The sequence below is a fragment of the Nocardia sp. NPDC047648 genome, assembly GCF_040642815.1.
GTDB lineage: Bacteria > Actinomycetota > Actinomycetes > Mycobacteriales > Mycobacteriaceae > Nocardia > Nocardia gamkensis.
This window is the reverse complement of the sequence record NZ_JBEYSX010000028.1, coordinates 1-40,858: the sequence shown is the minus strand read 5'-3', so window position 1 is coordinate 40,858 and position 40,858 is coordinate 1. Positions and strand designations below refer to the sequence as shown.

Here is a 40,858-nt window from a genome sequence, read left to right as displayed (position 1 = left end):
GTTGAACGCCTTCGACATCACCTTCGAAGGCCGACTCAGCGCTGGACGGAAGTAACCCAATCAAACCGGGTTACACCGTTGGCTGGACAGACCCGTTGTTGACAGGAGCTTCGTGGTAGTCGCCGCGGGGTCTGTCCAGCCAACGGCTCTGTCTCACTTTCGGTGGTGACGAATAGCAGGCTATGCCAACAGGATTCGGTGGCGCAGCAGTGAGAAGCCGGCCCGGCCATACATTTGTCGCTTGATCAGCTTGGTCTTGGTGTTGACGCCCTCGATCGGGCCATTGCTGTAGGGAAGGGTCAGTCCAGCGACCGCGGCGTCGTGGTCTTGGTCGAGGCCGACCAGGAAAGGTTCGAGCTCGGGCAGCCGGGCCTCGCGGACCTGCTTGATCCAGCAGTCGAGATCGCTGCCGCGCCGGTTGCTCATCAGTTGTGCGAACTCGTGCACGAGCCGTGCCAGAGCGGTCATCTCGGGGCAGGTGGCCAGAAGTTCAGCCAGGTGGGTGCGACGCTCGTCGGGCAGCTCAGCCGGGCGAGTCATGATCCAGGTGGTGAGCCGCCGGGGCGAGGGCCCAATCCGGTCACTGACATGACGGCCCTGGTTGACGTATTTGTAGAGCAGGTAGAGGCTGCCGGTATAGCCGAGAGCTTTCAACTCCTCGAACAGCCGCAAGACCGGGATGCCGGGCTCGGCCGCGCGGCGGGCGCGCAGGTGATCACGGTAGGGATCGACCAGGCAGGCGCGATACTGCGGCGGGCGGCGCATCCGGTCCGGCTCGGGCACTCGGGCGTAACGCTTGACGGTGTTGAGCCCCAAACCGAGCCGGCGTGCGCAGTCGAGCAGCCCGACGCCGTGGTCGAGCAGGTCGTGAATGGCATGCCAGCGCTCGATTGTGGTTTGCTCACGGGTTAACTTTTGGCGCTTGGGTCCGTGTTTGGCCCAGCAAGCGCTGTGGGCCACGACCGCCTTCTCGACCACCCGCCCCAGCCCGTTCCACAGATGCCAGCGGTCCGAGGCCTGCACCGCGGCGGGTAGCGCCCGGCGGGCGCCCTCGGCATAGGCGGTGGAGCCGTCGCGCACGATGATCTCGACACCGGGATGTGCGCATAACCACGCCCGCAACGAATCGGATTTGCGATCGGGCAGCACGTCGATCCGTTCGTGGGTGGCGGCGTCGATCAACACGCTGGCATAGCGTTGCCCACGGCGCAGTGCGAAGTCGTCCACGCCCAGCACTTTCGGCACCGGCCGATTCGGCAGCGGAATACCCAGCAGCGCCCGGATCGCGGTCTGGCGCGAGAACCGCAACGCCATCGCTGACAGCAGCCGGACGCTGGCCCGTCCGGCCAGCTCGCGCACTACCGACTGCACCAGCTGGGTCATACGCGTGGTGCGCCGCTGATGGCGGTCCAGGACTCCGGGCACCTGCTCTCGAAACGTTTTGCAGCAGTCGGGTGTTGGGCACACGAGCCGCCGGACACGGACCCGTAGCCTGACCGACCGGCCGTCGATCGGAACGTCGACCACGCTCCGATGGTGATAGGCGTGCAACCGCGTCGATTCTGCTCCGCAGCCAGGGCAAGCGGCTGGACCATCCGGCGTCCGCGCCCGCACCAGGATCCGCTCACCCTCATCGACCACATCCTGGACCACCAAGGGACTCAACCCCGAAAAGACCACAGCAGCAGGCACATTCACCAAACACACCGGCACATCGTGCCGTCACCGGCACCTAATCACCACCGAAAGTGGGACAGAGCCGTTGTATTTACAGTCCCTCGCCGCGCTCTTGAGCGATGATGCCGAGCTGATGGGTGGTGGCCGCGACAGAATGAACATCGCCGATGCGTCCGAACGCCTCCAGGGCCTGGTGGTACAGCCTCTTGTCTCGATATCTATTTCTGACCCGTCGCGTCAGACAGCGAAGCCGTGTTCTTTGCGCTTCGTTGTAGAAGTGGCCCTTGCCGCGTGGCGCATCGTTGACTCATGACTGGATCTTCTGTACCCGAGGTTGGAATGCAGCAGCGAAGCTGGGAGGTAGATGCTGTTCGTGGGCCCGGGGCCAGGTGTGCGTGTGCGTCGGTCACGGCCGCGGTCTTCCGCGTGGAATTGGCAGATGTGCCAATTGCTTTCCTAGCCAGAAGGTTACATCGCTGATTTCCGTGGTGACCCACCGCCGGTAGCCGCTGTCCGGATCGACGATGATCTGTCCGGACTCGTCCACAACCAGATGCTCTTGGGTGAATTCGAACGGCATCAGCAATCCTGCGGCTGTCGTCGCGATGGGCAGCGCAGAGCACACCGGGTCGCCGGGCCAGCGGTCCAGAAGTGGCTTGAGCGCGGGGGCTGCCGGTACGCCGCATGCTGCCAACAGCCCGTTGTGCATGGTGATCTCCGCAACCGAGACCGTCTGCGATCGTACGAGCATCAGATCTTCCACGGACTGGACAACCGTCGCCGCGTCAGCAGGGGCGTGGAGAAATTCGGTGCCGGACAGGGTGACCGCGAGAAGCGTGCGCAGCTGCACCTCATGTCGAAGCGTGCTGGCGAGTGTGGTCGGGGAGCCGGTGGCGATCCAGCGCACAGCCGGAGTGGAGGTCGCGCATACTTTCCGGACCGCGGCGAGAACCTCCACGCTCGGATCCTCGACAGCGGCAGCAGGTGAGCCGTCGCTGTCGTGTCCACGGTGTTGTTGTGGCGGTTGCGCCTGGGCGACGACCGGGACGTCGTCGCGGCCGACCGAGTCCAGGACGAAACGGGCGTATCTCGGTGCGTGACTGTCGTCGTCACTGGTGACGACGAGCGCGAGATCGTCCGATGCTGCGGCGCTCAGTAGTGCCAGCAGGTTGCCGGGATCGCTGCTGATCGGCGCCTCGAAGATGACCGGGGTGCGCGCGAGTTCGCGTGCTGGTGGTCCAGCCTCACGAAGCTTCTTGGCGAGGCTGGACCAGCCGTATATCTCGGCGCGCCACAACTCGTGGTAGTACCACGCGGTGGGGTCGCAGCAATCGTCGTCGTCGATATCACCCACAGCGAGGATCCCTTCACAACCGGCGGGAGGTAGGGCGGCGTCGGTTCAGCGCCGGACCGCCGGTCAGCATCCCCGCGGTGTTCGGCACCGTGGTGAACGACCACAGCCCCGTCACCAAAGGCGGCGTCGCGGGGAATGTGACCGGCAGCGCAGACAGCGCCCGGTGGAAAGGCCCAGGCCGCCAGACCAGTTCGGTCGCGGGCACGGCCAGTTTCATCTCAGGCAGGGCATCGAGCAGTTGATCGACACAATGCTCCGCGACGAGATACGCAACCGACTTCGCTGGGCAGATGTGCGGTCCCGCGCCCCACGCCAGATGTGACCGATTGCCGGTGCGGTCTTGAGCGCTGATCGCGGGGTCGTGGTTGCACCCGGCGAGGCTGATGAGGACCGGCTGGTTCGGCGGCAACCACACTTCGTCGATCAGCGTCGGCTGGCGGGGGTATCTGATGCAGAAGTTGGTCATGGGCGGATCGGTGAACAGCACCTCGTCGAGCGCGTCACGCGTCGACAAGCTCCCCCCGTGGAGGTCGCCGTGGAATCGGGGGTCGTTGAGAGTAAGCAATACGGTGTTCGTCAGCAGGTTGCGCTGGGCTTCGAAGCCCGCGCCGTAGAGACTTGCCAGCTGGGCGAACATCTCCTCGTCATCGAGAGCGGCCGGGTGGCACACCAGTCGTGAGGTGATGTCGTCGCCCGGCTGGGCGCGTTTGAACTTGATCAGCGCGCTCAACGCATCACGCAGCATGGCTACGCCTTGGGCGGCGTCTCCGCCGGAGTCGAAACGCAACGCCATTCCGGTGGCGATGCGGTCACCGATTTCTGGTGAGCAGCCGATGATCTCGTTGAGGACTGCGAGCACCAGCTTGGAGGCGTATTGCTCGAGCAGGTCGGCGTGACCGGTCTGACAGAACTGGTTGATCAGTGCCACAGCTTTGCCCTCGACGAGAGCGGGGATATCGAACAGGTTCACCCCGTCGATAGCGTCGGCGCAGGCCTGGCGAAGGCGCTTATGGGTGTCCCCGTCGGTGAATCTGGCCGCCTCCAGATGTCCCATCATGCTTAGAACGGCCGAGCCCGGCGGCACGTGCTGTTGCCAGATGCGGGGGTCGGATCGAAAGTGGTCGGTGTCGTGAAGAATTTTCACAGCCGTCGCGTGCCGAACAACAAGCGTCGCGGGAACTCCTGGCTCCAGTTCGACCGGCGCCAGCGAACCATATTGCTCACGGAGGCGGCCGTAAAGGCCGTGCGGGTCGGCGGCGAAGTCCGAACCGTAGAGGGGAACGCGCGGATCGTTGGTGGGGAATGGAGACCCGTGCGAGACCGGGCAGATTCTAGTCGGCGTGGCCGTCGGGTCCGGGGGTGTCGGTGTTGGGGGTGTTGTCATTCGAGGTCGTACTCCACATGAGAATTCGAGGATGAGGGGAAGGGAACGAAACGGCGATGCGGGTCGCTCGGACAGGCGTCTCCCGCGGCTGGTTGCACTGACGCGGGTTCGAAAGATTCGGCGAGGGTGAGATGGTCGCGCGGTCGGCGCGGCGAGTGGGGCGCGCTACGGGCTGCCGCTGTCAGGTCAAGACAGCGCCGAGCTTGTTGAGAAGCGCGTCCTGCTCGTCTTGTAGGCAGCGCATGTCGACATAACGGTCCGACCGCAGCAGGCACAGCGCGTTTCGGCCGCGGGCACCGTAGACCGAATGGAACTGTCTGGTTTCGGCCATGATGGAGGGGACCGGTGCGTCGCTGCGAACTCCGGGCGGCGTGACGAGGGTGAATCGGACGCGTTCTCCGAAACGCTCGTGGACCTGGCGGGCCAGTTTCGTCCATGCCGCAGCCGAGTCGGGCTTGTCCTGGACACCCAGCAGCGTGTAGTAGTGACCGATCTGGTCATGGACGCGCTGCTCGCGGGTGATGGCGACGTTGGGGGCGCGGTCGCCGGCAGTCAACCCTTCCAGCACTGTGAGCCCCGCGCCGTGCTCGATAGCAGCTCGATAGTGGAGTCGGTGACCGGAGATCTTCCCGACGGCTTCGTCGTTCAACGCTGCCGCTGCCGCGGCGCGTTGTTCCAGGGGCGTGCGAGGGTCCATGATCACGCTGTGCACGCGGCCGGCGACCTCGCCCGCCTGGATCGCGGCCTGGCGCCGTTCGGTTTCGTACGAACGCAGCAGCGAGGGATCGGCCAGGCCCTTGACGACCAATGCCAGCTTCGGGGCGAGATTGATCGCGTCCTGCAGGGCCAGATTCAGGCCCATGCCCCCGGCGATGGTTTGGGTGTGAGCGGCGTCGCCGCACAGGATGATGTTGCCGCTGTCGTTGCTGTAATGGGTGGCGATGTGCTGCCCGAGCCGGAAATCGCTGATCGCCGACTTCGGCTCACCTACGATCACCGCACCGTTGAAATGCACGTCGAACGCTGCTTGGAACAGGGCGTGGGTGGTCTCGGCGCGGTGGCCATCGCTTCGGAGTTCGCCGATGATCACCCGGAACAGCGGCACCTGCGGATCACCGGGCAATGCGGCGAGGAATACCAGACGCTGATCGCAGATCAGATAGTGGAGGCGGTCGCGGGGAAGCGGCAGCCCCCACAGCACGGTGTCCACCATTCTCAGGTCGTTGTCGTATGCCGCGCCGACGAACTCGATGCCCAGCTGACGACGCACGGGGCTGTGCGCCCCATCGCAGCCCACCATGAACTCGGGGCGGATCACCTCCACAGCATCGCCGCGTTTGCCCAATGTTGCCGTGATCCGACCGCCGTCGTCACAGGTGAGGTGCCGCAGTTCGGTGCCCCACAGAATGTCGCACCCGAGCGACTCCAGACGCTGACGCAGAATCCGTTCGGTGACTTCCTGAGAGATGTCCAGGACCTCGCGGTATTTCGTATGCCTGAGCCGTGTGAAAACCAGTTGCGGAGATTCATTTCCGGGGTTGGCGCCCTTGAAGTGGTAGTCCATCGAGTAGCTCGGCAGACCTGCCGCACTGAGGCTGTCGGCAAGTCCGATCGCTTCGAGATCCTCGCGCGTGGACGAATGCAGCGTGATCGCACGGGTAGCAGACCACGGGCCGAGCCGTTTGTCGATCACCACACAAGGCTCGCCCCGCAACCACAACTGCAGAGCGATCGTCAACCCAGCAGCGCCGGCGCCCACAACGACAACCCGGGAGTCCGACACAGAAATGGCAGACATGCTAATACTCCTGAACAAGACCTCAATGATCGCCACAGAAATATTGAGAAGTTGGGCGTATTCGCCCGAATTCTCGTAACTCGAAAGCGGCGGAAAACCCGCCGGTCGACAATCGCTCTACGGTTTGCGTGCGACCGCGCCATAGGCCGAGATCGGCCGCAGTTCGCCCACTTCCGTCTCACCCGCGCGCCACTGCGTAATCGAGACGAAGCCCGGCTCCACCAAGTGCAGGCCGTCGAAAACACGACGCAGCTGAGCCTGCGGTCGGGGGATGTAGGGCACACCGCCGGTGCCGGTGTAGTTCTCGCACAGCGTGACATACGCCTTGCTGTCGTCGGTGCCGTCCCACATCACCAGGTAGCTGCCCGACGGAACGGAATCCAGCACGGTGTGCACGATGCGCAGCAGATCGTCGTAGGTCTTGGCATGGCCGAGCACGCCCATGAACATCACGGCGATGGGCTCGTTGAAGTTCAGGACGTGTTTGGCGTCGGTGATGATCCGCTCGGGATCGTGGTAGTCGGCGTCGATGTAGGTGGTGACGCCCTCCGGTGTGGTGGAGGTGAGCAGCGCTCGCGCGTGCGTGAGCACCAGCGGATCGTTGTCCACGTACACGATCCGGGACTCGGGCGCCACGCTCTGGGCTACCTCGTGGGTGTTCTGCATGGTGGGCAGGCCCGTCCCGATATCGAGGAACTGGCGGATGCCCTGCTCGCCGGCGAGGTAGCGGACGGCGCGGATGAGGAACTGGCGCGACTGCACCGCCATGGTGGTGATGTCCGGATCCACCTCGATCCCGGCGTCGCCTGCGATGCGGTCGATTTCGTAATAGTCCTTGCCGCCCATCCAGTAGTTCCAGATCCGCGCGGAGTGGGGGATGTCGGTTCGGATGAGGGGGCTGTGGTCTTCGGGCATGGAGTGTGCGCTCCTACACGGGGTGAGAGGTTCGAGTGACCGCTCGAGCGGCGGCCTCGCTGAAGCGGAGTCAGCGGCGCGGAAGATGTGTCACGTTGCCGCGTTCGTGGGGTTTGAAACCGAGGCCGCCGAGCAGCAGGTGTTCCTCGGTGAGCCGCGGCCGCAGCGCGGGACCCATCGGCCACCAGTCGTCGAGCTCGACCAGACCGGGCTCGATCAGGTCCAGATCGCCGAAGTAGGAGGCGATCTGCTCCCTGGTGCGGTACCAGCCGGAGCCGAGGCCCATCTCGGTGAAACGCCGTTGCAGCTCGATGGCCATCTCGTGCGCCTCGCCGCCGTCGGCGGGATCGTAGAAATGCGTGATCGCGACGTAGGAGCCCGCGGGCAGCGCATCGATGTACCGGCGCATGATCCCCGCGGGATCGAGATCGTCGTCGACGTGGTGCAGGATGCCGCACAGGATCAGCGCCAGCGGGCGGGTGAGGTCGAGGTGCTGGGTGATCTCGGAGTGCGCGAGCAAGGTTTCCGGCGCGGTCAGATCCGCGGGCACGAAATGCGTGAACTCGTTGCGCTCGAGCAGCACCCGGCCGTGGATGTTGCACACCGGATCGTTGTCGACGTACACCACGCGCGCCGTGGGATTCTGCTGCTGGGCGATCTCGTGTGTATTGCCGACGGTCGGCAGACCCGCGCCGATGTCGAGGAATTGCTCGATGCCCGCGGCGCCGGCCAGATAGCGCACCACGCGGTGCAGCCGGCGGCGATTCATCCGGGCCACATCGCTCTGCCGCGGCGCGACTTCGGCGACTTTGTCGCGCACGAACCGGTCGACTTCGTAGTTGTCCTTGCCACCGAGGGTGGCGTCGTAGACGCGGGCGATGCTCGCGAGCGTCGTGTCCACGCCCACGGGAGCGCGGACACCAGTTTGAGGAAGGAGCTTCAAGGGGGGACTCCAGCGAGAGTGTCGGTCTACGGAGTTTTCGGGGAGAAGGCGGATGCGCCAGCAGAAGCTGTGATGGATGCCGTGCTCGAGTCGTGAGGGACAGGCGAGAAGTTACGACCACTGCGTGGGCCAGATGCGGGCGTTGCCAGGTGAGCGAGGTGCGTTCGATCGTTGTGGCGGGTCAGTATCCATCGGCGCTGCAGTGCGCCGTCCTCGGAGTCTGCAGCGGGAGCTGAGATCCACTCGGTGATCGCGCTGTTGTCGGTGTGGACATTCTGGGATCTCGTGGGAGGAACGTCGAGGTAGAGCTGGAACGACGCTGCGATCGTGTCCTTGTCGCAAACGATGAGCAGGGTCTGACCGGGGTGCCGGTCCGAGAGCTGCTCGAGTTCGCGCCGCGTTCGATCAACCACCTCGGTCCAAGACTCCGCGCCCTCAGCCAGCGGCGTATCGGGGGACAGCTCGAGGGGCGGATCGAAGGTCGCCAAGACCTCGTCGACGAGCTTGCCTTCTGCGGCGCCGTACGCGCGGCATTCGAGTGCCGCTTCGACGGCGGCACCGCCCAAGGCAACCGCCAAGAGGTTCGCGGTGTCCTCAGCCCGGGCCACGTCGGTGTGGTAGATCCGCGCCACTTGAAGTGGCAGTTGCGCCAGCGCTCGACCGAGTAATCGCACCTGATCGTGACCGGTGCGATCCAAGCCGCGGCATCGGCGGGACCCCATGAACTCATTGCGGGCATCGGCGAGCGAGTGTCCAGGACGGATGAGGAGCATCCGTGTGCCCAAGGCTGGTGCACTGCTGGTCATCGGGATCACTCCTCTTCGTCGTATCGCAAGCAGTCGACGTCTGGGGCTGGATGTGACGTTCCGCCGTGGTCGCCCGTGCGCGTGCGCAATGCTCGGATCCGGTTGTGTGCCCTACTGGGGCATGCATGACCTTGCCGCCGAGCGCTATCGCATCGCGATACCGTCTTTCGATCATGTGGAGCTTCTCGCTATCGCGCCTTCTGATCTGTTGATCGTCTAGTGATCATCTGTGCTAGGTTCGGCGCGCAGTAGGGATGACGAAGGGTGGGAGGGTGACTGCTGGGCTCATTCGCCTCAAAGTTGAACTGCAGCAGAGGCATTGCCAGACGCACGCAGCCTTCTGCCGTGAGTACGACAGGGTCGCTAAGACCATCGATCCGGAGCTGGTGGGCGAAGGTCCGGGCCGCGCGCAGTTTCACCGTTGGCTTCGCGGTGACGTGAAAACGCTGCCTTATCCCCACCATTGCCAAGTCCTGGAGAAGATGTTCCCGGGCATTACCGCGGCCGAGTTGTTTCAACCGTGGACCCCTGACCTGCGCCCCGCGCCCACCATCCCCATCGAGTCGGACAGCGCGGCACGAGACGTAGTGGAGGTCATCGGCGACAGAATCAAACGCCCTGCATTCGGTGCGATCGAATGGGCCCCCGACCAGCCGAGCGACGTCGGCCGCGCCCTCACTGTCTCCTCCACGCACAGCCCACCCGCCGCCAACGAGACGACCGCAGTGCTCGCACAACGGCTGTTGCAGCTCAAGCGAACTCGGCGTCTCACCGACCGGGAAGTCGGCCAACTCGCTCACCTGGCCGGCAACGTCATCGATCTCGACAGCAGCACAGACATCCAGATCAGCAGCGACGGTTCGGCGTCCTTGACCTTCAAATACCTGGTGCTCAACCTGACCGACCGGCCGCTGACACGCCTGTCTCGCGAGCTGTGGTTCGAGTCCACCGATGGGCGGCTGGACATCAAGCCGTTGCGCGAGGCCGAACGTCGCATCGCCATCCAACGCATCCACGACACCGCGCACCTGGCGAAATTCGCGTGTCAGCTTTCACCGCCAGTCCAACCGGGCGAGTCCGCCGTGGTCGGCTACGTGTGCACAGGCGGGAAGTTCGTCGGCGCGCACTACTGGCGACGATCGTTCTACCGCTACACCCGCCGGTTCACCCTGAACCTGCGCCATATCAATGCTGGGGAACTGTCCAGTTGCTCAGCCGTCGAGGAACATCCCGACGGTGCGGAAAACTCCGCAACCGAAGCCCTGATCTGGGATACCGAAGGAAACGACGTCCTCATCAGTCTCACCCGGGAGTACCTACGCCCGAATCAGTCGATCACACTGCACTGGAAGGTTGCCCCGTGAGAACTCGTGACGCTGTCGAACACGCCATCCGAGCATGGCACCAGCACGAAATCGACCGGGGCGCGGCCGCGGTGATCGACTTCGATTTCTGCCCTTCCACCGACCAGGCACCCGCGCCCGCTGACCGGCTCACCACATTCCGGCGATTGAGCCGATTGCTCGATGTAACCGATGAACCCGCGGTCGCCCAGCGACTCACCGCCGACCTGACCTACTTGCGCGCGCTCATGGGGGAGCGCCCATCTCTCGACGAATACGTCCGCGCCACCCAGGGATGCCCAGCAGCCGGATGGCCCGCAGACTACGTCACGAGCAAGGGAGAAACGGCGCGCAAGGCTCTTGAAGCTCTCGGTGTGAGCTGGGGCGAAGACACCGCTACCGAACTCGCCGAAGCCGAGGGCCCGCTCGACGCCGCCGACGTGGCTGACGCGATACGCCAAGCAGCCACAGAGTATGAGCCGGTCGTCCGCCGCGCGACAGGCTCCGAAGCAGCATATGAACTCACCATCGAATCCGCGGACGTCGATGCCTACTGGGCATTCTGGCTCGACGGCGGCGGACAGCGCGTTCGGTTGCGCATCAACATGCGCAACGCCAACTTCACCAAAGTCCGGGCCCGGCAAATGGCCCTGCACGAAGTTCTCGGACATGGCCTGCAGAGCGCCAGCATCTCCGCTCGCTGCGCCGTCGAAGACGTCCCATGGGTTCGCCTGCTCTCCGTGCACGGACCCCAGCAAGTCCTGCTCGAAGGCTGGGCCCAGGCCATGCCGCTGTTCATCACACCCGACGACGAAGCATTGGTGGCCAGCACCAGACTCGTGCACTACACCCAACTGGTCCGGGCTGAACTCCACCTCGCTATCAACGCCGGGACCTCCATCGAGTCCTGCGCCGACCACGCCCGCTCCCGCGTCCCGTGGTGGAATGACAACCTCATCGGCGGCTTGCTGGCCGACCGCAGCACAAACCCACTACTCAGAACCTACATGTGGGCATATTCCGCAGGAATCGATTATTTTGCGAACCTAGCCGAGGCCGAACCGCCCGTCATCCAATCTGTCCTTCACAACGCCTACCGCGCCCCACTCACACCTGCTGACCTCGAACGACTCTGGCCCGGCGGACCCACTGTCGGCGGCTACGCGTAAGGCTTGTGAGATGTCGAGCTCGATACACCACCTGGGCTGACTCAACTGAAACGTCGTCGAGAGCACACGAGTGGTGTCGTCCATCTTGGCGTTCGTCTGCCACGGGCAATCGCTGCGTCATCTATCAGGAGCTCGAGACTTCGCACGCGATCGGACTTGTAATTGGCTGACCGTTCAGAGCCTGCGATTTCGCATCACCATGTTGAAGTTGAATATTCGGACGGAAAGTGATTCGTCCCGGCAGGCAAGGTTGCTGTCCCGCGAATCGCCCGGGTTGCCTTTGCGTGGGGCTCGGGGCTATTCGGCGAATGGCGACGAGTTGACCATGAGGTCGAATCCGAAGCTGCGCAGAAGTGCGGTTCGTCCGCCGGGGACTGCTTCGGCTTCCCGTGCCACGGCTGCGATCACGAGGCGCTTGAAGTCCAAGCGTGGATAGCGGGAGATTATTTCGGCGACCCACTGCGGGTCGAGTTCTTGTATGCGGTTGCCGAAGAGATCGACCCCTGCGCCAGCGGCGAGTGCTCCGGCGAGGTCGGAAAGGTCGGAGTCGGCGCCGAGAGTCATGTGGCCGGCGATGCCGTCTCGGATGAGGGCGACCCGATCGGCGGGCACCTCAAGTTCGCCGAGCAGCTGGGCGGCGTGCTCTGCGCCGCGGACTGCGAAACAGCGGTCCGGCTGTGGGTTTTCCAGTTCGATGTCGTGAAGCATGGCCGCGGTGTAGAACAGTTCGTCATCCAGTGGGGCGCCGTGTGCGCGGGCGAGTGTTTTACCGAAGGCCCAGACTCGGTAGGAGTGGCTGAGCATGCTGGCGCTCAGCACGCCACGCGCTTCTCGTCCGGCGGCCAGCCCCATGGGTGTATCGGGTGGCTGCAGCGCTGTGGGGTCGAGTCGGGCGGCCGCTGTCCGAGCACCGAAGAACGACGCGATGCGACCACCCAGTAAGCCGGGCATCGTAATGAGCAGAAGCCCGAGCAATTGATTCATCTGACGACGAGTCAAATTCCCTCCGCTGGTGACAGCCCAGTTCCAGTCGAACCCCGGGGGCGGCGCCATGACACACCTCGACTTCCTTGAAGCAACAGTATGCGAGAATCGCACGAATCGTGGCGCAAAGTCGGCCACGGGCGCGATGTATCTCCATACCAGAATTGGTAGCACTGGCCCCTCCCGTCAATAGCAGTAGCCAACCCAACTTGTACAAGTGATTGCATACCGTCACCCACGCCGGGTGGTCGAACTATGCTCAAGCTGAATGTGGGCTCGCCGCGGAACACCATGAAACCGCTCGTTGTATCATCACCGGTACAGCTGCGCGTCGGTTGCTCGAGCGTGCTCTTTTGTCGGGTGATTCGCTCCCGCACCATGCGCAACAAGCGAGATCGAAGTCAATATCTGGCCGGATCGGTCGGGGTGGCGACGACTCCGATGGTTTCCCTTCGGTATGCCTCGGCTGCCAATGATTTTTCGCTTATCGGCGGTGTGGTCATCTCACGGAGCGTCATTGTTTCTTAGGCTTCGATCTATTGTCGATTAGTGCCCATCGCGCGGTTCCGGTTGGGCACTAATCGTATTAAGTGGCGCATTGTCGGTGGTGAGTGAGATCCTCGACGGGCGGATCGTGCCGGGAGGTGAGTATGGGAAGCGCTGTCACCGCGGTGGTGCAGAGAGCGTCGATGCGGAAGTCGGCGCCGCGGTCGTTGTGGGCGCGGGAAGAGCTGGACCGGTTCGAGATGTATCTGGCGGGTCGAGACGATCTGTCGCCGCGGACCCGGGAGACCTACTGCGAGCGCGTCGCGGATCTGTTGCGATGGCTGGAGACTCGGGCGGATCGTCGAGAGGCGCTTCATGATCCGGTCGTTCGGGATCGGGTCGTGTTGGCGTACCACGATCATCTGACCGGTGAGCGGCGGGTGCTGCCGTCGACGGTCAACCTCGCCCGTGCGGCGATCAACACCTTCTATCAGTGGCGCGGTGTGGGGCCGACCGCGCTCGCGCGGATCAAACACCCGGCACGCACCCCGCGCACTCTCACCGCTGGCGAGCAGAGTGCACTGCTGCGCGCGGCGGCGGCGCGCAGCCACCGTGACTTCGCGATCGTCGGGCTGCTGCTCAACAACGGCCTGTCGCTGTCGGAAGTTCGCCTGTTGGATGTGGAGGGGTTATCCTTGCGCGCCGAGTCCGGTCATCTCGAGGTACGTGCACTTTCCGGGGCCACGCGGACGGTTGTGCTGGCGGCGAGCACTCGACGCCTGCTGGGGCTGTGGCTGGCCGAACGGCGCGCCATGCTCGGCGCGCTGCGTCCGCGCGCATTGTTCGTTTCCGAGCGTCGGCGGCGCATTTCCTCGAGCTCGATCGACCGCATCGTGCGCACCATCGGTCGCGAAGCCGGGCTCGAACTGTCACCAGGCACCCTGCGCTACACCTTCGATACCCGCATGCTGGAATCCGGCATCGAACCATGGATCGTCGCGCAGACCATGGGACTGACCCGCCCCAACCCACAGCGCCTGCACACCCTGCAGCTGCCCCTCGAGCCCCGCCTCGCCAGCAAGATCGCCGAAGCAATGGCCGTACCGGACACCGTTCCGCCCGCCCACCACCAGATTCCGGCGGACGCAGCCCGACCGACCGACCACCAGTTGGCCTTCGACCTGTGACGCTGACCTACCGGGCTGAAGAACGAGCAACCCTCGCGCGTCTCGAGCTGTTCCTGCGGACCGTGGCGGCCGCGACCGGTGATGCCGCACTCGCCGAGGACGTTGCACTCCGAGGCGATTCCGTGACGCCAGCGGCGGCATCGCTCACGAGCTGGACAGATTCTTCGGCGTGTCGGCGCGACTGGCCGTGGCGGGTTCAAGAATTCATGCTCGCGCTACGAAGTAGGTGGCATGACGCTGTTGTGGGTTGGTGAGGGTCGGCTGTCGATGGCGGGCCCGCTTGCGTGGTGCTCTGCGTTCGTACCGGCGATCCCGCGTCCCCTATCGCAGCTACCGAAGCCCCGGCGGCTGCCGGCCACTGTCAGGGCCGCGCGTCGTCGTCACGTGTCCGCCACCACCATGCTCGCCGGCGTCCGCCGCCGCACCGACGGCACGCGGCCACGGCCGATCCTTCCCGAAGGCGTCGCACGGATCACGGGAGCGGAGTTCTCCGGCCTGATCGGCAGGGAGTTTTCGGCACGATGACAGATCAGCAGCATCCTGCCGGTCCGCAACGCCGGTTCAACAACCTGTTTCGCTCGCACGCTCCCGCAGTGTTCCGGCTCGCGATCAAAGCATTCGGGGGTGATCGTGACCGGGCCAACGACATCGTGCAGGAAGTGTTCCTCGCCGTGTGGGAACAATACGACCGCGACTTCCTCAACGCCGAAGCGCCCGAGGCGGCAGCGTTGATCATGACAATCGCCAAACGCCGCGTGATCGATTCGTGGCGGCGCAGCGACGGCGTCGTGTCCGTGCCCGACTACACAGACACCGCGGTGCCGATGCTCGGGCTGTCGGTGGTGACCAAGAACCCCGCCGACCGCGTCCTCGACGACGACACCGTCAAATACGTATGGCAAATGCTGCGGCAGAACCTGACCGCCACGGAATACCGAGTGGCAGTGATGGCGTGGGATCTGTGGCTGCCGGATGCGGAGATCGCGAAAGTGATCGGCGCGAGTGTGTCGACGGTGCACTCACACAAGAGCCGAGCCCGCAGAAGGATCCGGGCGATCGAGAACAGCGGGAACTACCGGATCGAGTTCGATCCACACGGCCACTTCCCGCACACCCCGCGCACAGGGGCCGATAACGGAGGTGAAGTAACAGCATGACCAAGGACACCGAAAGGGACACCACCACCACCACGACAGTCAGCATCTACGAGGTATTCACCGAACTCGACGGCTACCTGGCATCCGACGACGACTACCGCTACGACGTCGATACAGGTCTGCAACAACTGCAACGCACCATCAACCAGCTCACCACAGCCGAAACCGAGCAAGCCCAGTTCAACCCGCGCCTTCGCGATGACGACGCCGCCGCGGTGGGAGACAGGGTGGTCGGCGCATCAGCGGCGAACGCGGTGCCGCTGAGAGAGATCGTGGCCGGACGCATGAACGATCTGGTCATCGGGCCCTTGCGGATCGCCAGTGCCATCTCCCCGGAGGTCGCGATCCGCCTGGCCGACGGCATCCGTGGACAGCGGTGGGCTTTGAGCTGGCTGCCCGGACGGGTCCTGACCCGACAACAAGCCTTCAGCGGCATGGTGCTCGATGAAATCCTCACCGACCCTCACGAACTCGACAGCGCCACCATGATGCTGGTCATGGCCGAACTCGCCGCCGAACTGTCGATGTCGCTGGAACAGGCCCTGCTGCGACTGTCCTACATCAAAAAGGACGACCACTACCCCCGATACCGGTGGAGCCGATGCGCACCGCAACCCGGACACCGCGGTATCGACACCGAATGGCCGAGAATGCGGAAAGCCGAATAGATCCGCCCAGTCACGATTCTCTGGACGGACGCCCACGACTTGAGACGAAGACAGTTCGATTTGGAGAAAACCTCAGCGCGAAGGTACATTTGCTTCCGTCAAACTACCGAGCGATCGGTGGATAGGCGCGAATACCCCCGAACGAGCCCCGCACCGACGCACCGGTCCGGGGCTCGATTGGTTACAAAGCAGACACGTGATCCCTCGCAACGCGTCGCTACGAACGTCGAGAGCAGCCAGGACTTGCGCACCGCGGTCGAGAACTGCGTCGCACGTCTCGACCGGGACGCGCGCCAAGCTTGAGCCGATCCAAGCTCCACACCTGCAGACTCATCGGCAGGTCGCCGTAGACCCCGTGTGGGGCTCGCGCTGCTGAACAGGGGCAGGCCGAGGACGAGAAACTACCGAGAACCAACACGCCACGGCCACTGCGTGGGCTTCGTAGCTGGTGCCGGCGGCGCAGTGCAGATTGGGGCAGCGACAGCCTCTGGAGTCGGTGTCGTCGCGCTCGCGTCTCGAGTGTTCGTGCGAACCAGTACAGCAGCCGAAGCGAGACAGACCACCAAAGCCACCACCGCAAGTCCGATTGGCCACCGACGGTTGATCTCGGCGGGTTGCGTTGAGCAGTTGGTTGCGCAGGGGTACCGGTGTTGCGGTGCCGTGTAACATCGCGCCCAGCAGCAGGCGCTGGACGGCGGGTCGAACGCTGCCGCGGCGAGGCTGAAACTTGCGGCGCTGGTGGTCCAGTGGCCGTGGACGCCGATCTAGCCGGGCAGGGTGTGATAGGCCACGTCGTCGGCCCACGTGCTGGATGTGCGGCGGATCCAGGTGTGGATGCGGTCGCGGATCGTGGTGAGGTCCTCGTCCACCCAGTCGCGGATGAAGTTCTTCGGCCCCGGCCGCATGCCGTCGCCCAGCCAGGCGCGATGGCGCCACACATTAGGACTTTCTGACATGCGCGGCGGGGCGGAGCTGCCCCGCGTTCGCTAGCCAGTGTGGCCGTGTGCGGAACCGGCTGGGCTCTAGAAGGGTCAACGACAGGCGCAATGCGACGGCTTGATCGTCCCATCGGTAAGTTATTCGACCTGTTCGCCGACGCACTGGTGGCGATAGCCGTCAACAGAGTGGCCCATCGAACTCCGAGCCTTCGATGTATTGGCGATGCATCGAAGCGGCGTTAGAGTCGGCTGGCTGGGCTCCATGTTGCCTCCCCGGGACTGGCGTGTTGCGGGGCGCAACGAACGTCCTCGCCTTACCAGAGGCGTTCCGAAGTCTCTTGACTAACAATAAAGAGAGCATTACTGTTTCTGTTGCCACATCCACGAGAAGTTCTTCTGTCCGAGCGGAAGGTGCCGACATGGCGTCACCTCCCAAACTTGCCCCCGTCGTGTTGCAGACGAATCGTCTTCAAGAAATGACCGACTGGCAGGTACAAGCCTTGTCGGGGCGCATGGTCTCAGCCGAGTCGATGCTGGCGTTCATTACCTATGCCGAGGAACGTCACCGAGTTGCCTTCATTGTTACCGGCGCGACGGAAGGACCCACCGATGCGCAGTCCGATATGCATCATGTGGGGTTCTCCGAGGGATCGCTCGGTACCTGCAAAAGGAGCGACGCCGAAGGAAGGAACCGTTCTGGTATGGCCATGAGTGAGCAGAAAATTGCGGTTTTGATTGTCGATGGGGGCACGGTCGGGCTTGCGGACACTTATGTGCTCGGTACGTACGGGGTGCACGGCATCAATCCGCACCCGCGCGCTCGCCTAATGGATATCGGATCCATGGAGCTAATGCATGATTGGGGAGTATTGGACGGCGTCGTCGTGGATGCCGTCAATCTGAACTGCGGACTCAGCGTCCTGTGCAAACGCACCGTCGCCGAAGAGAAGTTCGGCAGGATAGATCGCGCGGACGCGCCCGCCGTGCATCTGGCGCGATGGCTCGGACCGACACCGGTGACGATCGCGTCCCGCACACAGGATTGGGTGCAGCAGCGTTTGCTCGAAGCCGTGCAGGCGCAGGGCATGTCGACGGTTCGCTTCCGAGCGCGCGTCGTCGAAGTCGCCGAACACGGTGATTCGGTCGAAGTGAACCTGGAGACATGGCGTGGTGCCCGCGCCGAGTCGGTGGCGCTCTATCTGGACAACCTAATGACGTACAACGACGGAAGCCAGATCGCCCGACTGTCCATTGATCCAGTGGTCGCCGCGTCAATCAAAGCGGAGTTCGGGCTCGGTGCCTGGATGGCGTACCACCTTGCATCCTCCGCCCTGCGGGCACTCGGCATGAAAATAGGATCGAGCTCGATCCGCCGTTACGTTGGGCCTACCGGATACTGTGGCGCTGCGATGCGCTGGAACGGGGTGCCTGATCCAATCTTTCCGTATGGCCCTTGTGCGCAAGCAGAAGCGCACGCTCATCACCGAGAATATTTCCACTACCATGCAGGACGGCTGAGCTGATGGACGACTATCGTGTCGGCCCCGCAATCAGTGCGGCTCCACTGATGACGCGCACGCAAGGCTGCGAGCGATGACGACCGAGGGATGGTTCCCATCCGCCGGTGACGTTCATTTGCGAATCTGGCTGGCCAATGACGCCTTTGACTACACGGCCACCGCGACAGCGGTGCAGAATCTGATCGGCGACTGGATCCGCAGGCATTGGTGCACCATCGAATTGATTCACGATCCGATGGCGGCATGCCGATCGCTGCCACGTCTACCATGTGAGCGCTTGTTTCTCGGTCCATGACAGGGTAGGGGCGAATCAGGTGCCAATACCAGGCTGCCGCCACCCGATTGGTCAGCATCCCGATTGCTCGATTTCCACCTCCACGACATCCCCACCCGCAAGTAGGTCGCTATGAACTGGTTGCATCCGAGAACTCCCGGTGGCCATGACATCGCCGGACCCCGAGGTGGGGGAGTGAGAAAATTACGGAGGTCCGGGATGCGGTGGATGAGATTGGCGGTCCGTTCATTCTCCCCCGCAGTGCCGTCGACCCGCTGCGCAAGCGAAACTCCGGCAGGTAAGCAAAATTTGTCCGCAGTTTCCAAGTATCCGACGTGCTTGTGAAGCCGCACCTAGAGCGACTCGCCACATGCTCAGCCAGTGGGTAGCTCGACTGCTTCCTGCTCTTCTCACCGGACAGCTCTATGTCGAGCCGGAACCCACGCTGACGGGTCCACGACCTTCCGTATCTGCCGCTGAAGTACACCGACGGCGACGCCACGGAAGAGGCGGTGTTCATCGCGCGATGCCGCGGACCCCGCCTAGCGGGAGAGGTGGGCAGAGGGCGGCAAGCAGACCCCGCCCACTAGAGACGGCCGCTGGCAGGATAAGCAACACTCCTGCCGCAAACCGACTGCGCGAGTTGAAGAGAACGCGGGATGATCATCCGCACTGCGAAAGGAGCCACTCATTACAGCCCCGACTTTGATGGCGTTCGCAAGTCTTTGCCTGCTGCTTGCCATGACACCAGGACCCGATACGTTCCTTGTTCTTCGTCACTCCTTCTGCGATGCGCGACTGGGCGTCGCCGCTGCAGCTGGTTCAGGTCTTGGGTCGCTCGCATGGGCCAGCGCGGTCGCCGTGGGCGTGGCCTCGCTACTCACCGCATACCCAGCAGCGTTGCTCGCGCTCAAGATCATCGGTGGAATCTACCTGATTTATCTCGGAATAGTCGGACTCATACACCGCAATAAGATCATTCCTGTAGATACCGCACCCGATGCATCGACCCCCGCGCAGAAATCTGGGCCAACCGCGTTGGGGGCGATCCGCGACGGTATGATCTCATGCCTCCTCAACCCGAAAGTCGGATTGTTCTTCCTTGCCGTTGTTCCTCAATTTACGTCTGTCGGCTCATCAGCGGCGATGGTGACCCTTGTTCTCGGCGCAATCGACGGAATGGTCGCATCTATGTGGCTCCTCCTGGTTTCGGTCTTCGCGGCCCGCGCAGTCCACTGGTTGCGCCGACCCAAAGTCGGGCAAACCCTCACCAAGTTAAGCTCTGCAATTTTGACCGTACTCGGTGTCGCCACGCTCTCCGTCCGCATGTGACCCGTCACAACCTTCGTTCCAGCAGCACTCAGCGCGAGACTCCACATCAATAATCGTGACCAGCATCAACTGAGAGCGCTTCTGCGGTCGAAGAGTGCCGTTGGCACCGGCGTGGTGTCCAGCGAGAGTGGGGGTGTCTCGGCTCGGTGGTTCGGTCATCTTGAGGTACGTGAACTTTCCGGGACTACGCGGACGGTTGTCCTGTCGGCGAGTATGACTGGGGTTGGTGGCTGGCGATGCGACCGATCTCGAGTTGTTCCTGCGGACCGTGGCGGCAGCGATCAATGAAACCGGACCCGCCGAGATGTTGCCGCCCGAGGCGATGCCGTGACGCCGGCAGCGGCATCGGTCACGAGCTGGCCAGATTCTTCGGCGTATCGGCGCGACTGGCCGTGGCCGATTCAAGAATTCATGCTCGCGCTACGAAGTAGGCGGCACGACGTTGTTGCGGGTTGGTGAGGGTCGGCTGTCGGTGGCGGCCCTGCTTGCGAGGTGTTCTGCGTTTGCCCCGGTGGTCTCAGGGCCTCTATTGCAACTACGGAAGCCCCGGCGGCTGCTGCTCACTGTCCGGGCCGCGTGTAATGCGTTCGCCGCGACCGTGGAAGAGCGCCCCCTCATCCGAGCATCGGATTCCGCTCGGTGTCAGGTTCCGGCTCGTTTCTCTGGTAGGTGTTTTGTGGTCGGGGTAGCTGCAGAAGCGTGCCGCAGCGGGCGGCGGTCGAATGGAACCAGAAGGCCGTAGCCCGGGGTCGGCCGGATGCCGCGTGTTCTGGTTCTCACCGAGCCGACCGTGGGCTTGCGCCGTGGCAACCGAGCGCCCTGGAGGCCGCATTGCGGGCCTCTGCGGCCGGTTTCCGCTACGAACGCCCCCGCTTCGGCGTTGCGTACGAGGGACCACGGTGCTTTGTCGATCACCGCCCCGAGCGCGACTTGGAACAAGCACCACGAGTACAGCGACACACTTATGACGACGATGTGACGATATATCGAGGCGACATATTTGGTGATGTACGTCAGATGGGAGTCTCGGCTCGGTGGCCGCTGGGCTGGTGGATCACATCGAGGGCGAACTCGCGGGCCGGGGCGCTGAGTGCGTTGTTGATCTTGGTGAACACGGATTCCGCGGTGAGGCCGTTCCATCCCTGGGGGAGAAGTTCCAGGGGCAGGCCTGGGTCGAGATAGGGCAGGCGGCGCCACGTGGTGAGGGTCGGGACGTATTCGGCGAACGCGCGGGCGGGGTCTTTGCGCAGGGCCGGGATGGCATCGAGAACAGGGCGGTAGCGGCGCACGAAATCGGCATACAGCACAGCTAATTGGTCGAAGTCCCACCAGCGGCGCACTTTTAGGCGCAGCTGCTCGAAGCCGACGTGGTGGCCTTCGAAGAGCTCGACATAGTCGGTGAGCTGCTTGCGGTGCAGCATGTGTTTGACTTCGTCGGTGAGGTGGCCGGGTGCGATCCAAGCCCCGGGTGCGACTGCGCCGAAGCCCGAGCGCAGCAGCGAGGTACGCAGCTCGTGCCGCTTCTCGCGCTCGGACTCTGGTACCGAGAACACCAGCAGCAGCCATCCGTCGGACAGCTCGGCGCGCTGGCGATGGAAGATTCGGGTGTCGCCCTCGGCGAGTAGGGCGAGAGTGTCCTCGGACAGGGAGTAACCGGCGACGCCGCCGCGGCGCACGCTGGTGAGTACGTCGCGGCGCTTGAGTCGGGACACCGAGGACCGCACGGCCGGTCCGTCGATGCCGAGTTCGGCCATGAGCCGTACGAGCGAGGACACTGCGAGCCAGTTGTTCTCGCCGCGTGCGTAGAGGCCGAACAGGGTCACGATCAGTTCGCGCGGCTGTGCTTCGGATTCCGCGGCGGTGGACGGCGTCATGCCGACACCATAATTCGGCTGGAGTGCGGGGGCGGCATGGGTCCGCCCGTACGGAGGTCAGGAGGCGGTGCGGGCCGAGGCACGCCGTGCGGGCTGCCAGCGCCGCTGTGGCAGCTTCGAGTCGGCGGGAGTTCGCACCACTTCCAGCCGGGGTCGCGGTCCGTCGGCACGCCCGCTGGGTGGTTTGCGACTGCCTGCCCGAAACGGGGCTGGCCATTCTGCGGCCGGGCCGCGGTAGCCTTGCTCAGCGGCGGCGTGCAGCGTCCAGTTCGGGTCCCACAGGTGGGTGCGGCCTAGCGCGACCAGATCGGCGCGTCCGGCGAGTAGCACCGAGTTGACGTCGTCGTAGGTGGAAATGGCGCCGACCGCTACCACGGCGACGCCATAGGGCACGCCGACCTCCTGGCGGATGCGGTCGGCGAAGGGGGTCTGGTAGCTGCGCCCGTAGGCGGGCTTCTCGTTCTGGACTACCTGACCGGAGGAGATGTGCAGGATGTCGGTGCCGTGCTCGGCGAAGGTGCGGGCGATCTGCACGGCGTCTTCGACGGTGTTGCCGCCCTCGGCCCAGTCGGTGGCCGAGATACGCACCGAGAGTGGGCGATTTGCCGGCCATACCGCGCGGATTGCGTCGAGCACTCGTAGGGGGAAGCGAAGGCGATTTTCGGTCGAGCCGCCGAATTCGTCGGTGCGCTGGTTGCTCAGCGGGGACAGGAAGGAGGACAGCAGATAGCCGTGCGCGCAGTGCAGTTCGAGCACGTCGAAGCCTGCGTCCGCGGCCGCTTGTGCTGCGGACGTGAATTGTGCGGTGATGTCGTCGAGCTCGGTCGTGGTGAGTTCGCGGGGGGTGCGGCTGCCGACACCGTAGGGCAGCGGGGAGGGGCCGACGACATCCCAGCCGTCCTCGAGCGGGGTGTCGATGCCCTCCCACATCACCTTGGTGGCGCCTTTGCGGCCGCTGTGCCCGAGTTGCACACCGATCTTGGCTCGGGTGTTGTGGTGGACGAAGTCGACGATGCGGGTCCAGGCGGTGCGTTGCTCGACGGTGTAGATGCCGGCGCAGCCGGGGGTGATGCGGCCTTGCGGGGATACGCACACCATCTCGGTCATGACCAGGCCGGCGCCGCCGAGCGCCTTGCTGCCCAGGTGCACGAGATGGAAGTCGGTGGGGACGCCGTCGACTGCGGAGTACATGTCCATGGGGGAGACCAGGATGCGGTTGGGTAGCTCTACGTCCTTGATGCGCAACGGATAGAACATGGGGGCGCGCGGGCTGTTCTCGGTGTCGTCGGCCTGAGCGGACAGGTACCAGCCGTCGATGGCCTCGACGAAGGTCGTGTCGCGCACGCGCAGGTTGTCGTAGGTGATCCGGCGGCTGCGGGTGAGCAAGTTGAACGCGAACTGGTCCGGATGCTGGTCGGTGTAGTTGCCGATGGATTCGAACCATTCCAGGCTGGCCTGTGCGGCGCGTTGGATGGATTCGACGACGGGGCGGCGTTCTCGTTCGTAGGCCTCCAGTGCGGCTTGGACCGAATCGCTCTCGTGCAGGCAGGCCGCGAGTGCGAGGGCGTCCTCCATGGCGAGTTTGGTGCCTGAGCCGATGGAGAAGTGCGCGGTGTGCGCGGCGTCGCCCATCAGGATGACGTTGTCGTGGCGCCAGTGCCGGTTGCGGACGGTGGTGAATTCGATCCACCTTGAGTTGTTGGCCAGTAGCGCGTGCCCGTCGAGCTCGTCGGCGAAGATCTCCGCGAGCGCGGTGATCGAGGCCTCGTCGCTCTGTCCCGGTATCAGGTCCGTCTGCGCGAAGGAATCGAATCCCGCTCGACGCCAAACGGTTTCGTGCATCTCGACGATGAAGGTGCTGCGCTGGTCACTGTAGGGGTAGGCGTGCACCTGCATGACGCCGTGCGGAGTGTGCTTGACGAAGAATTCGAAGGCCTCGAAGACGCGGTCGGTGCCGAGCCAGATGTATTTGTTGTGGCGGCGATCCAGGTCGGGGTGGAAGGTCTCGGCGAAACGGGTGCGCACCGTAGAGTTCACGCCGTCAGCGGCCAGCACCAGGTCGTGGGTGGCGGCGAGTTCGGCAACGTCGGGCGCCTGGGTGCGGAAGTGGATCGTGACGCCGAGTTCGCGGCAGCGGCGCTGCAGGATCTCGAGCAGGTCTTTGCGGCCCATGGCGGCAAAGCCCTGTCCGCCCGAGGTGCGTACCTGGCCGCGGTAGTGGATGTCGATGTCGCTCCAGCGGGCGAAGTGCTCGCGCATCGCGGCGAAGATCCGTTCGTCGGCGTGCTCGATGCCGCCGAGTGTCTCGTCGGAGAAGACGACGCCGAAGCCGAAGGTGTCGTCGGCGGCGTTGCGTTCCCAGATGGTGATTCGGTTAGCCGGGTCCAGTTGCTTGGCCAGTGCGGCGAAGTACAGGCCCGCGGGCCCGCCGCCGATGATTGCGATACGCATGACGACCTCACGATGTGGTGGTGTGGAGCGGGGGATGAGCGGCGCGCGGTGGTGGTTCGACGAGCGCGCGCAATGCCGTGGCCAGATGGGAGGGCCAGGGATGTGATCTGCCCTCTGGCGCGTGCACGATGGTCAGCGTGCCGCGGGCGGCGAGTTCGGGTGGGGTGGAGCGGCTGGCGGGGATTCGGGTGATCTCGAAGTGGTAGGTCATCGAGGTGGTGCCGACTGTGTCGATGCTCAGGGCGATCGAGGCGGTGTCACCGAACCACAGCCGGGCCAGGTAGTCGACGCGGTAGTTCACTCGCGGGATGCGGCCGAACAGGTTGCGTTCGCCGATGCTGTGCAGCAGTTCAGCCTCGGCGGCCTCCACCCAGCGGATGACAGTGGAGTGGTGGTAGTGCCCGGCGGCGTCGGTGTCCTGCCAGTCGACGCGGCGCTGTAGGACGATGCCGCTCACTTCGACAGCCACCGTTCGCGGATCTTGAAACGCTGGAGTTTTCCAGAGCTGTTGCGCGGCAACCGGTCCAGGAATTCGATGCTGCGCGGGTACTTGTAGGGTGCGGCGGTCGCCTTGGCGAAGGCCTGCAGTTCCCGGATCTTGGCCTCGTCGCCGGACACGCCGGGACGCAGCACCACCGCCGCGTGGACGATCATCCCGCGGTCGGGGTCGGCTATGCCGATCACGCCGCTCTCGACGACGTCGGGGTGCTGATCGAGGACTGCCTCGACCTCCGGAGATCCGATGTTATAGCCGGCCGAGACGATCATGTCGTCGTTGCGGGCGTGGTACCAGAAGTAGCCGTCGGCGTCGCGGGTGTAAGTGTCACCCGTGAGGTTCCAGCCGTTACGGACGAACTCGCGCTGGCGTGGATCGCCGAGGTATCGGCACCCGGTCGGCCCCTTGACCGCGAGCTGGCCGGGCGTGCCGTCGGGTAGCGCCCGCCCCTGCTCGTCCTGGATCTCGGCGATGTAGCCGGGCACCGTACGTCCGGTGGCGCCGGGGCGGATGTCGTCGTCGGCGGCCGAGATGAAGATGTGCAGCAGCTCGGTCCCGCCGATGCCGTTGATGATCTTCAGTCCGGTTCGCTGCATGAATTCGGCGAACACCGGTTCGGGCAGATGTTCGCCCGCGGATACGCATCGGCGCAGCGACCGCAGCCGGGTCAGATCATCGCGTTTGAGCAGGATGCGGTAGGCGGTCGGGGCGGTGAACAGTATCGTCACCTGGAAGCGGTCGATGGCCTCGACGAGGTTGCGGGGGTCGGCTTCCTCGAGCAGCACTGTCGATGCGCCTACCCGGAATGGGAAGACGACCAGACCGCCGAGCCCGAAGGTGAATGCCAGTGGTGGGGTGCCGGTGAAGACATCGTCGGGGGTCGGGCGCAGCAGTGCCCGGGAGAAGGTGTCGGCGTTGGCGAGCACGTCGCGGTGGAAGTGCATGGTGGCTTTCGGATTGCCAGTGGTGCCCGAGGTCGGCGCGAGTAGCACGACGTCGTTGGCCGCGGTCGCCACATCGGCGAATTCAACCGGTTCGGCTGCCGCCCGCGCAGCCAGATCGTCGGCGCCGCCGAGGGTGGCCACCGGTAGGTCGGGGTCCGCCGCGTGCAACTCGTCGAGCAGGCGGTCGTCGCAGATCGCCAGGGTAGGGCGGGTGAGGTCGAGGAGTTTGCGCAGTTCGACCGCCCGCAGCAGCGGCATGGTGGTGACAACGACGCCGCCGGCCTTCACCACGGCGAACCAGGCGGCGACCAGCCACGGGGTGTTGGGGGCGCGCAGCAGCACGCGGTTGCCCGGGACGAGCCCGTAATTCTTGGTCAGGACGTGTGCGATCTGGTTGGCGCGGTCGAGCATGGTGCCGTAGGTCCAGGTGCTGTGGGTGGTGTGCACGCACGGACGTTCCCGCCCGTAGGCGGCGACCGTCGTGTCCAGCAGTGCGGTCGCGCAGTTCAGCTGTTGCGGGTACTGCAGCTCCGGTAGGTCGAAGATCAGGTCGGGCCAATCCGAGACAGGCGGGAGGTGGTCGCGGGTGAAGGTGTCGACATGCGCGGAGGGAGTCGGCGAAGCGGAGGTGAGCATCAAGGGTGGTCCTATCGAGAAAGCGAGGAATCGACTCTCCGCTGGGTATTGCGTAAATTTGACGACAATTCACTATAAAGCATAGTTGATAACATGATCTTATCGACCCGATCCACTCAATGGGTCGGACCGAGGACGGCAACGCCCTCGATCTCGACCAGCGCCTCGGGCTGCCACAGGGCGGTGACGCCGATACCGGCCATGGCCGGGTACTCAGTGCCGACAAGTTCGCGCCAGATGTCTCTGATCTCTTTACCGCTCGTCTGATAACCGGGGATGTCGAGGAGGTAGATCGTGACGCTCACGAGATTTTCGGGGCGGCCTCCGGCTGCCCGTAATGCCGTAAGCAGATTGGACAGGGCCTGGCGGAATTGGGCGACGATGCCGCCTTCCGCAATCACTCCCTCCAGTGTGAGTGCGGTCTGACCGGACAGGTGGACGAGGTTGCCGCTGCGGGTGGCATGCGCGAACCCTGAGGGCTTGGCCAGCTCGGGCGGGTTGATGCGGTCGACGGTCATGAGTACCTCTTTCTGCTGTGGAGGGCGGTCCAGGATCGGGACCAGGAAGATCTGGTGAGGCCGACGATATGCTGTTACATTGAACATCGTCAATAGAACGCTATATTGGGCGTCTTCGGGCGGGTCTTCCGCCGATCCTCAGGAGCATTTATGCGCTTGCGAACAGTCCGCACCGGCGGTGACACCCACGCCGAGATACGGATCGACGGGACCTGGCACCGCACCGGCGCGCCGGATGTCGGTGTCCTACTGGCTGCACCCGGCTGGCGTGACCAGGCCCGCGCCGCGGCACCCGACGGGAAGGCGGCCGTGCTAGCCCCGGTGGTGCCGTATCCGGGAAAGATCGTGTGCTGCGGACATAACTATCGCGCCCACATCGCCGAGATGGGCCGGCCGGAGCCGCGGTATCCGACGCTGTTCACCAAGTTCGCCGATACGTTGACCAGCTGGGATGCTGACATCGCCCTGCCCGGACCCGCGGAGGCGGTGCTGCTGGATTGGGAGGCCGAACTCGCAGTTGTAATCGGTGCGGTCGTGCGGGGCGCCGACCGGCGCCGTGCGCATGAGGCCATCGCAGGGTACGCCGTCGCCAACGACTTCTCGGTGCGCGCGTGGCAGCGGCGCACCTCGCAGTGGCTGCCCGGTAAAGCCTTGGCGGCGAGCACCCCGCTCGGGCCGACGCTGGTGACTGCCGACGAGATCGATCCGCGCGCCGGCCTACGGATTGTGTGCCGGGTCAACGGCGTCGAACGCCAGATCGGTTCAACTGCGGATCTGGTGTTCGACGCCGCAGCACTGATCGCCGCGGTGTCGGAGTTCACCACGCTGCACCCTGGCGACGTTTTGCTGACCGGCACGCCGGGCGGTGTCGGCGCGGCCGCCGATCCGCCGCAGTTCCTGCGCCCTGGTGACGTGGTCGAAACCGAGATCGACGGCATTGGACTGCTACGCAATCGCATCGTTGAACACTCAATCGATATCGAACCTTCCCTCGAATCGTCCTGGTGCGCCGGGATGGAAAGGACATCACGATGACTACCGAGCAGACCCGGACTCGGGTGGTCCCCATTGTCACCCGCGCCGGGCAGGAGAACCGCGAGACCGCACAATCCGGCGGCGCCGAACGGGTGTCGGGGGTGGGGCGACAGCACACTCCGGCTACCCGCATCTGGTACGGCAAGGTCACCAACGAGCCCGGATACCGGTCGCTGCCCCATCATCACGGCGAGGCCGAGACCGGCGGATACGTGCTCGCCGGCATGGCACGCATCTACTTCGGGGAGAACTACCGAGAGTACGTCGACATGGCCGAGGGCGACTTCGTGTTCGTGCCCCCATTCATGCCCCATGTCGAGGTCAACATGAGTACCACCGAGAAACTCGTGTGGCTCACCTGCCGTACCCCGGACAACATCGTGGTCAACCTGCCCGATGTGGACGACGACATCCTGGTGGGGTACCGGCGCGCATGACCACCACACATTCCCTGGCGCGGTGGCTGTCGGTCCAGGAGACCTCTTCCGACTCCTTCGACGCCGAGCACCAACCGATTCCTTCCGGCCGCGCCTACGGCGGTGAGACCCTTGCCCAAGCTCTGGCTGCCACACACGCCACCGTGGACGACGACCGCATGGTCCATTCCTTTCACGGATTCTTCCTTCGCGCCGCCGACGTGAGCGTGTCCAGCAGCTACGACGTCACCCGCGTACGGGACGGACGCAACTTCTCGGCCCGCTCGGTTTTGGGTCGCCAGGGTGAGCGGGTCACCTTTCACGGCTTTGCCTCGTTTCAGCGAACCGGCATCGAGGGCGTGGCACATTCGATCGAGATGCCCGAGCTGCCAGATCCCGAGGCGCTGCCCACCTCGGCTCAGGCGGTCGCGGGTACTACCGTGCGCGATACCGAATACTGGTCACACGGACGGCATTTCGATCTGCGCCACGTCGACGCGCCGGTGTATGTCGAACCAGCCGAGCCGCGGCTCGCGCGACAGGCGGTGTGGGTCAGAGCTTTTCAGCCGCTGCCCGACGACCCGGTCGTGCACCGGATCGCCCTCGCCTATGTCTGCGACTACACCCTGCTGGAACCGGCGCTGCGCAGGCACGGGCGGGCCTGGGCGCAGCCCGGGGTGGTGACCGCCAGCCTCGATCACGCCATGTGGTGGCACCACAACGGCCGTGCCGACGAGTGGATCGCCCTGGTGCAGGACAGCCCGCACACCGGCGCCGACCTCGCAACCACCCGCGCCTCCTTGTTCTCCCGCGACGGACGGCTGCTAGCGACCATCGCTCAGCATGGACTGGTCCAACTCTCCTGATCGGCACCGCCGCAGCCGGGCCCGCGCCGCCGCGGGCCCGGCTTGGTATTGATAGTTGTTCTGCCAGAGACCAGGCGAGACCGAGTTCGTCTAGGGCTCGAATCTGCCAGGAGGGAATCCAGCCGCTCATGCGGGCCGGTTCGTTCACCCTCAGCACATGCGGGTGTCCGTGGGTTGTATGCCAGGCCAGCAGCGTACCGTAGTGCTCCCTATCACCTCCTGGTGCTGCGACGGGCGGCGAGCAGCCGCAGTTGTCGGATCGGCTCGTTCGAGATTCCTGCGGGGGGGTCCGTGGTGGTGCAGGCGGGCAACTCGAGCTCGTGGTCGGTGCACAGATTGCTGCGGTTGGCGTGCAGCGCAGCGCTGCACGCCCGGTTGCCGTCGCGTGCACTCCCGACTGGCGGTAAAGAGGTCAGTTCGGGGCGTTAGGCTTCTTTCATGCCGAGGAACCGACAGGAGATCCCGAAGGCTGAACGGGAGGCCGCCGTCATCGAGAAGGCAGTGGAGTTGTTCTCGGCGAACGGCTACCGGGGCACGAGCATGGCCGCGGTGGGTCGCGCCGCCGGTATCGCAGCCGCTGCAGTGCACTGGTACTTTCCGACGAAGGATGACCTGTTCGCCGCGGCGTTGTCCTCAATTTTCGGTGAAGCACGCGAGCGAGTGGAGGCGGATCCGGAGATCGGTGGAAACCCGCGCGACGAACTGGTCGGCCTGTTGGTCGCGGTCGAGCCGTATCGGATGCTGCATCGCGAGGCCTATGAACGAATGGCGGAGTCGGAGTCCGTGCGGATCGCTTATGAGCGTATCCAGCAATGGATGGAACAGCGCCTGTTTGCTTCGTTAGCGAGCAGGCTGCCCGTGGGTTCCGATGTTGGCTTGATCGCAGACGCGGGGCATGTGCTGTTCGAGGGGATCCTGGTGAGCATGCGACGGCTGGATCGTCCGATCGGTGATTTGTTCGACCTGGTCGCCGACGCGCTGGTGGCGATAGCGGCCACCAGGGTGGCCCGTTGATCGCTGGAACTGCGAAATGTCAGTGATGCATCGAGGCTGCCCCAGTGCTGACTCGGTCCAGATTGCTTCCACGGTCATCGACGTTCCATCGGGCGACCGGGCCCAACGACTTCTGCCTGTTCAGGCGGATTAGGCTTCTCTTGACTAGCAATTAAGAGGCTCGTACCCTGATGCGCATGCGCAATGGGCGACTGATCGCGTTGGCTCTGTTCGTGATCGCGGCGTTGGTGACCGGATGTTCGGAGTCGAATCCGCCCGAGCCGACCCTCGGCGATTGGCACGGCGCCATCGAGGTGCCTGGTCAACCGGTGCAGGTCGGTGTGAGCTTCCGCGACGACGGCACCGCCACCATCGACATCCCGTCGCAGGGGGTGACGGACACGCGACTGAAGGATGTCCGCTCCGACCGCGACGGCGTGTCGTTCGCGATCCCGGATATCCCGGGCGACCCGGTGTTCCGTGGCGAGTACGAGTCCGGAAGCGACCGGATCTCCGGCGATTTCACCCAGGCGGGCCAGAGCTTCCGGCTCACGTTGAGCCGAGGCAGGGTGACGCCGCCCGCCCGCCCACAGGAACCGAAGCCGCCGTTCCCGTACAAGGCCGAGGACGTCACCTACCGCAACGGCGAGATCACCATCGCGGGCACATTGACCGAACCGCAGGGGCCGGGCCCGTTTCCCGCCATCCTCATGATCTCCGGAAGCGGCCCCCAGGACCGCAACGAAGACCTCATGGGCCACAAGCCGTTCCTGCTGCTGGCCGACACCTTCACCCGCGCGGGCTATGCCGTGCTGCGCACCGACGACCGGGGTGTCGGCGGCACCGGCGGCAAACTGGACGACGCAAACTACGCCGACCTGGCCGAGGACGCCGCCGCGGGTGTCCGCTTCCTGCGCGCCCGCCCCGAGGTCGACCCGGCCCGGGTCGGGCTCTTCGGGCACAGCGAAGGCGGCTACCTCGCACCGCTGGTCGCCGCGCGCCCCGACAGCGGCGTCGCGTTCGCCGTCCTGATGGCCGGACCTGGCGTTTCCGGCGCGGACTTGCTTATCGAGCAGACCCGCCTGGTGGCCGCCGCGAACGGCGCACCCCCCGACCAGATCGAGGCTCAGGTCCGTGACACCACCGAACTGGCCGCCCTGCTGAAGGCGGGCAACCTGCAAGGCGCGAAAGAGTTGGCCGTCCGGAAGAACCAGGCCCTGCCCGCCGACCAGCGTGTGCCGGACGACCAGGCGGCTGAGCAATTCACGCCGTATATGGCGGCCCTGGTCGCCTACGATCCGGCGCCCGCGCTCTCGGCCCTGCGCGTCCCGGTGCTCGCCTTCTTCGGCGGCAAGGATCTCCAGGTGCCCCCGGCGCAGAGCGAGCAGCCGATGCGCGAGCACCTCGCCGCCGACCCCGCCGCGACCGTCCACGTGTTCCCGGGGCTCAACCATCTGATGCAACCCACCGAGACCGGCCGTCCCAGCGAGTACGGCGCCATCGAGACGACCATCGCTCCCGAGGTGCTCGACTACGTCACCGGGTGGCTGCGGCAGCGGGCCCCGGCGAAGTAGCGGCACGCGAGAGCTCGGCCTCGTCGGCGCTCTGCTCGTGTATGTCGTGTGGTTCCCCGGAATCGGTAGCTTGCCCATCGCCTCGTCGGGTTCGAGCTCCTCGTTCGGGGCCAACGTGGAACGAATCGCGAGTGTTGAAACCCGTTGGTGAAAGGGTCCCGGCGGTGCGGTCGCGCCGCGGCCGGCAGCGGCGCCTGCCGGGCAAACTACACGCCGACAAAGTTTATGACCAGCCCGAGCTGCAGAGGTGGGTCCGCGACCGCGCCTGTCGGTCCGCATCGCCCGCAAAGGCCCCGAGTCCACCGAACGACTCGGCCGTCACCGCGCGGTGATCGAGAGTGCCATTTCGTCGCTGACCGGCTGACCCCGGCTCCCGCTGCGCTACGACGGCAAACAAGCCAATTCCTGGACTCCCTGCCGTTTGCCGCCGTGCTCAAAATGGGTGATATGAGGCAAGGTCTTATGTTGTCGGTCAGCTGTGGGGACTGCTAAACGGATAGGTGACAGCTCGACTTGACCTATCCGTGCAGCAATTCCTTGTTCGCCGGTGGCACGCTGACCAACCTGACTGGCAACAGTGACCGCTGTGATGATGCGGGGTTGCGCTCGCGCGATCGTGGATCGGGTTCGCGTCGATCTGTACAGGAGTTGATCACCGACATCCGCCGGCTCGATCAGTTACGGGTTCGATTCGTCATGCGGCAGTGGAACGGCACGTGCTTGGATGAACTTGCTCTTGCTTCGCGACCCATGCCGGTGACTTTCGGCGCGGTGTCTGGTCGGAATGGTGTGACTGGTCGGGAGCCACCATATCTCCAGCGGGCATGGGTCTACTACAAGCACATCCAGCAGTAGAGTTGCTCCTCGGCTGCGCGGGCCCGTCTGGCGAGTTCTATCAGCTCCTGTGCGACTGGTTGCATGTACTCGACACGCGCTCCGTGGAGTTCTTCGGCTTTTACCCACTCGGCAACCAGTTTCGATACATCCTGGTCATGCACTGCCGCCAAAATGTCCCGTACTGCGGTATCAAGTTGCGTTACCCACGGCCCTTTCACCCATGGATCGTCGTCATCCTCGGGGCCGTCCGGGCCGGGAGCGGGCGTCGTTGGCCACACCGCCGTCTCCTTCACAAGCTCCACCTGCCACGGCACCCCCCTGATGACAGCTACGAACTGTCCCAGAGCAACCATCGGATCCACTCCTTTGGCGTCGACCCCGTCGAAGGCAGGATGCCTGACGCCGATAAGAGGACCGCCATCTGCGCGCTCGAGCGCCTGCACGACTGACGCCGCATCGGCCGCGCGGAAGTAATCAGTTAGAACACCCATCGGTTTCATCCCTTGTACGCCGATCTCGCCGACTACAGTAGATCAGAATCTGCTGGCGTGGTGTATCGCGCCCATTCGACGCATGGTCGCGGCTGCGGTGTATTCGGGGTGCGGTCCGCACGGCTCTGGTCAGGTATCGGGCGTTCCTCACCAGCCACCACAGGCGAGTGTCAGTGACCTGAACAGGTCGCAGTCGACCACCCCTGGCACACACCCTGCGACACGTAGTGAGACCCACTTCTTACTTTTGGCGATGCATCCAATTCGGGGCCCGTGCAGCGCGGGTGCCGTGCACGCCACCTCGGTGCAGAAAAGCTCAGATACGCATGATGGCATGGCGATACGACCCGGCGCCCTTTGCCGATCCGGACGACGACTCCAGCTTCATCGGCCTCGCCGAGGAATACAACGTCAACGCTTCACGATCCGTCACATCGTCGCGGCCCTGAACTGCTGTTTTTGCGAATTGTCGCGTCCACCCCAGGGCGCCAGCAACCTGCAGGTGTTCTTCGCCGCCGAGTTCGGCAGGCCGAGACATTCGATCCGGTGTCCGCGCAGCTGCCCACGTGGAAGGTGGGCAGCTGGGCCCGCAACCGAGCAGCAGCTGAGCTGGAAGCAGAGTGCTTACCGGCGCCACGTGTTCAGCACTCGCTCCAGCCCATGGCGCAAGGGAGTCAAATCGTCAGGCGCTCGTGTAAATCGATCGAAAATCAGGCCGTCGAGCAACGCGACGATAATCCGGGCGTCATGATCGGGGTCGTCGGAACCGGCGGCAGCGGCGATGGGACGGACAGCACGCCACATCGCGGCAGCGCCGTTGCTGACGGCGGCTCGAACCGCAGGGTTTCGGGTGCCTTCCAGTAGCAGCTCGTACCTGGCGATTTGGTGGATAGGATCACTTTCTATCCATTCGATGAGAGCATGCTGAATCGAGTCATAGTCCGGCTCGGGTGAGCGGCGGGCCAATACGAGCATCAGTTCTTGCATGAGGTCGATGAGTCGCTTCTCGTCGAGTTCGGCGAGACGCTCCACTGTGGCTGCCACCAGGTCATTCCGAGTACCGAAGTAGTAGGTCACGGCCCCGTGCGGAAGGCCGGCGGCCTCCTGCACCGACCGGTGTGTGACCGCTGCCAGTCCCTTCGTGCCGATCACCTGTATTGCGGCATCAAGCAGGCGTGCGCGGCGGTCGATGACCTCTGGACTCTGTCGCATGAGGTCAGTATCGCATCCACTCTTGACAGCGTGAGCAAGCTCATCTACAACTGTAGTACTGACTGCTACAGTTGTAGCAATCGACGGCCAGGGAAGGAGCGATAGTGGTAATACCGCGAAGGATCTTGATAGTCGGAGGTGGGATTGCCGGCTTGACGTTTGCCGCCGCTTTGAAGTACTACGGCGCTCGCGCTGACGTAGTAGATCTCGCACCTGAATGGCGGCCCGTCGGTTCTGGAATTGCAATCGGATTCAACGGTATTTTGGCGTTGAATTCCATCGGATTGGGTAGTGCGGTTCAGGAGCGTGGCGTTCCGCTCAACAGCGTGACTCTCCTGGATTCAGAGGGCAAGCGGATGAACGGATTTCGGTTCAGCTCCGTCGCGGACGCCTACGGAACGTCAACTATCGGGATACACCGCGGGGTGCTGCATGACGTCCTCGCCGACTCTCTTGAGGAGAGCCCGCGACTTGGGGTTACCGTAACCGCCTTGCGGGAACACCCCAAGGGGGTGATGGCGGAATTCAGTGACGGTACCAATGCGGAGTACGACCTCGTCGTCGGGGCGGACGGACGAAATTCGCAGGTTAGGAAACTGATCTTCGGGGAGGTCGAGCCGCATTATGTTGGATACTGCGCGATACGAGTGGTTGTCCCGCGACCGTCCGGTTTCGAAGGGATGTGCGAACTCTGGGGGAGTGGACGGCGAATGGGAATACTCCCGATTGGTGAAAACCTCCTGTATTCGTACTCGACTTTTCTTTCCGCTAAAGGAATCGTGCGAGATCCCTCCCAAAACCTGAACCTCCTGCGTGAGTTGTTCGCAGACTTCAAAGGGCCGGCCAGGCATATCGTCGACTCGGATCCAGACGAAGCGTCGATCCATTACGGCGACATCGAACAGGTGATCTTGCCCCAGTGGATCACCAAGCGAGTTGTCTTGATCGGGGACGCGGCACACGCAATGTGCCCAGACCTGGGGCAGGGTGGCTCTATGGCCATCGAGGATGCAATGACCCTGGCTCGATCGCTGGTCGATTCGACGGAGATTGCCGACGCATTGCTTGGCTATCAAACCAAGAGGTACAACCGAGTCGGACAAATCCAGCGCAAGTCTCGGCAGTATGGGTGGATGGTCCACCGGCAAACTGCGCCTGCGTGCGCTGTACGTCGCAGTGTTGTCAGGAGGCTCGATTCGAATCGCCTCGCACGGACTACGGTCGCCAGCTTGATCAACCCTTTAGCCTGAGCATAGTGGGAATGACGATGATCGTCGAACTTGCAGAAGATGTGTACCAGATTTGCGGCTATCCCAGGTATGCGATCAATTCCTACGTAATAGATGGCATCCTCATCGATGCCGGAACCAGATTCAGCGGACGACGCATACTGCGCGATATCGCACGGCTTGACATCCGTGCGCATGCGGTGACGCATGCACATCCGGATCACTTCGGGTCGAGTAGGCGGATTTGTGAGGAATTGCAGATCCCTTTATGGGTCGGTCATGCTGATGCCGCTGCGGTAGAGACACTCGGGATTATGTACGACCGATTTCCGGATCATCCTGCTCCAAGAATATTAAGCCGCCTTCAGGGTGGTCCGCCGACTGCGGTCGACAGGCATCTTCATGAGGGTGATCGGGTCGGCAGTTTCGTCGTTCTTGAAGTTCCGGGACACACTGTCGGCCACTTGGCCTTCTGGCGCGAATCGGATCGAACACTACTGCTCGGCGATGTTGCGACCGGCCATCATCCGTTCACAGGAGGACGAGGGTTGCGGGAACCGATGGACTTTTTGACTGCTGACTCTCGTCGCAATCGCGAGTCCATCACCAGACTCGCCGGGCTCGAGCCGGATCTTGTGTGCTTCGGACACGGGCCGGTACTGCGAGACTCCGACAAGTTCGCGGAGTTCGCGACATCCCTCCGATAGCTGCCCATCGGGTCTCAGTCGATGAGAACTTGGCGGTTCCGACACTAAGACGGCGCTGACATGTTTTCCGAGAGTATATCAATCCGCAGTTAAGGAATTATTATGGTTGATGTTCACGAGAAGAACAAAGACGTCGTGGTACGCCTCATGGATGCCTTTTCGGCGGCGGACCACGCATTGCTCGATGCTCTGATGTCCGATGACTACATCCAACATAACCCGACGCCGAACGGTCGCGAACCGGTCAAACGCATGGCGGACATCCTTAAGAATGCCTTTCCCGACGGGCGCATGGTAATAAACGATATCATTGCGGAGGGTGACAAAGTCGTAGCCAGGATTTCGATGACCGGCACGCATTCCGGGCCACTTATCGGAATCGCCCCGACGGGTAAGTATGTGGAAATGACTTCCATAGATATTTGGCGAATCGAAAATGGGATTTGTGTAGAACATTGGGATGAGGTCGACCGAGTGGGTCTACTCCGCCAGATCGGCCTGAAAGCAATTCTTCGCACACTCCTGAAGAGCAGCGGTCGCCGTCAGATCCTCTCCTTTGCCCGCGAGCAAGGAATCATGGTTCGTCGACCGAAATTGGGCTCTGTGCGATAACTGCCGCCATACCATATCGACCGGTATCCACGCCCGCACTGACGACCAGCCATCGCGATACCCATCACTTGTGATAGAAAGGAAAAAGATATGACTATTCCCGTTCCCATGCGGACATCCAGCGGGGCGGTCCTCCCCTTTGTCGCCCTGCCTCAAGGCGAGCTTCTCACCGTGAATATCAGCGGAATACCGCTGATCAGGGATGCCTTAGGTCCGGGCGTGCATTTTCAGCCGCTGCGACTGGATATCGAGTCTGGCGTGTGGGTGGTATTGGCTACCTTCTCACCGGGGTCGATGGTGCCTCTCCATTATCACACCGGCGTAGCCGAAGTCTACACCCTATCGGGAAAGTGGTATTATCTCGAATATCCGGACCAGCCACAGACCGCCGGGTCCTACTTGTTCGAGCCGGGAGCATCGGCGCATACATTCGTTTGTCCCGAGTCAAACACGGAAGACACCGTCATCCTGGTTCGCGTCGAAGGTGCAAACATCAATTTCTCTGAGGATGGAAGCTATCACTCGATCCTTGATGCGGCGGCTATCCGCTACCTGACCGGAAAGCTGGCCGGAGAACAGAAACTGGGTCCAGTTAATTTTATTACGGGAGGTGTCGCCGAGGCGATTTGGGACTGATTGTGTCCAGTGCTGCGTCATCGAGGGTGCTGTGGTGCCAGTACGCACGTCAGCCCACAGCACAGCTCGGTGAAGTTCTGGCAGCACAAGGTTGTTCCGCTGACTGGCGAGCCTCTTCCTGGGGAAGTTTTTCAAGCCTATGGTAGCAAATTTATTCCCGGCATATTAAGGTGTGCGGATGGCTGCAGTCAAATCGCAGTACCGGCCGACGCTGACACGGCTGCGCAGAAGCAATGGTCGGACGATCCCTCCTTGGAGGTCTTCGATGTGCGCGTTGATAGCGGTCCAGGCGAGGTCAGTGATAGGTCATCAGGCTCAGTTGGCTGACATGCTGTACACCCGAAAACACCGTGGTTGATCTGCCGAATGTCGACGTGCCTGACCGGCCGACGCCGACGTTGCGTTGAGTCGGAACGTATCTCGTTCGGTTCTGTATCAGCAGCCGAGGCGGCATCTGGCCAGCAGACGAGAAGCTGTGTATCAAGCCATGGCCGGCCGACATGCAATATTTGATCTGGGTAGGTCGAATAGCAGGAATTTGACATCGACGCTAATCGGCAATTCTCACAAGCAGCGCTCAAGTCCCTTGGTGACAGTATTTCGGCTCGAACCCGCTGTGGCTCGTCAAGCCACTGGGCGGCGTAAAAGTTCTCTTCGTGCGAGCTCCGTCAGGCGGTCGAGTGGTACGCCCACCAGCCCTGAGGCCGAGGACAACCCGAGACGCAGGGCTCGTTCGGGGGGAAGCTCGCGGTACTCCAGAAGTAGTCGAAGGTTCAGGGCGTTCCACAGCAGAGCGAGGGTGTCGGCGACATCGGACGCGTCGCTGTCTAGCGCGAACTCGCCGCGTTCGACTCCGAGGTGAAGAACATCGACTACGATCTCGTGCCATACCTCGTCGTTCTTCTCGCACCGCGGGCGGAGCCGCTGGTCCCGGATTGCGCGGGCCAGGAACTCGAACTCGAGCCGATGCTCGTCCAGCGAGACGTTGATCCCGATAGAGAATGTCGCCAGTGCGACAAGGCGCTCGGTGGCCGAGGCGAGTTCGGTGAACCGCTCGCGCATGGCAGCTTCGCTCTGCTCATAGAGGCGTTCCAGCGCCGCGACCAACAACGCGTCCTTGGAACCGAATGAATAGAGAATGGTCGCTGGTGCGACACCTGCCTCTCTTCCCACATCCGCAACGCGCATTCCAGCGACGCCGCGCTTGATGATGGCGCGCTGCGCCGCCTCCAGTAGTCGGCCGGTGGTGGACTCTCGATCGCGCGGCTCCTTGCTCCTCGGTTCGAGGCTCGGCGGCGTGGAGACCTCATCGGTTGACTCGGGAAGCGCTCCGAGGGGGGTGGGAACCGTCCACTCGAGTGCTTCGGTGTCGAGCTTGTCCAGGCGCTGGCGCATACGCCAGGCTGTCGCATAAGGAATCGCCAGACGCCGGCTGAAGTCGCTTACGTTGTCGACGAGATTGTTGCGCAACAACGCAATCAGGGTAAACCAAGTGAGCAGCGGCACCGATGAACGAGCGAACACCGTATCGCTCGTGACATCGATGGATCCACCGCAGATCTGACAGCGCCACGCCCGCCCGATCCGCTGGAAGGGGCGCCGGTGGTCGCAGCTCGGGCAGTGCGCGTGTAGACCGTCGTCGCTGAATCGCTGTAGCCAGAGCCACGACAGGCACCCATCCTCGTCGGTCACTCGATCGATCTCCGCGCGTTGTGCGCTCATCTCAGAGAACTTACCGGTTGCGCGCGGTGCGTCAGGGCAGCGCCGTGGACCACGGCGCAAGGTCTTTGCAGACCTTGACCCCCAGTGGGGGCGCTGCTACGTTCAAGACTATTCAACTGAGCATTCAGATGGATATTTGCTAGTGGTGAGGAGCGCTGGTGGCGAACCCTGCAGTCAACACGGTCGCGGGCCCGATGGATCCCAGTGAGCTGGGGGCCACGACGATGCATGAGCACATCCTCACTGTTGGCGGCGAGACTTTTCGTCACCGATACCTGCAGCTTGCGGCCCACACTGTGAGCGATATCTGGGACGAGCCACTTGCTCTCGCCCACCGTGGTCGGCTCCAGTTCGACATCACTGCTCAGTGCGCGAACCTGAACCTCGATGATGATGAGGTCGCCTTCGTGGAGCTGTGTGAACTGCGACAGGCGGGCGGTTGCACGGTGGTGGAGGCGAGTGGGATCGGGATGCGAAGTGACCCACGGCGAGTCGCCGTCGCCGCTGCGGCCGCCGAAGTCAATGTCGTGATGTCTACAGGCTTCTACTGCTCGGATTTCTGGCCCCCGGCGTACCACAACGCCACGGTCGCCGAACTCACGGCTTTGCTGCTGCGCGAACTCCAAGACGGTATCGGTGACACCACCATCATGGCCGGACACATCAAATGCGGCGTGTCGTCCCTCGACGAGCGCGAGCACCGAGCGTTGCTGGCGGCCGCCGCGGCTTCACAGGAGACTGGCGCGCCGGTCACAGTGCACCCTGGAACCGGTGACGGTGACGGTGACGGGCGACGCGTCGCGCGCATCCTTCTTGACGCCGGTGTCGACCCGGGGCGCCTCGTGCTTGCTCATGCGGATGCCTATTTGGCCGAGAACAATCTGCACCGTCTTGCCACAGACCCCTCGGCGTGGACGCTCAAGCTCGACTACCACCACGAGTTACTCGACCTCGGTGTGACATTGGCGTTCGATTGTTTCGGCCAGAGCTGGTCTCAACCAGATGTGGGATTTGTGCTCGAAAACGACTGGCATCGTCTCGCGGGTGTTACCACGCTCCTGCGCGAAGGATTCGGCGCACAGATAGTTTTGGGCACCGATATATTCATGTCGATGCTGACCCGCCGCGGTGGTGGCCACGGTTATCGACACCTCTTCGCTCGAATCCTGCCGCTGCTGAGGATGGTTGGCGCGCCGGAGGAAGGCATAGAGCAAATGATTGTCCGAAACCCGCAGCGGCTACTCACTCCGACGCGGTCCCGCTGAACCTTCCACCTCCTGGAGAGGTCATGAGCACGCCGAACAGCGAAAACAGTTGCAAGCCAATCAATTTCGACCTGGGTAAAACGCGCATCGAGAATTGTCGAGTCGCCGACCTCGCACGTGATTTCGGGACACCGCTGTATGTAATTTCCGAAGCTCGTCTGCGCGAGAACGTCCGCCACTATATACGGGCATTCGCCGCGGCCTGGGATGGGGAAGTTGGGGTGATGCCGGCGCTCAAAGCAAACCATGCACTGGCCTTGCGCTATATATTGACCGCAGAGGGTGTAGGCTGCGACGTCTACAGTGACGGTGAGCTAGTGTGTCGCGCCTGAAATTAGGCCAGTAAGTTACTGTTTTGTTTTGGGGGCTGGCGGGTTGATTTTGACGAGGTAGTGGGCGAGGGATTTGA

Annotated in this window: 38 protein-coding genes; 20 read left to right on the top strand and 18 right to left on the bottom strand. The window is 63.6% G+C overall.

Annotation, left to right across the window (positions count from 1 at the left end):
* Window positions 1-180: 180 nt before the first annotated feature.
* Entirely contained in the window at window positions 181-1,713 is a 1,533-nt protein-coding gene (locus tag ABZ803_RS34380) for an ISL3 family transposase (protein WP_357045902.1), read from the bottom strand.
* 76 nt (window positions 1,714-1,789) lie between these two features.
* On the opposite strand from ABZ803_RS34380, the gene ABZ803_RS34375 reads away from it, so the two are divergent.
* On the top strand, window positions 1,790-1,990 hold the full coding sequence (locus tag ABZ803_RS34375; protein WP_357045900.1) for a hypothetical protein: 201 nt from the start codon (window positions 1,790-1,792) through the stop codon (window positions 1,988-1,990).
* 93 nt (window positions 1,991-2,083) lie between these two features.
* Here ABZ803_RS34375 and ABZ803_RS34370 read toward each other — a convergent pair whose 3' ends face one another.
* The 6 genes from ABZ803_RS34370 to ABZ803_RS34345 form a co-directional block, all read right to left on the bottom strand.
* A complete protein-coding gene (locus ABZ803_RS34370; RefSeq protein WP_357045898.1) occupies window positions 2,084-2,974 on the bottom strand; it encodes a hypothetical protein in 891 nt (296 codons plus the stop codon).
* A gap of 70 nt (window positions 2,975-3,044) precedes the next feature.
* The gene (locus ABZ803_RS34365) at window positions 3,045-4,415 is read right to left on the bottom strand and encodes a cytochrome P450 (protein ID WP_357045897.1); all 1,371 of its coding nucleotides are present in this window, start codon (window positions 4,413-4,415) and stop codon (window positions 3,045-3,047) included.
* Between the two features lie 181 nt (window positions 4,416-4,596).
* Window positions 4,597-6,249, bottom strand: coding sequence for an FAD-dependent monooxygenase (locus ABZ803_RS34360; RefSeq protein WP_357045895.1), 1,653 nt, complete (start codon window positions 6,247-6,249; stop codon window positions 4,597-4,599).
* Window positions 6,250-6,330: 81 nt separating this feature from the next.
* Window positions 6,331-7,128: an SAM-dependent methyltransferase gene (locus tag ABZ803_RS34355; protein WP_357045893.1), complete on the bottom strand. Its 798-nt coding sequence runs from the start codon at window positions 7,126-7,128 to the stop codon at window positions 6,331-6,333.
* 70 nt (window positions 7,129-7,198) lie between these two features.
* Window positions 7,199-8,035 carry an SAM-dependent methyltransferase gene (locus ABZ803_RS34350; protein ID WP_357045891.1) on the bottom strand — a complete coding sequence of 279 codons (837 nt, stop codon included), beginning with the start codon at window positions 8,033-8,035 and terminating at the stop codon, window positions 7,199-7,201.
* A gap of 62 nt (window positions 8,036-8,097) precedes the next feature.
* Entirely contained in the window at window positions 8,098-8,877 is a 780-nt protein-coding gene (locus ABZ803_RS34345; RefSeq protein ID WP_357045889.1) for a histidine phosphatase family protein, read from the bottom strand.
* Window positions 8,878-9,149: 272 nt separating this feature from the next.
* On the opposite strand from ABZ803_RS34345, the gene ABZ803_RS34340 reads away from it, so the two are divergent.
* Together ABZ803_RS34340 and ABZ803_RS34335 are read left to right on the top strand one after the other, a co-directional pair.
* Window positions 9,150-10,241 (top strand): hypothetical protein, encoded by a 1,092-nt coding sequence (locus ABZ803_RS34340; protein ID WP_357045887.1) that lies wholly within the window; start codon window positions 9,150-9,152, stop codon window positions 10,239-10,241.
* Entirely contained in the window at window positions 10,238-11,389 is a 1,152-nt protein-coding gene (locus ABZ803_RS34335; protein WP_357045885.1) for a hypothetical protein, read from the top strand. The genes ABZ803_RS34340 and ABZ803_RS34335 overlap by 4 nt, the downstream gene beginning before the upstream one ends.
* Before the next feature lie 297 nt (window positions 11,390-11,686).
* Here ABZ803_RS34335 and ABZ803_RS34330 read toward each other — a convergent pair whose 3' ends face one another.
* Window positions 11,687-12,442, bottom strand: coding sequence for an HD domain-containing protein (locus ABZ803_RS34330; RefSeq protein ID WP_357045883.1), 756 nt, complete (start codon window positions 12,440-12,442; stop codon window positions 11,687-11,689).
* A gap of 581 nt (window positions 12,443-13,023) precedes the next feature.
* Here ABZ803_RS34330 and ABZ803_RS34325 point away from each other — a divergent pair.
* The 3 genes from ABZ803_RS34325 to ABZ803_RS34315 all read left to right on the top strand — a co-directional run bounded on the left by ABZ803_RS34325 (window position 13,024) and on the right by ABZ803_RS34315 (window position 15,871).
* The gene (locus ABZ803_RS34325; RefSeq protein ID WP_357045881.1) at window positions 13,024-14,046 is read left to right on the top strand and encodes a tyrosine-type recombinase/integrase; all 1,023 of its coding nucleotides are present in this window, start codon (window positions 13,024-13,026) and stop codon (window positions 14,044-14,046) included.
* Window positions 14,047-14,567: 521 nt separating this feature from the next.
* Window positions 14,568-15,203 carry a sigma-70 family RNA polymerase sigma factor gene (locus ABZ803_RS34320; RefSeq protein WP_357045879.1) on the top strand — a complete coding sequence of 212 codons (636 nt, stop codon included), beginning with the start codon at window positions 14,568-14,570 and terminating at the stop codon, window positions 15,201-15,203.
* Window positions 15,200-15,871, top strand: coding sequence for a hypothetical protein (locus ABZ803_RS34315; protein ID WP_357045877.1), 672 nt, complete (start codon window positions 15,200-15,202; stop codon window positions 15,869-15,871). The genes ABZ803_RS34320 and ABZ803_RS34315 overlap by 4 nt, the downstream gene beginning before the upstream one ends.
* Window positions 15,872-16,635: 764 nt before the next feature.
* Here the strand turns inward: ABZ803_RS34315 and ABZ803_RS34310 are convergent.
* Complete coding sequence (locus ABZ803_RS34310; protein ID WP_357045875.1) at window positions 16,636-16,809, bottom strand: hypothetical protein; 174 nt, start codon at window positions 16,807-16,809, stop codon at window positions 16,636-16,638.
* Between the two features lie 419 nt (window positions 16,810-17,228).
* On the opposite strand from ABZ803_RS34310, the gene ABZ803_RS34305 reads away from it, so the two are divergent.
* The 3 genes from ABZ803_RS34305 to ABZ803_RS34295 all read left to right on the top strand — a co-directional run bounded on the left by ABZ803_RS34305 (window position 17,229) and on the right by ABZ803_RS34295 (window position 19,935).
* The gene (locus ABZ803_RS34305; RefSeq protein WP_357045873.1) at window positions 17,229-18,332 is read left to right on the top strand and encodes a DUF6537 domain-containing protein; all 1,104 of its coding nucleotides are present in this window, start codon (window positions 17,229-17,231) and stop codon (window positions 18,330-18,332) included.
* 70 nt (window positions 18,333-18,402) lie between these two features.
* Window positions 18,403-18,624 carry a hypothetical protein gene (locus tag ABZ803_RS34300; protein WP_357045871.1) on the top strand — a complete coding sequence of 74 codons (222 nt, stop codon included), beginning with the start codon at window positions 18,403-18,405 and terminating at the stop codon, window positions 18,622-18,624.
* A gap of 687 nt (window positions 18,625-19,311) precedes the next feature.
* Complete coding sequence (locus ABZ803_RS34295) at window positions 19,312-19,935, top strand: LysE family translocator (protein ID WP_357045904.1); 624 nt, start codon at window positions 19,312-19,314, stop codon at window positions 19,933-19,935.
* A gap of 1,013 nt (window positions 19,936-20,948) precedes the next feature.
* On the opposite strand, the gene ABZ803_RS34290 is transcribed toward ABZ803_RS34295, so the two are convergent.
* From ABZ803_RS34290 to ABZ803_RS34270, 5 genes are all read right to left on the bottom strand, one after another.
* Window positions 20,949-21,809 (bottom strand): PaaX family transcriptional regulator C-terminal domain-containing protein, encoded by an 861-nt coding sequence (locus ABZ803_RS34290; RefSeq protein WP_357045869.1) that lies wholly within the window; start codon window positions 21,807-21,809, stop codon window positions 20,949-20,951.
* Window positions 21,810-21,866: 57 nt separating this feature from the next.
* Window positions 21,867-24,260, bottom strand: a complete 2,394-nt coding sequence (locus ABZ803_RS34285; protein WP_357045867.1) for a bifunctional salicylyl-CoA 5-hydroxylase/oxidoreductase — start codon at window positions 24,258-24,260, stop codon at window positions 21,867-21,869.
* Window positions 24,261-24,267: 7 nt separating this feature from the next.
* A complete protein-coding gene (locus tag ABZ803_RS34280; protein ID WP_357045865.1) occupies window positions 24,268-24,729 on the bottom strand; it encodes a thioesterase family protein in 462 nt (153 codons plus the stop codon).
* Entirely contained in the window at window positions 24,714-26,336 is a 1,623-nt protein-coding gene (locus ABZ803_RS34275) for an AMP-binding protein (protein ID WP_357045863.1), read from the bottom strand. The genes ABZ803_RS34280 and ABZ803_RS34275 overlap by 16 nt, the downstream gene beginning before the upstream one ends.
* Window positions 26,337-26,452: 116 nt before the next feature.
* The gene (locus ABZ803_RS34270; protein ID WP_357045861.1) at window positions 26,453-26,854 is read right to left on the bottom strand and encodes a RidA family protein; all 402 of its coding nucleotides are present in this window, start codon (window positions 26,852-26,854) and stop codon (window positions 26,453-26,455) included.
* A 321-nt stretch (window positions 26,855-27,175) separates the two neighbouring features.
* Between ABZ803_RS34270 and ABZ803_RS34265 the strand changes: the two genes are divergently transcribed.
* From ABZ803_RS34265 to ABZ803_RS34245, 5 genes are all read left to right on the top strand, one after another.
* Complete coding sequence (locus ABZ803_RS34265) at window positions 27,176-27,889, top strand: fumarylacetoacetate hydrolase family protein (protein WP_357045859.1); 714 nt, start codon at window positions 27,176-27,178, stop codon at window positions 27,887-27,889.
* On the top strand, window positions 27,886-28,326 hold the full coding sequence (locus tag ABZ803_RS34260) for a cupin domain-containing protein (protein ID WP_357045857.1): 441 nt from the start codon (window positions 27,886-27,888) through the stop codon (window positions 28,324-28,326). Before ABZ803_RS34265 ends, ABZ803_RS34260 begins: the two co-directional genes overlap by 4 nt.
* The gene (locus ABZ803_RS34255; RefSeq protein WP_357045856.1) at window positions 28,323-29,171 is read left to right on the top strand and encodes an acyl-CoA thioesterase domain-containing protein; all 849 of its coding nucleotides are present in this window, start codon (window positions 28,323-28,325) and stop codon (window positions 29,169-29,171) included. The genes ABZ803_RS34260 and ABZ803_RS34255 overlap by 4 nt, the downstream gene beginning before the upstream one ends.
* Window positions 29,172-29,672: 501 nt before the next feature.
* A complete protein-coding gene (locus ABZ803_RS34250; RefSeq protein WP_357045854.1) occupies window positions 29,673-30,185 on the top strand; it encodes a TetR/AcrR family transcriptional regulator in 513 nt (170 codons plus the stop codon).
* Between the two features lie 176 nt (window positions 30,186-30,361).
* Window positions 30,362-31,738: an alpha/beta fold hydrolase gene (locus tag ABZ803_RS34245; RefSeq protein ID WP_357045852.1), complete on the top strand. Its 1,377-nt coding sequence runs from the start codon at window positions 30,362-30,364 to the stop codon at window positions 31,736-31,738.
* Window positions 31,739-32,571: 833 nt separating this feature from the next.
* Here ABZ803_RS34245 and ABZ803_RS34240 read toward each other — a convergent pair.
* From ABZ803_RS34240 to ABZ803_RS34230, 3 genes are all read right to left on the bottom strand, one after another.
* The gene (locus ABZ803_RS34240; protein ID WP_357045850.1) at window positions 32,572-33,066 is read right to left on the bottom strand and encodes a hypothetical protein; all 495 of its coding nucleotides are present in this window, start codon (window positions 33,064-33,066) and stop codon (window positions 32,572-32,574) included.
* 316 nt (window positions 33,067-33,382) lie between these two features.
* Window positions 33,383-33,604 carry a hypothetical protein gene (locus tag ABZ803_RS34235; protein ID WP_357045848.1) on the bottom strand — a complete coding sequence of 74 codons (222 nt, stop codon included), beginning with the start codon at window positions 33,602-33,604 and terminating at the stop codon, window positions 33,383-33,385.
* 86 nt (window positions 33,605-33,690) lie between these two features.
* Window positions 33,691-34,278, bottom strand: a complete 588-nt coding sequence (locus ABZ803_RS34230) for a TetR family transcriptional regulator (protein WP_357045846.1) — start codon at window positions 34,276-34,278, stop codon at window positions 33,691-33,693.
* Window positions 34,279-34,382: 104 nt separating this feature from the next.
* On the opposite strand from ABZ803_RS34230, the gene ABZ803_RS34225 reads away from it, so the two are divergent.
* The 4 genes from ABZ803_RS34225 (at window position 34,383) to ABZ803_RS34210 (ending at window position 37,462) form a co-directional block, all read left to right on the top strand.
* Window positions 34,383-35,528 carry an FAD-dependent monooxygenase gene (locus ABZ803_RS34225; RefSeq protein WP_357045844.1) on the top strand — a complete coding sequence of 382 codons (1,146 nt, stop codon included), beginning with the start codon at window positions 34,383-34,385 and terminating at the stop codon, window positions 35,526-35,528.
* A gap of 11 nt (window positions 35,529-35,539) precedes the next feature.
* Window positions 35,540-36,214 carry an MBL fold metallo-hydrolase gene (locus ABZ803_RS34220; protein WP_357045842.1) on the top strand — a complete coding sequence of 225 codons (675 nt, stop codon included), beginning with the start codon at window positions 35,540-35,542 and terminating at the stop codon, window positions 36,212-36,214.
* Between the two features lie 102 nt (window positions 36,215-36,316).
* The gene (locus tag ABZ803_RS34215) at window positions 36,317-36,826 is read left to right on the top strand and encodes an ester cyclase (protein ID WP_357045840.1); all 510 of its coding nucleotides are present in this window, start codon (window positions 36,317-36,319) and stop codon (window positions 36,824-36,826) included.
* A gap of 90 nt (window positions 36,827-36,916) precedes the next feature.
* Window positions 36,917-37,462 carry a 2,4'-dihydroxyacetophenone dioxygenase family protein gene (locus ABZ803_RS34210; RefSeq protein ID WP_357045838.1) on the top strand — a complete coding sequence of 182 codons (546 nt, stop codon included), beginning with the start codon at window positions 36,917-36,919 and terminating at the stop codon, window positions 37,460-37,462.
* Window positions 37,463-38,086: 624 nt separating this feature from the next.
* Here the strand turns inward: ABZ803_RS34210 and ABZ803_RS34205 are convergent.
* On the bottom strand, window positions 38,087-39,184 hold the full coding sequence (locus ABZ803_RS34205) for a TetR family transcriptional regulator (RefSeq protein ID WP_357045836.1): 1,098 nt from the start codon (window positions 39,182-39,184) through the stop codon (window positions 38,087-38,089).
* Between the two features lie 158 nt (window positions 39,185-39,342).
* On the opposite strand from ABZ803_RS34205, the gene ABZ803_RS34200 reads away from it, so the two are divergent.
* Together ABZ803_RS34200 and ABZ803_RS34195 are read left to right on the top strand one after the other, a co-directional pair.
* Complete coding sequence (locus ABZ803_RS34200) at window positions 39,343-40,449, top strand: hypothetical protein (RefSeq protein WP_357045834.1); 1,107 nt, start codon at window positions 39,343-39,345, stop codon at window positions 40,447-40,449.
* A gap of 23 nt (window positions 40,450-40,472) precedes the next feature.
* Entirely contained in the window at window positions 40,473-40,781 is a 309-nt protein-coding gene (locus tag ABZ803_RS34195) for a hypothetical protein (RefSeq protein ID WP_357045832.1), read from the top strand.
* Window positions 40,782-40,858: the final 77 nt, after the last annotated feature.

Excerpts from the sequence above, each read along its gene's own strand:
- ABZ803_RS34245 (WP_357045852.1), top strand. The coding sequence starts at position 30,362 with ATGCGCAATGGGCGACTGATCGCGTTGGCTCTGTTCGTGATCGCGGCG.
- ABZ803_RS34365 (WP_357045897.1), bottom strand. The coding sequence starts at position 4,415 with ATGACAACACCCCCAACACCGACACCCCCGGACCCGACGGCCACGCCG.
- ABZ803_RS34320 (WP_357045879.1), top strand. The coding sequence starts at position 14,568 with ATGACAGATCAGCAGCATCCTGCCGGTCCGCAACGCCGGTTCAACAAC.
- ABZ803_RS34300 (WP_357045871.1), top strand. The coding sequence starts at position 18,403 with ATGACGACCGAGGGATGGTTCCCATCCGCCGGTGACGTTCATTTGCGA.
- ABZ803_RS34235 (WP_357045848.1), bottom strand. The coding sequence starts at position 33,604 with ATGTCTCGGCCTGCCGAACTCGGCGGCGAAGAACACCTGCAGGTTGCT.
- ABZ803_RS34330 (WP_357045883.1), bottom strand. The coding sequence starts at position 12,442 with ATGGCGCCGCCCCCGGGGTTCGACTGGAACTGGGCTGTCACCAGCGGA.
- ABZ803_RS34285 (WP_357045867.1), bottom strand. The coding sequence starts at position 24,260 with ATGCGTATCGCAATCATCGGCGGCGGGCCCGCGGGCCTGTACTTCGCC.
- ABZ803_RS34295 (WP_357045904.1), top strand. The coding sequence starts at position 19,312 with ATGGCGTTCGCAAGTCTTTGCCTGCTGCTTGCCATGACACCAGGACCC.
- ABZ803_RS34275 (WP_357045863.1), bottom strand. The coding sequence starts at position 26,336 with ATGCTCACCTCCGCTTCGCCGACTCCCTCCGCGCATGTCGACACCTTC.
- ABZ803_RS34220 (WP_357045842.1), top strand. The coding sequence starts at position 35,540 with ATGACGATGATCGTCGAACTTGCAGAAGATGTGTACCAGATTTGCGGC.
- ABZ803_RS34215 (WP_357045840.1), top strand. The coding sequence starts at position 36,317 with ATGGTTGATGTTCACGAGAAGAACAAAGACGTCGTGGTACGCCTCATG.
- ABZ803_RS34195 (WP_357045832.1), top strand. The coding sequence starts at position 40,473 with ATGAGCACGCCGAACAGCGAAAACAGTTGCAAGCCAATCAATTTCGAC.
- ABZ803_RS34305 (WP_357045873.1), top strand. The coding sequence starts at position 17,229 with ATGGCGTCACCTCCCAAACTTGCCCCCGTCGTGTTGCAGACGAATCGT.
- ABZ803_RS34255 (WP_357045856.1), top strand. The coding sequence starts at position 28,323 with ATGACCACCACACATTCCCTGGCGCGGTGGCTGTCGGTCCAGGAGACC.
- ABZ803_RS34230 (WP_357045846.1), bottom strand. The coding sequence starts at position 34,278 with ATGCGACAGAGTCCAGAGGTCATCGACCGCCGCGCACGCCTGCTTGAT.
- ABZ803_RS34270 (WP_357045861.1), bottom strand. The coding sequence starts at position 26,854 with ATGACCGTCGACCGCATCAACCCGCCCGAGCTGGCCAAGCCCTCAGGG.
- ABZ803_RS34240 (WP_357045850.1), bottom strand. The coding sequence starts at position 33,066 with ATGGGTGTTCTAACTGATTACTTCCGCGCGGCCGATGCGGCGTCAGTC.
- ABZ803_RS34260 (WP_357045857.1), top strand. The coding sequence starts at position 27,886 with ATGACTACCGAGCAGACCCGGACTCGGGTGGTCCCCATTGTCACCCGC.
- ABZ803_RS34345 (WP_357045889.1), bottom strand. The coding sequence starts at position 8,877 with ATGACCAGCAGTGCACCAGCCTTGGGCACACGGATGCTCCTCATCCGT.
- ABZ803_RS34290 (WP_357045869.1), bottom strand. The coding sequence starts at position 21,809 with ATGACGCCGTCCACCGCCGCGGAATCCGAAGCACAGCCGCGCGAACTG.
- ABZ803_RS34205 (WP_357045836.1), bottom strand. The coding sequence starts at position 39,184 with ATGAGCGCACAACGCGCGGAGATCGATCGAGTGACCGACGAGGATGGG.
- ABZ803_RS34325 (WP_357045881.1), top strand. The coding sequence starts at position 13,024 with ATGGGAAGCGCTGTCACCGCGGTGGTGCAGAGAGCGTCGATGCGGAAG.
- ABZ803_RS34210 (WP_357045838.1), top strand. The coding sequence starts at position 36,917 with ATGACTATTCCCGTTCCCATGCGGACATCCAGCGGGGCGGTCCTCCCC.
- ABZ803_RS34315 (WP_357045877.1), top strand. The coding sequence starts at position 15,200 with ATGACCAAGGACACCGAAAGGGACACCACCACCACCACGACAGTCAGC.
- ABZ803_RS34355 (WP_357045893.1), bottom strand. The coding sequence starts at position 7,128 with ATGCCCGAAGACCACAGCCCCCTCATCCGAACCGACATCCCCCACTCC.